Origin of the sequence: Collimonas rhizosphaerae, from assembly GCF_038896935.1 — a bacterium.
GTDB lineage: Bacteria > Pseudomonadota > Gammaproteobacteria > Burkholderiales > Burkholderiaceae_D > Collimonas > Collimonas rhizosphaerae.
Map to the genome: position 1 here is coordinate 1 of NZ_JBANDC010000013.1, position 57,671 is coordinate 57,671.

Sequence of the window (57,671 nt, forward strand, 5' to 3'; positions counted from 1 at the left end):
TGCCGGCTGTGGCGGCGGGGTTGGGCTATCTGCCAGCGATGCCGCTGCAGCAGTGTCGGCCGCTTTCGGCGCATCTGCAGCTGCTGCTGGAGCCGATGCTGCGGCTGGTGTTTGGGCGATTGCTGCCAGTGGCGCTGAGATCGTCGCGGCGGAGATCATCAGGGCAGTGGCAAGGGCGGATAAGCGGTTACGAGTGATAGGCATGCTGATGCTCCAAAATTTAGAAAGTAGATTGCCGCAATCGCGACGTGATGGTGTATTTGTGCGCATTTGCGCTTATCTGCGCCTACTCGAGCTTCCAGACATACTGCATCCTGGTCGACGACTGCACCGCTTTGCCATCGGCCATGGCGGGGCTGAAATGGCACAGGCTCCACGCTTTTACCGTGGCCCGGTCCAGGTCCTTGAAACCGCTGCTTTTTTCAACCGCAGAATCAAGGACGTTGCCGTCGGCGCCGATGGTCAGCTTGACCGTCACCATGCCCTCTTCTTCGTTGCGCAAGGACGACCGCGGGTATTCCGGCTTCTCGCAATTTCCTGCAATCTTGGCGCTGGTGTGCGCCGGCCCAGCCTCGCCGGCAGCCGACGGCTGCGCCACCGAAGTCGGCAGGTCGTTGGACGGCGGTTTGACATTGGTCACCGCGGCAATCACATTATCCTGCGGCGGCGGCGTTACTTTTACTTCTGGCGGAGGAACGAACGGCGGTGGCGGCGCGACCGATTTTGGCGGCGGCGGCACTACCTGTTTCGGTGGCGGCGGCGGCGGCGGCTTGAACTCTTCGATGATCTTGGTCTCGACCGGCTGCTGGATCACTTCTACAACCTTGCGCGCCAGTCCCGTAAGAAGTCCATAAACCAGAAGAACATGCAAAACAACGACCACGCCGATGCCAACTAGATTCCTGGGAGGGCTTTTTCCATCCTGCGCAAAATTCATACCTGCCTCCTTGACTATCAAAGTCCGCCCTCAACGGCCAGGCCGCGGAGATCGGCAATTCCACAAACTCGACGAAACACATTGCTGTCCGTCGAAAACTGTATCTTCTGAAATGGATTACACCATGGTGAGAATGCACAAATATCTTGTTTTATCATTCTCGCGGAACACAATCCATGGTTTTTGGCGCTGGCGCCAGCATGGCTTGCTACAGAGGTCACCGTTGAATGGAAACGGTGCGGATCCTGTTAAAACTCACCACGAGAGTGCGAGAAACCGTCAGTCGCCCGGCATTGCGATCGGGATGTTCATTGATTACGAGTAGGTGAAAAACAGAGCGCTCACTCCTGCTCAACAAACTTATCCAAGATCAATTCAGCCTGAGCGGGCATCTGCTTTGAAAACCGGCTGATCAAGAACGGTTCTATAGGTGTCGTGGTACGTCCGGTATCGATCAGCTCCGCCATCACATCGCCAACTCCCGGGCCAAGCTGGAAGCCATGTCCGCAAAAGCCGAATGCGTAATGCAAGCCGCTGACCCGGGCACTCGGCCCCATGACCGGCAGGTCGTCCGGCATATAACTTTCAACGCCGCTCCACACCCGGATTACATTCAAATTCGCCAGCGCCGGCGCCAGCCGCTGCAACTGCCTTAACTGGTTCAAGGTATTCTTCGGCATCACGTAGGCACGCCGCAGATCCGGGTAAGCAGGACCACGGCCACCGCCGCCGAAGATGATGTTGCCGCGCGGGATCTGGCGGAAGTACAAAATCTCTTCGTCACGCGGCGAAGTCACTCCTACCACCGTCTTCAAACCATACGGCACCGGTTCGGTAACCCCCATTTGCGGACCGCGCGCAACCAGGTCGACCGGTTCGTCGAATTGCAGGCACAGCTTGTCGGCCCAGGCTCCCGCCGCCACCAGCATCGCCGGCGCCTTAAACAAGCGGCCGTCGGTGGCGCTGACAAGAAAATCGTCGCCCTGCCTGGTTATCGCGTCCACTTCGGTATTCTCGAAAATCTGCGCGCCGTTTTTTGCTGCGGCACGACCGAACGCCGGCGCCGCCAGGCGTGGATTGGCATGGCCGTCGAGCGGCGAATACGACGCTGCGCCGACCTCCGGCCCCAGGAATGGGAAACGTGCGCGCATCCGTTCGCCGGCGAACATTTCCAGGTCGAGGCCGTAAGTACGCGCAGCAAGTGCATACTCCTCCAGCATGCCGACTCTATCCTGGCCATAGCAGACGCGGATATGGCCGGAGGGTAAAAACTCCACATCTTCACCAATCAGCTGCGGTAGCCGCCGCCAGATGTCCAGCGAGCGATTGGCCAGCGGCAGCTGCGGCAAGAAGCGCCCTTGCCGCCGCACATTGCCGAAATTGGTGCCGCTGGCTTGCTGCCCCAACAGTCCGCGTTCCAGCAATATCACAGAGCGTCCGCGCTGACGCAGGAAAAAAGCAGTGGCGCTGCCCATGATGCCGCCACCTACGATAATCACATCCGCCTGTCGGGTCGTCATGGCGCATCCTCTACAACGCTGAATGCCAGCGGCTTGACCGGCGCTTGCGCCCGCAAACGGCCGACCTCGGCAATCGGAATGCCAGCTGCCGCCGCAATCACTTCGGCGCCGGCATGACCGCAATAACGTCCCTGGCAACGGCCCATGCCGACTCGGCTGAAAGCCTTGGCGCGATTTGCTTCAACAGCCCCCATGCCAGACACCGCGTGCCGCAACTCACCGGCGGTGATGCATTCACAGCGGCAGACAATTGCCTCATCGGGCAAACTGGCCGCTTGCTGTGCCGGCCAGGGAAATGCCTGTAGCAAACCCTGGCGGAAACGTTCCATCGCCAGCTGTTGCTTATGCAACGCTGTGAACTCTGGCTGGTCCACCGTGTGACCGCAATCGGCAAGCGCTGCCAGCGCTGCCAGGCGGCCGGCATTTTCGGCGCCGTCGGCACCGAGAATGCGTACGCCGTCGCCGGCCAGATACACGCCGGGCACAGAACTTCGGCCGTCTTCGCCGGTTCTCGGCAACCACTGCCGTGAAGCATGATCAAAAGCAAATTCGCAACGCGCGAGATCGGCCAACTGGGTTTCAGCCCGCAGGTGATAACCCATCGCCACCGCATCGCAAGATATGCTGGCTGTTTCTCCATTGGCTTGACGATAGCTGACCGCCCGCACGCCCTTATCCGCATCGCCGATAATTTCCAGCGGCGTCACGCCGTTCAGCACCGGCACCCCGGCGCGCTTGATCGCCGCAACCAGCAACACGCCCTTTTTCAGCAGCGAAGGGCGCGCCATCAATTTTGGCATTGCACTCAGCTGCTGCCAGAAACTCGACGTATCCAGCACTGCCGCCACTTTGGCGCCGGCTTTGATATATTGGCTCGCTACCAGATACAGCAGCGGTCCGCTGCCGAGAAACACGACTTCGCGGCCAACCGAGCAAGCTTGAGATTTCAGCGCAACCTGCGCCGCGCCGAGGCTGTAGGTGCCGGCGAAATGCCAACCCTTGAGCGGCATCAGGCGGTCGGTGGCGCCGGTGCACAGCACCAGGATTTCATACGCCAGGCTACTCACATGGCCATTTCTGACCAAGTGTATGCGGCCCTCGCTGACATTCCAGGCCAGCGTTTCCGGCAGGTAATCAATCGCACCACGCAAGGCGTCGAAGCTGCGATGCAGCGACTCGGCGCGCCCGGCCTCTGTTCCGTACAAAGTACTGTACGGACGTTTGAAATTTTCCGGCTGGCGGCGATAGATCTGGCCACCGTCGCGGCGGCCCTCATCGATCACGGTGGGCCGCAAGCCTGCCTTGACGAACTGTTCGGCGCAGCGCACCCCTGCCGGGCCGGCGCCGACAATCACTACGCGAGGTTGGGCCATGTCAGCTCCGGTTGACGGGTTGATATTTGCATTCCTTCGCTGACCAGCGTCGAACAGGCGCGCAGGCGGCCACCGGCAGCAGTCCAGACCCAGCAATCCTGGCAGGCTCCCATCAGGCAAAAACCGGAACGCTTGCCATCGCCGAATTCAGACTGGCGCAAATGATCGATATTGTTCAAGATCGCCACCATCAGCGTATCGCCCTGCAACGCTTCGGCCGGCTTATCGTTGATCAGAAATACGATCTTTTCACGCTCGGTTTCGCCGAGCCTGACAAAACGTGTGTTGCTGCTGTTCATACCGTTACACCTTCGACTGCAATCAACGGTTGTTGCAAATGCTGCAAATCGGTATCGGTGCGATGGCAAAGAATCTCGCCGCCGTGCTCCAGCGAGCGCCGCAGCGGCGGCACTACATTACAAGTGCCATCGACGCGCAGCGAACAACGGTGCAGGAAAGCACAGATATCGGGCGAAGACGCCACCTCGCCGATGGCCGGCAGATCCTGCGGCACGCGGCCGCATACCTGCTCTAGCCAGCCCTGCTTGAGCGCCGGCACGGACGACAGCAACAGATGCGAATACGGATGATATGGAGGCGCCATCATCGCTTCACGCGGCCGCTTGGCAACCATGCGGCCGGCATACAGAACCACGATGTCGTCGCAAATGGCGCGCACGGTGCTGATGTCATGGCTGATAAACATAAGAGACACATTCAACTCGCGCCGCAGTTCGGCCAGCAAATCCAGGATCGCCGCGCCGACTACCGTATCCAGCGCCGAGGTTACCTCGTCGCACAGGATCAGATCGGGATTGGCCGCCAGCGCCCGCGCCAGGTTGGCACGCTGCTTCTGCCCACCCGAAAGTTCGCCCGGCAAGCGGTCGATGACACTGCCTGGCAGTTGCACCAGATCCAGCAACTGGGCGATGCGCTTGCGTTTCGCGTTGCCGTCAAGCCCATGATAAAAAGTCAGCGGCCGCGCCAGCATGCGGCCTATGGTGTGCGCCGGATTGAGCGCGGTGTCGGCATTCTGGAACACGATCTGTACCCGCCGGAACTGCTCTCGGCTGCGGCCCTGCAGGGTTGGCGGCAGCGGTTCGCCGTCGAGCGTGATACTGCCGCGCGCCGGCGCCACCAGGCCTGCCACGGTGCGCGCCAGCGTGGTCTTGCCAGAGCCGGATTCGCCGATAATGCCGATGGTGGTGCCGCGCCGTATCGTCAAATTGATGTCATCCAGAATCCGTACCGACGGCAATCCCTTGTTGTCCGGCCGGCCATAACCTGCAATCAGGCCCCGTATGCGCAACAACGGCGCATCCTGTTCCTGTTCCTGCTCCGGCGCCAGCGGCAGTTGCCCGCGTGCTGCCGGTGCGGCAGCCGCCAGCAGGCTCTGGGTATAGGTATTCTCGGGCGCGGTCAGAATCTGACCGGTACTGCCGACCTCGCGGATCTGGCCATCGCGCAGCACCACGATGCGATCCGCCATTTGCGCCACCACTGCCAGGTCATGCGAAACATAGACGGCGGTGGTGCCGAGTTCCTTGACCACATTCTTGAAGGCACGCAGCACTTCGATCTGCGTCGTCACATCGAGCGCCGTGGTCGGCTCGTCCAGGATCACCAGTTCGGGATCGGTAATCAGCGCCATCGCCGCCATCAGGCGCTGCAGCTGACCGCCCGAAACCTGATGCGGATAACGCTTGCCAATGTTTTCAGGATCAGGCAATGCCAGAGAACGGAACAGGCCGACCGCCTTGGCTTCGGCCTGAGCGCGTGTCATGGTCTTGTGGATCAGCGCACTTTCGATAACCTGGTCCATCAGCGTTTTCGACGGATTGAAAGCCGCTGCTGCGCTCTGGGCGATATAGGCGACGTCGCGGCCGCGCATGTGCGACAACTCGGCTCGAGTCATGCTCAACAGCTCACGCTGGCCGACTCGAATGCTGCCGCCGACGATACGGCAACCGGCACGGGCATAACCCAGCAGCGACAGCGCGATGGTGGTCTTGCCGGAACCAGATTCGCCGATCAGCGCCAGCACTTCACCGCGCGCAACCGAAAAATCCACATCCTTGACGATCACCACATCGTCGCCGCTGTCTTTGGTGGCGACTACCCGCAAGCCGGAAACCTTGACCAGATCACTGTCGCCGGTTTTGACGTTGGCTTTGGCGTTCTTGTTCATATCAATCCTTCCTGGAGCGCTTGCCACGCAAATTATCGATCAACAGGTTGACACCGATGGTCAGCGTCGCAATCGCCAGCGCCGGCATGATGACGGCAGGGGCGCCCTCGCCCAGGCCGGCAATGTTTTCCCGCACCAGCGAGCCCCAGTCGGCATCCGGCGGCTGGACTCCCAAGCTAAGAAAACTCAGGCCGCTCAGCAGCAACACCACGAACACGAAGCGCAAGCCGGCGTCAGCCAGCACCGGACGGATCATGTTCGGCAGCATCTCGATGCAAGTGATATACAGTGCACCCTCGCCGCGAGCACGGGCAGCCTGAACGTATTCCATGGTTTGCACATTCACCGCCAGCGCGCGCGAAATCCGGTAGGAACCCGGCATGTAAGTGATGGCTGCCGTAATGATCAACAACTCAGGCGAAGAACCGAAAGAGGCCACCATCATCAATGCAAACATCTTGCTCGGAATCGAAATCAGAGCATCCAGCGTGCGGCTCATGACGGCGTCGACCCAACCGCCGGCCAGCGCCGCGCACAGCGCCAATCCGGTGCCTATCGAGCAAGCCAGGAGCGTCGCCGCCAGCGCCAGGCCGATGGTGTAACGGGTGCCGAACAGAATCCGGCTGAGCATATCGCGGCCGAGGTAGTCGCTGCCCAGCAATAATTTCCTGCTGAGGCTGCCGAAGACATCGGCATCCACAATCTGTCCGGCGTCGTAAGGCGAGATGGTTGGTCCGATCACGGCCATCAATAGCCAGAAAACCACGATGCACAGGCCGATCAGGCCAAGGATGGATATCGAAAAACGGCGCGGCTTCGCTGCCGGCGACGGCGGCGGCAATTTGTCGGCGACGACGACATTGGAGTTAGGCATGGTATTCACCGGTTCCTCAACCTTGGATTGGAGACGATCGCGCAGATGTCTGCGGCCAGCACCAGCAGCAGATAGGCACAACAGAAAATCATCGCGCAGGCTTGCACCAGCGGCATGTCGCGGGTTGTGACGGCATCGATCATCAGGCTGGCGATGCCGGGATAGTTGAAAATGGATTCGACGATGATTACCCCACCCAGCAGGTAAGACAGGCTCAGCGCCACCGCATTGGCAATCGGCCCGATAGCATTCGGCAAAGCATGGCTCAGCACGATGCGGGTTGGCCGGGCGCCTTTGAGTGCGGCCATCTCGACATAGGAAGAACTCAACTGATCAATGACTGCAGCCCGTGTCATGCGGGACATCTGCGCCACGATCACGCAGCACAAGGTAAGCACCGGCATCGCGTAAGCCTTCAGGAACTGGCCGGCCGAAGCGATATCGGCAGTGTGTGAAAGCGCCGACAGCCAGCGCAGCTTGACCGCAAATATCATCACGGCAATGGTTGCCACCAGAAATTCCGGTACCGACACCATCGATACTGAACCGACGCTTATCACGCGATCGAAAAGGGAGCCGCGATACATGGCGGAGGTAATTCCCAGTGTCAGCGCAATCGGCACCGACACTGCGGCGGTCACGGCCGCCAGCAGCAGGGAACTGGGCAGGCGGCCGGCAATCAGCTGCGCTACCGGCACGTTGTTGACCAGTGAAATCCCCGGATTACCGGATAATAATCCACTCAGCCAGTAGAAATAGCGCACTGGCGCCGGTTGATCCAGACCGAACTGCAAACGCAGTGCGGCCACGGTTTCCGGTGTTGCCGACTGGCCGAGCGCCGCTTGCGCCGCATCGCCGGGCAACAGGTTGGTAATCAAAAAGACCCCGATCGACACTAGCAGCAATGTCAATATTCCGAGGCCGAGCCGGTTGATAATAAGACGTCCGACCGTGCCGTTCATTACATCTTCCTTTCTGACATCCGCCCGGCTGCAGCGCTAGACTGCCATGCAGTTGCAACCTGACGAATGTTGTTCTCACCCATAATCTGCTGCAGGCATGCGGCCACAAACACGCCTTGCGTCTTTTTGAAGCAGAACCTCAGGCTTCCAGCCAGACATATTCGGCAGCGGTGTAGTTCATGAACGCCCCCAGAGGAATTGGCTGGATACCTTTGATCTTGCTGCTGACGCCTTCCAGGTTGACGATAAACACCGGAACCCCGATCCCGCATTTTTCATGCACCAGTACCTGCATGTCAGCATACATCTGTTTGCGCTTGGCGAAATCGGTCTGGGCCCGCGCCGCCACCAGCAATTGATCGAACTGATCGTTCTTCCAGCCCGACTCGTTCCACGCGGAATCCGACTTGAAGAACTGGGTGAACAGGATGTCAGCGCTAGGACGCGGATTGATGTTGCCGAAACCGAGCGGTACTTTCATCCATTGATTGGACCAGTAACCGTCGGCAGGCATGCGCTTGACATCCAGCTTCAGGCCGATCTTCTGCGCCGACTGCTGCATCAACAGCGCCATGTCGACCGAACCGGCGGCGGCAACCGTGGCCACCAGCGGAATGGTGCTGCCGATCACGCCGGCCTTCTGCAAATGGAACTTGGCCTTATCCGGATCGTATGGGCGTTGCGGCAAGCCGGCGAAATGAAAGCGGTTGGTCGGATCGATAGGCTGATCGTTGCCGATCACGGCATAGCCGCGGAAGGCGGCAGTCTTGATCTGTTCGCGATCCATCAGGTATTTCATGCCGAGCGTGAAATCGTTGCTCTTGCCTGGCGCCACATCCTGGCGGATGACCAGGTCGGTGTAAAGGCCTGATTTGGTTTCCAGTACGGTATAACCAGGGCTCGACTTGACGCGTTGGGTCGAGCGCGGATTTACTTCATTGATCCAGTGCACGTCGCCGGACAGCAGCGCATTGATGCGCGCTGCTTCGTCTGGAATGCCGAACAGTTCGACTTCGTCCAGGTACGGTTTGCCGGACTTCCAGTATTCTTCGTTGCGAACGCCGACGGTGCGCACGCCCGGCGTGAATTCCTTGCACTTGAAGGCGCCGGTTCCGTTTGCCGTGGTGAATGTGGTGGTGCCGTCCTTGATGATCAGGAACTGAGCGGTGGCCAGGATTACCGGCAAGTCAGCATTCGGGCCGGTCAGCTTGATCTGTACTTCGTTGGGGCCGCTGGCTTTGATCGATTCGAACTGGTCGGCGAGCGCCTTGGCTTTCGATGCCGTCGCCGGATCCTTGTGGCGCATCAATGAATACACCACGTCGGCGGGAGTCAACGGCTTGCCGTCATGGAAACGAACGCCGCTGCGCAGCTTGATAGTCCACAACGTGGCGTCGCTGGTATTGATTTCTTCCGCCAGCACCATTTGCGGCGCCAGTTTGGCATCCAGCGTGGTCAAGCCGTTATAGAACATGTTGACCCGGGTGTAATCGGTGGAAAGCGCCGCCTTGGCCGGATCGAGGGTATCGGCGGTGGAGCTGGACTGCGTCGCGATCTTGATCTTGCCACCGCGCCGCGGCGTCTGTGCATAAGCATTCCCGGCCACCGCCAGCATGCTGCCAGCGGTACCCACCATCATGCTGCCGGCCAATACCGTGCGCATCATGTCGCGCCGCGTAAAGCCGGTGTGTGCGCTTTCCAGTTGCTCCCCAGCATTGGATGGACCGCTCGCTTTGTCCTGCTCGAATTTATTCGTTGTCATGATAGCCTCGCCCAAAAAAATCAAAAAAATGATATGACCAGCATCACCTCTGGTCAGCGTTTTTTTACGCCCTCCCCCCTGCCCGTTGATGCATGGGCAGCCTGCAGTGGCCGAGCCTGATTGCAACATCGCTTTACAACTAAACTAGCAATTAACATGCCGCTGCCAACAGCTTTTTATTAAAGCCGGCGTAGAGCCGGCACGGAGCAGGCGCTCAACTCAATTTGTCGCGCAACTGGTAGTACGCGCCTACCAGCGGCAAAAACCAGGGCTTGCCGAAATGGCCGGGAATCGGCGGCCAGCGCATTTCCCGCCAGGGATTGGATTGCGGGTTTCCCATCATCACATCAGCCATGGCCTGGCCCATGTGGACCGCCATCTGCACCCCATGGCCGCTATAGCCGAGCGAGTAGAACAGGTCATTGTGAGTACCCGCGCGCGGCAAGCGATCGGCCGACATATCGACCGAACCGCCCCAGCAATAATCGATGCGCGTGTCGCGCAATGCCGGAAACATCTCGACCATCGCCGCCTGCAGCAATGCCCCGCTCTTCTGGTCCGAGCGTGGATTGGACACGGCAAAGCGCGCCCGGCCGCCGAACAACAAGCGGCGATCCGGCGTAATGCGGAAATAATTGCCGATGTTCTTGGTTGTCACATAATTCCGCTGGCCCGGGACAATCACGTCCAGCAACGCTTGCGGCAAGGTCTCAGTGACGATAATGAAACTGCCGACCGGTACCAGGCGCCGCCGGAAATACGCAAACGGCCCGGTGCCGCAACCGCCGCAAGCCAGCAACACCTGTTTCGCTTCCACCGTGCCTCTGCTGCTATGCACGCGGTAAGCCTGCCCGGATAATTGTTCGAGCCGGGTAACCTCGGCCGATTCGAAAATGCGGGCGCCATGGCGGGCTGCGGCATCCGCCAAACCCACGCCAAACTTACCGACATGCAATTGCGCACTAGTCTTTTGCAGCAAACCGCCATAAAAACCGTTGCCGCCGACTTCCCGTGCAATGTCTTGCGGCGCAACCAGAGCCAATTGCGGATCGACGTCGTCGATCAGGTCGCTATAGACCTGCTGTAATTTGGCATAGTGTTCCGGCTTGGCAGCAACCTTCAACTTGCCGCAACGCTTAAAGTCGCAATCAAGTTTTTCATCGACGACAATTTTTTCCACCGTGTCGACAGCGCTCACAAACGACTGGTACAACTCTTTGGCTTTATCCTTGCCAATGCGCATAGCCAGCTCGGAAAAATCGTGCGCCAGGCCGCCATTGCACTGGCCGCCGTTGCGGCCTGATGCTTCACCGGCCACCTGTCCCGCCTCCAGCAGCACCACCGACAGATTCTTGCGGCTCAACGCCAATGCCGCCGACAAGCCGGTAAAACCACCGCCGACGATAACGACGTCGGCTTTCTCCGGCACCGCCCCCTCGGCGCCGGCGGAAAACCTTGGCGCCGTGTCTAGCCAATAAGATTCCAGTTTCATGCGATTCCTGACAAGACGGTGGCGGGGATGCGGTTCAAAGACCGACTACGCCAGGCAAACCGCCGATATCGGTGATTTCGGTATAACCGTAGTGTGGCGTCGATGGTTCATGGCCGCGCGCCACGAATACCTTGTTCTTGATGCCCATGTCGCTGGCCGGCATCAAGTCGTAACGCAGGCTGGACGAAACGTGCAGCACATCTTCCGGATTGCAGTTCAGGTTATCCAGCATGTATTCAAAAGCGCGCAGGCGCGGCTTGTAGGCTTGCGCCTGCTGTGCGGTAAACACTTTGTGGAACGGCGCGCCTAGCTTGTCGACGTTGTGCTGGATCTGGTCGTCGGAAGCGTTCGAAAAAATTACCAGCGGGAATTCCTTGGCTACCCGCGCCAACGGTTCCGGCACATCTGCATGCGGACCCCAGGTCGGCACTGCCTGATAGAACAAGCCGGCTTCTTCCTCGGTGGTTTGTATATTCCAACGGGCGCAGGTGCGTTTCACGGCATTCTTCACCACTTCTTCATAAGGCTTCCACTGATCGAGCACTTCGTCGAGGCGATAGGCGGCGAATTGCCGTATGAACATCGGCATATCGGCTGCGGAAACGCGGTCTGCGAACAATTCTTTTGCCATGTCTCCCATCCGGAAGCGGGTCAATGTGCCGTAGCAATCGAAGGTAATGAATTTTGGCCTGAAGATGGTCATTTAGGGTAGTCCTCTAACGGTTGTAATAGCTTCCGGAACAGCTCCCGGCGGCGGCGAAAACAGACTTGTGCGGTCGGCGGCGGTGTTCGCCGATCTCTTGTTTACGAGATGATTACACCATACAAAAATACTGTGAATCTCCCGTTTTCAAGCCGTCATGAAACAGAAACATTTGTTTTATGCGGCTCAATCAGCACAGCTTGCCGAGCAGTGCAGCAATGCTCTATGGCAGGGCGAATTCCACGAAAATTCACCATCACGGTGCGAAAAGATGGGTATTTATCAACACCAGCGTCCTGTCCTACTCGGCAAAATCGATCAGCACGCTCTTGATCCGCAGGTTCGCTTCAAATGCCTGCCGTCCCAGATCCTTGCCCATGCCAGAGCGCTTGTAGCCGCCGGTGGGGATCACGAAATCGGAGGTGCGTCCGTAGCGGTTGATCCACACCGTACCGGCTTCCAGGGTGCGGGCGAAGCGCAGCGCCCGGCCGATGTCGCTGGTGTGTACGCCGGCTGCCAGTCCGTAATCCGGATGCGCGGCCAGCGTCAGCGCTTCGGCGTCGTCATCGAATACTTGCACTGTCAGCACCGGGCCGAAGATTTCACTGTTGACTGCTTCCATGCCGCTATTGACGCCGGCCAGGATGGTCGGCAAGTAATAGGAACCGTTACCGGTGCGCGGCGCCAGCGCGCCGCCCGTCACCAGTTGCGCGCCGGCGGCGATGGTGCGGTTGACGATGCCGTCGATGCGGTCGGCCTGGCCCTTGGAAATAATAGGAGCCAGCGTGGTTGCCTGCTGCCAGGTCGGCCCTGCACGCAAAGCTTCAAAAGAGCGAGCGATGCCGGCTACAACTTGTTCTGCCGCGCCACGCTGTACGATCAGGCGTGAGCCGGCAACGCAGACCTGGCCGGCATTGCCGGAAATCGCAGCAGCCACCATACGCGCTACCTTGTCCAGGTCGGGGGCATCGGCAAACACGATTTGCGGGCTCTTGCCACCCAGCTCCAGCGTTACCGGCTTGGTGCCGCTTTCGGCACAAGCCCGCATGATCGCGGCGCCGGTCTGAGTCGAACCGGTGAAAGTGACTTTCGACACCTTGGGATGACGGCACAAGCTGTCGCCGGTGACCTTGCCATCGCCCTGTATTACATTGAAAATTCCCGCGGGAATACCGGCCTTGATAGCCAGTTCGGCCACCCGCAAGATGCTAAAGGGCGTCATTTCCGAGGGTTTTAAAACTACTGCGTTGCCAGCCGCCAGCGCCGGGCCGATTTTCCATGAAGCCATGACCAGTGGAAAATTCCACGGCGCAATCGCCGCCACCACGCCATAGGGCTCGCTGATCGTCATCCCCAGGTGATCGCTGCGGGTCGCTGCGACTTCGCCGCCGTGCTTATCCGCAAATTCTGCAAAAAAACGGATGCCCTCAGCCGTAAACGGCACGTCCCACTGGACGGCATCGCGGATTGGACGTGTCGATCCCAACGCCTCCATTGGCGCCAGCACGGCAACGTCGGCCTCGATCAGGTCGGCCCAGCGGCGCAGGATGCGCGCCCGTTCGCGCGGAGGCTGGGTGGCCCAGTTACTGGTCTTGAATGCATGCCAGGCGTTTTCCACGGCGCGATCCACCAGCGTTGCATCGGCCACCGGCAAACCGGCATAGACATGGCCGTCGGATGGGCGTAGCACGTCAATCAGATTGCTGCCGCCATCGACATAAACACCGCCGATGAAATGCGCGCTGTTAACTACAACCTGATCCGGGACAAAATCTTGCATGGAATATCCTTTAGAGTAATTGGTGCTGAATGTGGCGTTACATATGGCGATTTATGCGCCGCCTGATGCGTTTTGTTCATAACGCCGATGCTAATCCGGAATACGGCGTATTTTGTGCTGAGACGATAGTCCAGCTCGCAACAAGATTGCGTAATTCCGCAGCAGATGGAGGAATCCTGCTGCAAGAAACAGGGCATCATTCGCTATCACCAGAAATCACCAAAAATCTTGCTGCACCCTACCCAGGCAGCAAGGTCCGGCGAGTTATCGACAAGGAGAAAGCCATGCAAGAACAAACTGCCAGCCAATTTACGCTGCGCCCGCTTGGCGAGACCGATCTCGCCGCTTGTCATCGTCTGTCGCTGGCGCTGAAATGGCCGCACAGCCTGGAAGACTGGCAATTCATTTATCAGTTAGGCAACGGCTTCGCCATAGAGAGGCGGAGCGATGGCCAGCCCCCAGCCCTGGTCGGCAGCGCCTTGTGCTGGCGTTTCGGAAACGCCTACGCCACGCTCGGCATGGTTATCGTGCAGGCAGCCCAGCAGGGCCTTGGATTGGGGCGTCAATTGATGGAGCAGCTGTTGCAGGAGCTAGGCTCGCGCAATATCATGCTGCACGCTACGCCGGCCGGCCAGCCGCTATATGAAAAGCTGGGCTTTGCCGCCACCGGAAAACTGCATCAGCACCAGGGTTCCGCCATGCAGTCGCCGTTGATTCCGCTACCTGCGGGTGAACGGATCAGGCCGCTTGGCGTCAACGATATCGCCAGATTGCAAGCACTTGACGCGCGCGCTACCGGCATGGATCGCAGCCAGCTCCTGGCTGCACTAAACGATGTGGCGGAAGGTGTCGCCATCGACCGCGACGGCGAAATGCTGGGTTTTGCACTGGTGCGGCGTTTCGGCCATGGCCGCGTTATCGGGCCGGTTATCGCGCCGGATGCCGTCCATGCAAAAGCGCTTATCAGCCACTGGATCAACACTTACGCAGGATCTTTCATCCGGATTGATGTACCAGACGCCAGCGGCCTGAGCGAATGGCTGAGCGAAATCGGATTAACCCGGGTCGATACCGTGATCGCCATGCTCAAGGGTGCTCCAGCAAAAAAAGATCCCGGCCTGCAACTGTATTCGCTGATCAACCAGGCGCTCGGCTAAACGCGACGCTTGGCACGCACAACGCAAGCAGCGCGAATTGCAACGCTTTCATCCTCAAGGAACGACATGAGTTTCCTATATAAGGCGGACCCGGTGCGGGGCGCCGAATGGGCGCGCTTGTTCGCCGAAAAAGCACCGGATATTCCATTTCACTGCTGGCCAGACTACGGTGCAGCCGAGCAGGTTCGTTATCTCGCCGCCTGGTTGCCACCGGAAGACATGGCAAGCCGGTTTCCCAATGTCGAAGTAGTATTTTCGGTGGGAGCCGGCATCGATCAATTCGATTTTTCGTTGTTGCCGCCGCATATCCCGGTGGTGCGCATGATCGAGCCGGGCATCGCCGACGACATGGTCGAATACGTCACACACGCGGTACTCGCCATCCATCGGCAAAGCCACCTTTACGCCCGGCAGCAACGCGAACAGCGCTGGCAGGCGCATTTGGTCAAGCCCGCGGCAAGCCGCCGCATCGGCATGCTTGGACTCGGCGTGCTCGGACAGTCCGTGCTGGCCAAGCTGCATGACTTTGGTTTTCCCTGCGTCGGCTGGAGCCGCTCGGCGCGCACCCTGGAAGGCATCACATGCTATGCCGGCGAAGATGAGCTGGCGGCGTTCCTGGCGTGCAGCGATATCCTGATCTGCCTGCTGCCGCTGACCGAGAGCACACGCGGCATTCTTAACCGAAAATTATTTGCGGCATTGCCGATCGGTGCTGCAATCATCAACGTCGGCCGCGGCGGCCACCTGGTCGAAGCGGATTTGCTGGAAGCGCTGGACAGCGGTCGATTGTCGTCGGCCACGCTGGATGTCTGCGAGACCGAACCGCTGCCCGCCGGCCACCCATTCTGGGGTCGTCCGGAAATCGTGCTTACTCCTCACATTGCCAGCATGACGCAACCAGCCGGCGCAGTCGAAGCCGTGCTCGACAATATTCGCCGCCATCAGGCCGGCCAGTCGTTGATTGGCCTGGTCGACAGGAGGCGGGGATATTGAAAAACATCCGGCGAGAAAAATGGCGGTACTGGCAGCGACCGCAGAAAATGTTGCGTCGCACTTGAAATACCCAATTCTTGCCGCTTTCAGAGAAGCATATTGCAAGCTAACGCTGCGCTGGCGGACGTAATATGGTTGCACAGTTTTCGATGCAACAGCCGCCGAACACGCCACAGCCTCCCTTGGAAAACACTATGCAAAACTCTACCCTTGTCGCACTTGACCGTAGTCACCTGATCCATCCAGTAACCAGTTTCCGCGGCCACGAGCAGCAGGGTGTCGCCATCTTGCAATCGGCGCGCGGCGCCTATCTCACCGACCGGCATGGGCATGAATTGCTGGATGCGTTCTCCGGCCTGTGGTGCGTCAATACCGGCTACGGCCAAGACAGCATCGTACGTGTCGCTGCCGAACAAATGACACGCTTGCCTTACGCCACAGGCTATTTTTCTTATGGTTCCGAGCCTGCCATTTTGCTGGCGGCAAAGCTGGTAGCACTCACTCCGGCTTCACTGCAGCATGTCTACTTTACGCTGGGTGGATCGGATGCAGTGGACGCTGCAGTGCGCTATATCACCCATTATTACAACTCTCTGGGCCAGCCGTTCAAAAAACAATTCATCTCGCTGGAGCGAGGCTATCACGGTTCGTCATCGGTTGGCGCCGGATTGACTGCATTGTCCAATTTCCATCTCAACTTCGACTTGCCGCTGCCGAACCAGCACTATATCGCCTCACCCTATCCGTATCGCAACCCGCTCGGCAACGACAACGCGGCACTGATCCAGGGCTCCGTGCAGGCCTTGCGCGACAAGGTGGCGCAGCTCGGCGCCGACAATGTAGCGGCATTTTTCTGTGAACCGATCCAGGGCTCGGGCGGCGTCATCGTGCCTCCGGTCGGCTGGCTCAAGGCGATGGAAACCGCCTGCCGCGAACTGGACATCCTGTTTGTCGTGGATGAAGTCATCACCGGCTTCGGCCGCACCGGCCCGCTATTCGCCTGCGAAGCGGAAAACGTGCAGCCTGACCTGATGACCATGGCAAAAGGATTGACCGCCGGTTATGCACCGATGGGCGCGGTGATGATGTCGGACCGGTTGTACAACACGATCGCCGACGGCGCCGCACGAGAAGCGGTGGTCGGCCATGGGCAAACCTATTCAGCCCATCCGGTCAGCGCTGCCATCGGCCTCGAAGTTTTGCGCCTGTATCACGAAGGCGGTCTGCTGGCCAATGGCATGGCCCAGGCGCCGCATTTTGAGCAAGGTTTGCGTGAGCTGCTAGCACATCCCCTGGTCGGCGATGCGCGCAGCCGCGGCTTGCTTGGCGCGCTGGAACTGGTGGCCGACAAGGCCAGCAAGCGGCGCTTTGAGCCGTCATTGAAATTATCGGAACGGATCGCAGCGGCAGCCTATCGGCGTGGCCTGGTTTTTCGCGCCTTCGGTGACAACATCCTTGGATTCGCCCCGGCGCTGAGCTACACCAGCGGTGAATTCGAGCTACTGTTCAGCCGGCTCAGGAAAATCCTGGACGAGGTGCTTGAGCAGCCGGACGTCCGCAGCGCACTGGCTTAAGGCGTACACACAAGCGATCCGGGGCGACAGCACATTCGCTGGCAGTCGCGCCGGAATTTTTTGTTCACACTGACAAATCGCGGCGGCTTGCAGGCGCATACTGCGTGATACCATGGATGAGCCCAGAAAAGATGTTTGATGACGGAGTCGATGATGAACACCAGCGCGGCCTTGAAACTTGATCGAATTGATTTACGCATTCTTTGCCATTTGCAGCAAAACAGCCGCATCACTAACGTCGCGCTGGCCGATCTGGTCGGCTTGTCGCCAAGCCCTTGCCTGATCCGCGTCAAACGCCTTGAGAAAGCCGGGTACATCTCCGGTTACGGCGCCCATATTCAGCTGGAAAAACTCAGCAACGTCCAGATTGTGTTCACCGAAGTCACCTTGTCCGATCATCGCCGCGAAGATTTTGCAAAGTTCGAAGCCAGCATCCGAGGCATTGACGAAATTGTCGAATGCCATCTGGTCAGCGGCGGTTACGACTACCTGCTGAAATTCGTCACCCAAGGCGTGGTGCATTACCAGAGCATCATCGAAAATCTGCTGGAACAACATCTCAACATTGAAAAATACTTCAGCTATATCGTCATCAAGTCGCCGTTCATCAAAAGCCAGTATCCGCTGGAAAAATTCATCACGTCGCAGAATTGAGCATCGAAAACTGAGTATTTTCCAGGGCGCGACGCCGGGTCGATTCTTATTTCGACCTGTCAGCGGCATCGAGGTTGGAAAAATACTCCTGCAGGAACTCAACGCAGACCCGCACCTTGGACGAGTTACTCAAGCGCGATGGATAAACCGCCCAGACGTTGGCCTCCTGGCTGTACGCCGGCAATATCCTGAGCAACTGGCCATTTTGCAGATATTGACCGACGTCCCAGATTGAACGCAGCACCACACCGCGGCCGTCGATGGCCCATTGCACTGCCACTTCACCGTGATTGGTCGACAGCGGCCCGGTGACCTTGACCGTTTGCTCGTCGCCGTTGGCACGCAACTTCCACACGCCGAACGGATGATCGCGTTCCTTGATCACCAGGCAGTCGTGTTGCGCCAGTTCGCCGAGCGCCTGCGGCTGGCCGCGCTTCTCCAGATATGCCGGGGCCGCGCACAAGACCCGATGGTTCGACGCTAGCCGGCGTGCAATCAGGTGAGGCGCAATCTCATCGCCGACCCGGACATCCAGATCAAAACCTTCGCTGGCGATATCCACCAGCCGATCGAACACCTCAAAACGCACCGACAACAGCGGATAACGCTCCAGCAACAGCGAAATCGCCGGACCGACGACATTGCGGCCGAAACCGAAACTGCTGCTGATGCGCAGCGCCCCACGCGGCACCTGGCGCTTGATCGACACCTCCTGCAGCAGATGATCGATATCGTCGAGTATTCGCTGCGCCCAGTGATAAATGCGCTCGCCTTCCTCCGTGATTACAACGCTGCGCGTGGTGCGCTGAAATAATCGGGTTGCCAGTTCTTCTTCGAGAATCCGGATACGTTTGCTGACATAGGCAGGAGAACTGCCCAGTTCATCGGCGGCAGCCGAGAAGCTCGATTTACGCACTACGGCGATAAATACGCGCAAGTCTTCCGGGGTCGGCATTTTATTCACGATCTGTGCACAATGCTTCAACAAAACACAGATTATATTCCCAATCAGAGTGAATATAATGTTCTGCATTAGCTTGTGAATCTGGCGGCACATTTCCCGGGCCGACACCGCCACAGAAAAAGGAAATCATGAATACCACCTACAAAATCGCCGTGCTTGCCGGTGACGGCATCGGCAAAGAAGTCATGCCGGAAGGCCTGCGCGCAGTCAGCGCCGCCGCCAGACGCTTCGGCATCACGCTGGAATTGACGGAATTCGACTGGGCCAGTTGCGACTACTACGCAGCAACCGGCGGCATGATGCCGGAAGACTGGAAAGCACAACTCTCGGGAATGGATGCTATTTATTTTGGCGCGGTCGGCTGGCCCGCCATCGTCCCTGACCATATTTCCCTATGGGGATCGCTGCTGAAATTCCGTCGCGAATTCGACCAATATATCAACCTGCGCCCGGCGCAGACTTTCGAAGGCGTGCGCAGTCCGCTGGCGGGACGTGCGGCGGGTGACATCGACATGATGATCGTGCGTGAAAACACGGAAGGGGAATACTCATCGGTCGGCGGCATCATGTACGAAGGTACGCCACATGAGATCGTCATGCAGCAGGCAGTATTCTCTCGCCGCGGCACCGAACGGGTATTGAAGTATGCATTCGAGCTGGCCCGGACTCGCGCCCGCAAGCACGTCACTGTCGCCACCAAGAGCAACGGCATTTCGATTTCCATGCCTTGGTGGGACGCCAGGGCGGCGGAAGTCGCCGGCACTTACCCGGATGTAGCCTGGGACAAGCAGCACATCGATATCCTGTGCGCGCGTTTCGTGCTGCAGCCGCAACGCTTCGATGTAGTGGTCGCCTCCAATCTGTTCGGCGACATCCTGTCCGACCTGGGTCCGGCATGTACCGGAACCATCGGCCTGGCGCCATCGGCCAACCTGAATCCGGAACGCAATTTCCCATCGCTGTTTGAACCGGTGCACGGCTCCGCACCCGACATCTACGGCAAGAATATCGCCAATCCGGTGGCGATGATCTGGTCCGGCGCCATGATGCTCGATTTCCTCACCAAGGGCAGCGGCGCCGGCCGGCAAGCACATGACGCCATCGTCGCCGCGATCAAGTCGGTGCTGGCGAGCGGACCGCACACCGGCGATCTGGGCGGCAATGCCTCCACCACCGAGATGGGACAAGCTATCGCCCGCCTGATCAGCGATGCTGCCTGAGGTGCGCCATGAAACTCTTATCGGAAGAACCGTTCATGCCTCTCTTGTTGAATAATCCGGAACTGCTACGTTCACAGCATTTTATCGGCGGCACCTGGCGCGCAGCCCACAGCGGCGCCAGCTTTGCCGTCGCCGATCCGGCCAGCGGCCAGGATTTCACCGCAGTGGCCGATGGCGATGCCGCCGACGCCCGCGCCGCCAGCGATGCCGCGCATACGGCGCTGGAACCGTGGCGGCAAACCAGCGCCCGCGACCGTGCCCGTCTGCTCAAGCGCTGGCACGCGCTGATTCTTGCCAACACCGACGATCTCGCCAAGCTGATCTGCCGCGAACAAGGCAAGCCGTTGGCGGAAGCGCGGGGCGAGGTTGCCTATGGCGCCACGTATGTCGAATGGTTTGCCGAAGAAGCGGTACGCGCCTACGGCGACGTGATTCCCGACCAGGTCCGCGGCAAACGCATGAGTGTGGTGCGCGAGGCGGTTGGCGTCGTGGCGGCAATCACGCCATGGAATTTTCCGCTGGCGATGATTGCTCGCAAGATCGCACCGGCGCTGGCCGCCGGTTGCACGGTGGTGGCCAAGCCGGCCGAAGATACGCCGCTGACCGCGCTGGCTCTGGTCTGGCTGGCCGAGCAAGCTGGCTTCCCGCCAGGCGTGATCAATATCGTCTGCGCCTCGCGCACCCAAACCCCGGCTGTGGTCGACGATTGGCTGCAAGACAGCCGGGTGCGCAAGATCACCTTCACCGGGTCCACCCCGGTGGGCAAACATCTGGCGCGCGGTTCTGCCTCTACCTTGAAAAAATTATCGCTTGAGCTGGGCGGCAACGCGCCGTTCATCGTCTTCGACGACGCCAATCTGGATGCCGCGGTCAACGGTTTGATGGCAGCCAAATTCCGCAACGGCGGCCAGACTTGCGTGTCGCCCAACCGGGTGTATGTGCAAGATTCCGTGTACCAGGCTTTTGCCGACAAACTGGCGGCGCGGGTGGCAGCGCTCAAGGTTGGCCCCGGCAATGCCGATGGCGTCCAGATCGGGCCGATGATCAATGCCCGCGCGATCGAAAAAATCTCGCTCCATGTGCAGGATGCTCTGGCCCACGGCGCCCGCCTGTTATTGGGCGGCTCTGCGGTACGCAACGACCTCGCCAGCGGACCGTTTTACTACGCGCCGACCATACTCGGCGACGCCACCACAGACATGTTGCTGTTCAAGGAAGAAACCTTCGGCCCGGTGGTGCCGCTGTTTCGCTTCAGCAGCGAAGAACAAGCCATACAAATGGCTAACGACACACCGTTCGGCCTGGCCGCCTATTTCTACGCCGCCGACGCAGCGCGCATCTGGCGTGTTTCAAACCACTTGGAAAGCGGCATCGTCGGCATCAACGAAGGCGCGCTGGCGAGCGAAGCGGCGCCGTTCGGCGGCGTCAAGGAATCCGGTTATGGCCGCGAAGGCTCGCGCTACGGCCTGGATGACTACATGCACACCAAATACCTGTGCCAGGGCGGCTTGGCTTGAATGCAATCAGTCTTTCGTCAACCTTTTCCCTACTTTCAAGATCGAAGCCATGAGCAGCGCCTTCCCTGAATATCCGATCGAAATCGCCTTTCCCGATCTGCTGCCCTACAGTGCGGGCAATACCGATATCCCGTACGTGCATAGCTTTTCCTCGCAGGGCGATGGCCTTCACGTCATGATCAATGCCCTCACGCATGGCAACGAAGTGTGCGGCGCAATCGTGGTCAAGGCATTACTGGATCTTGACCTCAAGCCACGTCGTGGCAAATTGACGCTGTCCTTCGCAAATGTCGAGGGATACCAGCGCTTCGATCCGCTGCGCCCGGATGCATCGCGTTTTGTCGATCAAGATTTGAATCGCGTCTGGACCCGCGAAGTGCTTGACGACCAAACGCGTGATTCGTCCGAATTGCGCCGCGCGCGCGCCATGTTGCCGGTGATCGATACGGTCGATTTATTGCTGGACATTCATTCCATGCATGAACGCAGCGCACCGCTGATCGTTTCCGGCCCGCTGCCCAAAGGCATAGCGCTGGCGCGGCAATTGAATATTCCTCAGCATGTGATCAGCGATGCCGGCCATCCCGAGGGTCGCCGCATGCGCGACTATGGCGCCTTTGGCGACAACGCCAGCGCTAGAAACGCGTTGTTGATCGAGTGCGGCCAGCACTGGGAAGCTGCCAGTGTCACGGTTGCCAAGCACAGTACCGCGCGCTTCCTGTTGCTGGCCGGTGTCATCGAACGCAGCGACTTGCCGGACGATTGGTGGCCTGAGCCGTCTACCGCCAGCATCGTGATCCAGGTTACGCAACCGGTAGTCGCCAGCAGCATGGACTTCCGCTTTGCCGGCGCCTATACCGGCCTCGAAACCTTTGCCGAACAAGGCACGGTAATCGGCTGGGACAGCGGCCAGCCAGTCACCACTCCCTATCCTGATTGCGTATTGGTGATGCCATCCTTGCGTCAGCTGCGGCCCGGTGTCACGGTGGTCCGTTTCGGACGCATTCTGGACTAGCCATCTACATTTTCAACACCGACTACGACTGTCTCAATTTTTTTAACGCCCGCATCCGCTACTCACCATGACAACTGCAACCATCATCAGCTACGCCGAGATCCAACCAGATATTTCCGTTCGCCAGCCGGATCCGGAGATGCGCGTCAAGGGCGCACCGCAAAGAACCACACGCAGTTATTTCGTTGACCCTTCATTCGGATTGAGTTCCGGTATCTGGAGTGCAGAAACCGGCGCCTACAAGATTTCAATGGCAACATCCAAACATGAATTCTTTCACATCCTTACCGGCAAAGTCGAAATCAGCTGCGACAGCACCGGTGCAGTCAAGTCGTTCGGTCCCGGCGACACCGGCATCATCCCGCCCGGCTTTACCGGCATGTTTGAAATCGTCGAGAGCGCCAGCAAGTTTTATGTCGTAACCGACCGCAATCTCTGATCCGACTGACTCGCCGCTGAAGTGCCCCTCAGGCAAGACCAAGGAGGCGGGCGGAAGTGATACGCTTGCCGAGCCTTCTCAGGAGGAGCGGCATCATCGCCCGCTTTGGCCGCTTCCCGCACCGCAACCAGATCCTGCAACGCCAGTCGACGCCTGAAGAACTGGAATTCCTGCGGCAGCCCGGATCGTCCTTTTAAGCCGTTTTGCCTTAAAAAGCGACGTTCAAGGGAATCTTCAGGTAACTCACGCCGTTCTCTTCCGCCGCCGGCAGCACGCCGGCGCAGATGTTGAGCTGGATCGACGGCAGCATCAGGGTCGGCAAGGCCAGCGTGGCGTCGCGCTGGTTGCGCATGGCGATGAATTCGCTTTCGCTGATGCCGTCGCGCACATGGATGTTTTCTGTACGCTGCTGAGCAACTGTCGCTTCGCAGGCAGGAGGCCGTCCGTCCGGCGGATAGTCGTGGCATACGAACAGCCGGGTCGACGGCGGCAAAGCCAGCAACTTGCTCACTGAGCGATACAGGCTGCTGGCGCTGCCGCCGGGGAAGTCGCAGCGCGCGCTGCCGAGGTCGGGCATGAACAGCGTGTCGCCGACAAACGCGACGTCGTCGCCCACCAGATATGCCATGTCGGCTGGCGTGTGGCCCGGCACATGCAGCGCCTGCGCGCGCAAGCTGCCGATATGGAAAATCTCGCCTGGCGCGAACAAGTGGTCGAACTGGCTGCCATCCAGCAAAAATTCCGATTGCAGGTTGAATATTTTTTTGAATACGCCCTGCACCACCCTGATCTGGTCGCCGATGGCGATTGCGCCGCCCAAGCGCCGGCGCAGATAGGGCGCCGCCGAAATGTGATCGGCATGGGCATGGGTTTCCAGCAGCCATTGCACCTTCAAGTCCTTGCTGCGCACGAATTCGATCACGCGGTCGGCCGAGGTAGTTGCGGTGCGGCCGGCGACCGGATCGTAATCAAGCACCGGATCGATGATCGCGCATTCGCTGCCTGCAGCGGCATAAACCACGTAAGTAAACGTGGCGGTATTCTCGTCAAAAATGACTTCTATTTGCGGACGTGCCATCTATCTCCACCTCAAACTTAACAGTACATAACTATATATAACTATATACAACATTGACAAATGCCTAATCCATCTTATATTATTAACAATCAAACAAGTAGCAGGCAAGCAGCAACGCTACGTTTTAACAGATAACCTCACTGGAGAAAAACAAGATATGGCGCGGCCGCGAACCCTGACCGCACATTGTTAACAGAATTGGTAACCGAAGGTCAATCCCTGGCTCCGGTCAGTCTCCCAAGGCGCCGTAAAAGCATCATTATCCACGCCTTCCCGCCTTACCATCTTTAACAGGCTGCCGCCATCGCCCGTCGCGCCGCATGCGCTTGCCAGGATCAGACTGGAAATAAGAAGACTCAAGCAAAACCAAGTAAGTAGTGCCACCCGCCCATCACGATGGAATCAGCACCTATGAGCTTTAATATCTTCAAGCATAACGACTTATTTTCAACTGCCAGCCAAATCGAACTGGAAGACTTGCCGGTTATCCTGGCCGCCGGCTACAAATCGGTGATCTGCAACCGGCCCGACGGCGAAGACGGCGGCCACCACGCCAGCAGCAAGGACCTGGCCGCAGCTTGCGAAGCGCTCGGCCTTGCCTTCAGCTACCTGCCCGCCGACGCCACCCATCTCAGCAAAGAACATGGCATGGCGCTGCGCCGGCTGCTGGCCGACCTGCCGGCTCCTGTCCTTGCCTTTTGCCGTACCGGCAACCGCTCGACCAACATCTTCCGGCTGGCAAACCTGATCGACGCGCCGATCCAGGCCGCCGGCGCAGGCAACGACAAGCTCAAGCAGTATGAAATCGTGATCGTCGGCGGCGGTTCCGCCGGCATCGCGGTCGCGAGCAGCTTGCTCAAGCGCGCTCCCAACGCCCAGGTCGCCATCATCGAGCCGAGCAGCCTGCATTATTACCAACCGGCCTGGACGCTGGTCGGGCGCGGCATTTTCGACAGCAGAAAAACCGTGCGGCCGATGGCGTCGCTGATACCTGAAGGCGCACAGTGGGTCCAGCATGCGGCAGCGGAATTCCTGCCCGACCATAACCGCATCCGGCTCGACAACGGCTGCCTGATCGCCTACCAGCAATTGATTGTCTGCCCCGGCTTGCGGCTGGCCTGGGAGAAGATCGAAGGGTTGGAGCAAACATTAGGAAAAAATGGCGTGACGTCGAACTACCGCTACGACCTGGCGCCATATACCTGGCAGCTGGTGTCGCAGCTCAAACAAGGCAAGGCGCTGTTTTCACAGCCGGCCATGCCGATCAAATGCGCCGGCGCACCGCAAAAAGCCATGTACCTGTCGTGCGACTACTGGCTGCGCAAAGGCGTGCTGAAGCGGATAGAAGTTGAATTCAATAACGCCGGCAGCGCACTGTTCGGCGTCGCGGCATTCGTGCCGGCGCTGATGCGCTACGTCGGAAAATACCAGGCGCGCCTGGTGCTTGAATCGAACCTGGTCAAGGTCGATGGTGAAAACAAGCTGGCCTGGTTCGACGTCAAGGACAATTCCGGCAATACCAGCCGCCAGCAAAAACCGTTTGACATGCTGCACGCGGTGCCGCCGCAGGTTGCCCCGGACGCAGTGCGCAACAGTCCCCTGGCCAACGCCGACGGCTGGTGCGAAGTCGATCCGGCTTCGCTGCGGCACGTCCGCTACCGGAATGTGTTCGCGCTGGGAGATGTGTGCTCGACCGCCAACGCCAAGACCGTGGCGGCAATCCGCAAGCAAGCCGTGGTGGTGGCTAGCAACCTGCTCGCCGCCTGCGCCGGCAAACCGCTGGACGCGCGTTACGACGGTTACGGCGCTTGCCCGCTGACGGTGGAAAAGGGCAAGGTCATACTGGCCGAGTTCGGTTACGGCGGCAAGCTGCTGCCAACCTTCCGGCTCGACCCGACCATTGCCCGCCGCAGCGCCTGGCTGCTGAAGACCTCCGTGCTGCCCTGGGTCTACTGGAAGCTGATGCTCAAGGGCCGCGAGTGGCTGGCGAAGTCCTCGGAATCCATCGAGAATCCGTAATCAGCGCAATGCCCGCAGCAACCTCAAGCCGTTGAACACCACCAGCAAGCTCGCTCCCATATCGGCGAACACCGCCATCCACAAGGTGGCTTCGCCGGTCAGGGCCAGCACCAGGAAGATGGCCTTGATGCCCAGCGCCAGGGTGATGTTTTGCATCAGCACCGTATGCGTCTTTTTACTCAAGCGGATGAAATCCGCGATCTTGCGCAGGTCGTCATCCATCAGCGCCACGTCGGCGGTTTCCAGCGCCGTATCGCTGCCTGCCGCTCCCATCGCAAAACCGATATCGGCTTGCGCCAGCGCCGGCGCATCGTTGATGCCGTCGCCCACCATGCCGACACAGCCGTAACGCGCGCGCAGGTCATTGATGGCGTCGCGCTTGTCTTGCGGCAGCTGGTCGCCGCGGGCGTCGCTGATGCCGACCTGGGCCGCGATGGCTTGCGCGGTATGCGCGTTGTCGCCGGTCAGCATGACAGCCTCGACTCCGACCGCATGCAGCCTGGCGACCGCTTCTGCCGCGATACCGCGCACCGTGTCGGCCACCGCCAGGATCAACAGGGGCTCGGTCGCCGAACACAGCACCACGGTGGTCTTGCCTTCGCTCTCCAGCGCCGACAAGCGCGCTTCCAAAGCCGGGCTGCAGATATCCATCTCATGCACCAGGCGATGATTGCCCAGATAGAATTGCCGGCCGTCGATGCTGCCCTGCACGCCGCGGCCGGTGAGCGCTTCAAACGCGCTGACTTCAAACAAGTTCCCGGCATGCCCCAGGCCCTGCCAGTGCGCCGCCACCGCGCCCGATACCGGATGATCGGAACGGCTGGCCAGGCTGGCCGCCAGGCGCTGCAACTGCAGCAGCCGGCTGCCATCGCCAGCGGCAACCGGCTGCACCAGCTGCACGTCGGTGACGCGCGGTTTGCCCAGGGTCAGCGTGCCGGTTTTATCCAGGGCCAGCGCCTTGATCTTGCGTCCCATCTCCAGGTACACCCCGCCTTTGATCAGCACGCCGTTCCTGGCAGCCGCCGCTAGCCCGCTCACCACCGTCACCGGGGTCGAAATCACCAGCGCGCAAGGACAGGCAATCACCAGCAGCACCAGTGCCTTGTACAGCCACGGATAAAACGCCGCCCCCATCAGCAGCGGCGGCAAGGCCGCCACCAGCAGCGCGGCCAGCACTACCGCGGGGATGTAGTAACGGGCAAACTGATCGACAAAGCGCTGGGTCGGCGCGCGCTCGCCCTGCGCCTGCTGCACGCTCTTGATGATGCGCGCCAGGGTCGAATTGGCTTGCAGCGCACTCACCCGGTAAACGAAAGAACCACGCTCGTTGATGGTGCCGGCGAACACCTGGTCGCCGGCCTGTTTCTCCACCGGCATGCTCTCGCCGGTAATGGCCGCCTGGTTGATGGTGGTCTGCCCTTCCGTCACCACGCCGTCCAGCGGAACCCGGGCGCCCGGCTTGACGCGGATCAGCGCGGCCAGCGCCACCTCGCCGGTAGCGATTTCACGCCACTCGCCGCCGGCGCCTTGCACCGTCGCCAGGTCCGGCGCCATCGCCATCAGCCCCTTGATCGCATTGCGGGCCCGGTCCAGCGACAGGGCTTCGATCATTTCCGCCAGCGCGAACAGGAAAATCACCACTGCAGCTTCCGGCCATTGGCCGATGACGGCGGCGCCGATCACTGCCAGCGACATCAGGAAATTCATGTTGAGCGAAAAATTGCGCAGCGCGATCCAGCCCTTTTTCAAGGTATCCAGGCCGCCGCTCAGGATCGCCGCCAGCGCCAGGCCGATCACCAGCCATGAGCCATCCTGGCCGCCGCTCCACGCCACTGCCTCGGCGCCTACCGCTGTCATGCCGGAGAGCGCCATCAGCAGCCACTTCCTGCGGGATATCTTGAAAGCGCCGTCGCCGGCGCCGGCGCCGACGGTCAGATCGACGGCGCCGGTCAGCGTGTCCGATTTGAGCGCCGGCGCCATGTCCAGCGCCTGCAAGGTGGCGACAATGGCGTCCACCGACGGCAGGCGATGCTGGACCGTCAGCTCGCGCTGGATCAGGTTGAATTGCATGGCTTCGATCCCTGCCATGTTCTTGAACCTGTCGCGGATCAGTTTTTCCTCGGTCGGGCAATCCATTTTCTGGATCAGGAACACCGCCTGTTCCGCGCCTGCAACCAGCGGCGCATGGCCGGCGGCGGACGCGCCCGCGTCTGCCTGCGCATGCTGGCGCTGATGGTCATGCTTATGATCATGGCCATGCCGGTGATCGTGATGGTCGCGATGGTCGCTATGGTCGTGCTCGCAACGGCCCATGGTGTACTCCTTGACTCGGGTTTTGAGGATGCAATCGATTACTCCTTGCGTATTTAAAACCCTGTAGCTACTATAAGGTCAAGGATTTATCTTGAAATAACCTTGGAAGAGCCGCCATGAGCGCAATTTCACTCAAAATCGGGGAGCTGGCCAGCCATGCCGGCTGTCCGGTGGAAACCATCCGCTATTACGAGCGCGAGGGCTTGCTGCCGCTGGCGGCACGCTCGCAAAACAATTACCGCCTGTACGGACAGGCGCATATCGAACGCCTGCAGTTCATCCGCCATTGCCGTTCGCTGGACATGACGCTGGACGAAGTGCGCCGGCTATTGCAGTTCCGCGATTTGCCGGAAGACAATTGCGCGGAGGTCAACAGCCTGCTGGACCATCATATCGAGCACGTGGCCGACCGCATCAGCGAATTGAAGGCATTGCAAATCCAGCTGAAACAGCTGCGCAAGCAATGCCAGAGAAGCCAGGCCGCCAAGGATTGCGGCATCCTGCAAGGCCTGGCCAGCATGGAAGACGAAGCGCCCGCCAACCTGGGCAGCCATGGCGGCGGCGTCCATTAAGACCAGATGAACATCCACTCAGACGATCTGCGGATTTTCATTGCCGTGGTTGACAGCGGCACGCTCAGCGCCGCCGCCGAACAGCTGGGCCAGACCACCTCCGGCCTGAGCCGGGCGTTGTCGCGGCTGGAGCAGAAACTGGCCACCTCCCTCCTCACGCGCACTACGCGCCGCATGGAGCTGACGGAAGAAGGCCATCTTTTCCTGGAAAAGGCGCGCACCATCATTGCCGCGATGGAGGAAGCCGAAGAAGCGATCCAGGTGCGCCATCAAAGGCCGTCGGGACGCCTGCGGGTGGACGCTTCGCCGCCCTTCATGCTGCATTGCATAGTGCCGCACATTGCCGAATTCCGCAGCAGCTACCCGGACATCACGCTTGAGCTGACCAGCAACGACCAGAACATCGACCTGCTGCAGCAGCGCACCGACATCGCCATCCGCCACGGCGCGCTGCAAGACTCGATGCTGCATGCGCGCCGCCTGGGCGCCAGCCTGCAGCACATCGTCGCCAGCCCCGAATACCTGCGCCGGCATGGCACGCCGGCCAGCGCGAAAGAATTGAAGCAGCACCAGCTGATCGGCTTCACCCAGCCGGAATCGCTCAACACCTGGCCGCTGCGGCTGGAACAGGAAGAGAACCTGGCGATCAGCCCGACGCTGCTGGCGTCCGGCGGCGAAACCATACGCCAGCTGGCGCTGCATGGCCTGGGAATCACCTGCCTGTCGGCTTTCATGGTGCGCGAAGATATCGCCCGGGGAACCCTGGTCGATATCCTGGCGGAGCATAACAATGGCTACCGCCAGCAGATCCACGCAGTGTACTACAGGAATACCCAGCTGGCGCGGCGCATCACCTGCTTCCTGGATTTCCTGCAGCTGAAGCTCTAGGGCTCGCTTTCACTCGGAACAAACTCAGCTGGAGAACGGCGCCGTCGAAGAAGTGCTGCCGGATTTCAGGCCGGCGCCGTTGCCGGTATCGGTGGTGTACGCCCACAACAAACACCTGTCGCCGCGGGTGCGGGTGTTTGTCGACTGGATCGCCAGGCTGCTGGCCGACCGCTACACCTGAACCGGCCGGAACCGGTTCAGGCAATGAACGCTAAGCCGCAGCTGCCTGCTGCGCAATCCACAGGTCGATCTGCGTTTCCAGCATCTCCAGCGGCACGGCGCCGTTGTCGATGACGGCGTTGTTAAAGCGCCGCAGGTCGAACTTGCCGCCCAGTTCGTGCTGCGCTTTTTCCCGCAAGGCCTTGATTTTCAGCTGGCCGATCTTGTAGCCCAGGGCCTGGCCCGGATCGACGATGTAACGATCGATTTCAACCTGGTTGTCGTGCGGCGGATTGGCCGTGTTGACGTTCATGTAGTCGATCGCCTGCTGCCGTGTCCAGCCCAGCGCATGCATGCCGGTATCGACCACCAGGCGGGCGGCGCGGAACAGCTCATCGTTGAGATGGCCGAACCTGGAATAGGGATCGGTGTAGAAACCCATTTCGCCGCCCAGGCTTTCAGCATACAGCGCCCAGCCTTCGCCGAACGCCACGTACCAGCCGAAACGGCGGAACTCGGGCAAACCTTTGATTTCCTGCGCGCGCGCGATCTGCAGGTGGTGGCCCGGCACCGATTCGTGCAAGGTCAAGGTTTCCATTTCCCATTTGGGACGCGAATCGAGTTTCGACAGGTTGGCGAAGAAGTAGCCCGGGCGCGAACCGTCCGGCGTCCCTGGTTCGTAATAAGCGCCGGCCTGGTTTTCGGCGCCCACTTCCGGCACCGCTTTGACGTCGACCGGCGCGCGCGGAACATCGGCAAAAAAGCGCGGCAGCTGGATGGAAGATTTCTTGATGATGTCCTTGTAGCCGGCCAGCAGATCTTCCGGCCTGGTGTAATAGAAACGCGGATCGGTATTCAGGAAGGTGATGAATTCCGCAAACGTGCCCTTGAAACCGGTCTGCTCCATCACCAGCTTCATTTCACCCTGGATCCGCGCCACTTCCTGCAAGCCGACATCGTGGATCGCTTGCGGCGTCATGCTGGTGGTCGTGTTTTCCTTGACCTTGTAAGCGTAGTACGCTGCGCCGCCGGGCAGGTTCGATGCTGCAATGCTGTCGCGGCAGGCCGGCAGGTAGCTATCGCCGATGTACGCGTTCAGCTTGCGGAAAGCCGGCGCCACGCCTTCATGCAGCAAGCGCTCGCCTTCGCGCGCCAGGCTTGCGCGCTGCGCCGCCGGGATCGACGCCGGCATGTTTTTGAAAGGTGCGGCCAGCGGGCTGCTGTCGAGCTTGGCGACAAATTCCTGCAACTGCCCGGGAACCACGCTCATCGTAACCTTGGGCGCGACCCAGCCGGATTTGACGCCTTGCTGCAATTGCGCGATCACGCCGTCGACATAGTTGGGCAAGGCGCGCAAGCGTCCCAGGTAATTGCGGTAATCCTTGGCCGTCTTGAACGGCGTTTGCGCAACCAGCTGCGGAAACTCGAACTGGACGCCGCTCAGCTGCGAAATCGGCTCAGGGTTATAGGGATAAAACTTGGCGGCCTGGATGTTTTTCTGTTTTTCATAGATAAACAGGTCGTAAGAAAGCAGGTCCTGTCCGCTCAGCTTGCCGCGGTCGATACGCTCGGCTTGCTGCAGCATCTGCTGCTGGTGGGCGGTGCCGGCCAGGCTGGCGGCCAGCGAGACATCCGACAGGCGGTCGTTATAACGGTTGTCGCCGACCGCAGTGGCAAATTCAGGCGCGTTGCGCATGCTCCACTGCCAGTCGCTTTCGAACAGCGCATTGAGTTGCTGCTGCGGCGTGGCTGCGTGGCCGAGCGGCGCCAGCAGCAAGGTAAAAAGAAAAAGGAATTTATTCATCTGTGTCTCCGAAGATTAGCCCGCCATTCTAGCAAACTAAAACGGAAAAATTTCTTGATGGAAATCTCTCTGCGAGGGTTGGACTGCAGCCTCAAAACAGGTATCAGGCGAAGGCAATCGTTTCGTCTTGTTTCCCCTTCGGAGTCGCCACGACTGTGTTGCGGCCGCTGTGCTTGGCCTGGTACAAAGCCTGGTCGGCGCGGCGGATCAGGCTTTCAAGGTCCTCGTCGGATTCAAATGCCACGACGCCAAAACTGGCAGTGACATTGAGCATCGCGCCGTCGTCCAGCAGGATATGGCAAGCGTCGATCGCGCCGCGCAATTTTTCCGCTACGGCAAACCCTTGGGACATGTCGATTTCAGGCAGCATCAGGAGGAATTCTTCCCCGCCGTAACGCGCCAGCAGGTCAACCTTGCGGTGATGGCGCCGGCACAGGTCCGCCACTACGCGCAGCACCTGGTCGCCGGCGTGGTGCCCGTGGCGGTCGTTGACTGCCTTGAAATGATCAACGTCCATCAGGATCAGCGTCAATTGCCGCCGATAGCGCTGGGCAATGCCGAACTGCTGCTCGCCTTGCGCAAAAAAGGCACGTCGGTTCAGCAGGCCGGTCAGGAAATCCGTGTCAGACAAAGTCTGCAATTGCGCAATCATTTCTTCGCGCTGTTTTTCCAGGCCGACCTTGGCCAGGCTATGCGCCTTCAGCACATGGATTGCACGCATCATGGCGCCGATTTCATCGTCATGGCGCGGTATCGGGATCGCCGTGTCGAACCGTTCGCCGGTCAGCGAAACGAACAGGTTGGTAGCGTCAAGAATCGGGCGCAGGACCCGCTGCCGTATTACCTGTGCGAGGAGAATGAAAATAGCCAGCGCAATTAATCCCAAACCGGCTGCCGCCAGCAAGAAAAAGGCTGCCCGCCTGTTCTTGTCTTTGGCCTGCTGAAGCATCTCAGCCAGGACCAGGTCGCGCAGTTGCGGAATTGCTGCCATTCCCGGCATGTAACGGATGACCATTTCACGGCCGCTCAAATCGTAGTTCCCCGAGCTGCGTCCATTTGCGAACAGCTCGTCCAGGAATCCCAGGCTGGCGCCGAGGTAACGATCGCGCACCTCGTCCAAAGCGCCCTGCAAGGCCGGGCGGTCCCGATACGGGCGCAACTGCAGTTCAATCCCGGAATACAGCTGCTCGACCTGTCCGGACAGTTTCAAAAATGCGTGGATTTCCTGGGAAGTCAAAGGACGCTGCACGATCACCGGAGCGGTAAAGACCGCTCCTATCCGGCCCGCAATATTGCGCAGGCTGGAAGCCAGCAGAGCGGCTTCCAGGCCATCGCTAAGCTGCGCATCCGACCGCACGGCAATGTCGGACAACGTGGCGATGACCGGGGCAAAACCGCTGTCGACACCTGCCATCGTCTCCAGCGCGGCGTCGACGGCAGCCATATGGCGCTGCCGTTTTGGCAGTGACAACAGAAGATCGATTTCTTTGCGCGCCGCCGCCAGCGCCAGCTCTGTCGCCGCTGCCTGCGCAGCCAGCGACGGAACGGCTTGCACCGCATGACGTAACGCTGCCAGCGCCTGGTCGCTGGCGGACCGCGCCTGCTCCAGTCCTGCAAGCTCGCTGGCGGCAGCGTCCGCTTCTTGCATCAGCAGCGAATGGCCGGGACCGCGCTCGGCCGCCAGCTTTTCTTCAACCAGCAATGCCAGCTGAAGATTCTTGATGGCGGGCATGCTTTTTGTGCTGCGTTCGTATACGGACCATTCGCTGCTAACGATCCTGCCGGTCAAGACCAGGAACAGCAGCATCAGCAAGATCGAAATCAGCCAGAACAAGCGATTGAGCGACATACGAAATAACATACGTCCAGACTATGCAGGAATGTAATACATTGTTTTTAATAGTTACAATCTATTCAAACAGTAAATCAAATAGATTATTCATTAAACGATCGTATCACACACCGCAAGAATCGCCTCTGGCGCGGCGGCTCAGGCTTCCAGGCTCACCTGCGTTTCCGTCTGCCCGTGCATTTGCAGCACATCGCGATAGAGGCTGGCATAACCTTCTCCCATTACCCTGGCCGTAAACAATTTCTGATACCGCGCTTGCGCACGCGCTCCCATGGTCCGCGCCAGTTCCGGGTCATCCCAAAGCTGCTGCATCGCCAGCCGGAAGGCGTCCGGGTCGCTGGGAGGAACCACCAGTCCGGTTTCGCGGTGGTTGTTGATATAGCTGGTGCCGGTGCCGATCTCGCTGGAAATCATCGGCTTGCCGTACATGGCTCCTTCCAGCAAGGAGATGCCGAACGCCTCGGAACGCAGATGCGACGGAAACACAATGGCGTAGCACAGCTGCAGCAATGCGACTTTGTCTTCATCGTCGACGATGCCGAGGAAGATCACGTTGCGCAAGCCCTGCTCCTGGACCCGCTGCTTCAGTTCCTGCTCGATCGGTCCGGCGCCTACGATCACTATCGGATAATCGGTGCCGCGCGCCGCATCCAGCAGGATATGCAAACCTTTGTAATAGCGGATCGCTCCCACGAACAAAAAGAAACGGCCGCCGATCTGCTTTTGCCATTTCTCCATCCGCTCCGTCGATGGCGTCGGATAGTTGTTCTTGTCGAGGCCGATGGGAATGACCTGGGTCTTGTCCTTGTACCCGGCCAGTACGGAACTGGTTTGCAGGTAATTCGGCGAAGTGGCGACAATCGCGTCGACGCTGCTCAGGAAACGGTGCATCAGCGGCCGGTACAATTGCAGCAGTGTCTTGTAGCGCACGATGTCCGAATGATAGGTCACCACGCTCGGCTTGTTCATGCGCGTAACGAAATGGGCCAGGTCCATGAATGGCCATGGAAAATGGTAATGCACGATATCGACCTCGGCGGCAAGCTGCGCGAAACGCTTCAGCGCGGACAGCGAAAATCCGGTCGACGCGATCTGCAGGTCGAGCTTTACCCTATGCACCTTGTGTCCTTCGTACATCAATTCGGCAGGATCAGGGTCATCGCTCAGCGTCAGTACTTCGCTCTCGACGCCGCTGGCGGACGAACATTTGCACAACTGGTAAATGGTCTGCTCGATCCCACCGTACGATTCCGACTGATAAGTCTTGTAGAAATGAAGAACCCGCATTACACACTCCTCTCGTAATCTGCCCCATCTTCTGTTCCGGCCAGAAGTGAAAGGCTATTTTCTATTTATCAGGGCCGCCTATCCCAACGGCAGCCGACACTACTCAGCCATTAGCCGCCTGCCGATACACATCGGCAGTAACGGCTGCGCATTTTCGCCACGAAAATTGCACCGACCGCTCCAGGCCCGCTATGCGCTGCCCCATCCAGGCCCTGTCATCCTCCATCAGCCGGCGCATCTGCTCTGTCAGCCCCGCCTCGTCCTGAGGATCGACATAGGCAGCGGCGGCACCAGCGACCTCCGGCAGGCTGGCGCAATCAGACGCAATCACCGGCGTGCCGCTAGCCATCGCTTCCAGCACCGGCAAGCCAAACCCTTCATACAAGGACGGGAACACCATCATCTTGGCCGCCGCCGTGACGCAAGCCAGGTCCGCCTGGTCCAGGTAACCGGCCAGGCGCACATGGCCGGCGCTGACCGCCTGCGCCAGCGCGCCGTTCAATTCCTCCGCCTGCCAGCCTGGCATGCCCACCACCAGCAAGGGGAAACGCGCGCGCAAAGGCAACGGCAAACGCGCATGCGCCTTCAGCGTCAGCATCAGGTTTTTACGCGGCTCCAGGGTGCCGACCGACAAGATGAAACCGCGATAGGCCAAACCCAGGTTGCCGAGACGGGCAGCCAGCTGCTGCTCCACCCTGGGCTGGAAAACAGAAGAACTGGCAAGCGGCGCCACCACCACTTTTTGGTCCGGCACGCCGAAATGCTGTTTGATCTCCTGTCCGATGAATTCGGAATCCACCAGGATCCGGCTGACGCGCGCCAGGGCCGACGGCAGCCGGCGTTCGATTTCGCGCAAACGGTCTTTAGGCTGGGTTTTCGGGAAATGGACATGCGTCAGGTCGTGCACGGTCATCACGGTCGGTCCGTTGAAATTGAGCGGCCACAAACTGGGTTCGTGATACACATCGGGACGCAGCCTGTGCACGCCCTGGTTAAAACGCCGCTGTTCGATCATCCGCCGGAAAACATAGGCGGCCGGCAAGCGCTTGGCCATGCCGGCCCAGCGCGAATAATCCTGCATCGGCTCGCCGACCAGCGCGTCCTGCCAGCGCAAGCCGCAAAAATATTGCATGCCGATGTCAGGCATCTGCTGCAGAGCCTGCGCCAGCTCAACAACGTAGTTGCCGATGCCGGTGCGTGGCGCAAGCAGGATCTTGCTATTCAGGGCAATGTTCAATTTCATGAGGCTCACTTTGCTTTTGCGTTCGCACCTGGCGCACAACCCGCTTCACCAGCTGGCGCGCCGAATCTTCCCAGCTGAGCCAGGACCAGCCCGATATCTGCCGCGCTGCCGGGAAAATGCCGCTGTCTTCCGATTGCCGGACCTGCCGGGCCAGCGATGCCGGCTCGCTCAAATCAAAATAGCTGACGAATTCGCCGCCGATTTCATGAAACACCGGGATATCGCTGGCCATCACCGGCAAGCCGCGCTGCATGGCTTCCACCAGCGGCAGGCCGAAACCTTCTACAAACGACGGGAAAACCAGTGCTTTTGCATGGCTATAACAATATTCCAGCTCCACATCGCTGAGATCGTTGAACATGAACAGGCGCCGCTTCAGCTGCGGATGTTTTTTTACGCGTTCGATCAGGCGTTCATTCTTCCAGCCTATGCGGCCGATGAAACACAGTACGACATCGCTGCCCTCCCGCCACAGCTGCTCGAAGGCGTCCAGCAGGTAAGCGTGGTTCTTGCGCGGTTCGATGGTGCTCACCATCAGGTAAATGGAAAGGCCGGAGGTGAATAATTTTTCCACAGGGCCGCGCACCGATTTATCGGCATCGACCAGGTCAAGCTCGGAACCAAGGTGGAAGAAATCAAACCAGCGGCTGCCGGCGCGTTCACTGCCCAGCCGCTGCCGCACCTCATGGTGCACTTCGTCGCGGATGGTGCTGGAGATGGCAACGAATCCGTTTGCCGTATTGGCAATCCACTCGAACCAGCGGTCGAACACCTGCACCAGCGGGCCGTCGCAAAATTGCGGATGGCTCAACGGGATCAGGTCGTAGATGACCGAGACGATGGTCACTCCCTGCCGCTGCAACTTCTCCGCCACGGGGAAAAAATCGGCATGCCACGACGAATCCAGCAGCACCAGGGTGTCATCGGCGCGGCACTGCATCTCAAACGCGCGCGGGTTTTCTTCTGTCTTTTTCAGGATCCATTCGGTCAGATAAAGGGGCAGCACGAACGAGGCGCTTGCCAGGCGGCACAGTACAAATGTCACTCGCCTCACATTATGCGAAGCTCTCCATGGCCATAACCGCAGCAGGCGTGCGTGGATCAGCCAATAGCGGTTGCGCACTTGCACCAGCTTCCGCGCCAGGTTTTCCAATGCCCGCTGCGAACGGCCTTGCCAATCGTCGGCATGTTCCGACGTCAGCTGCTTGACTTCCAGTATCTTCCCGTTTTTGAAAATGACGGGAATGCAGACAACTTCTTCCTGCAGCGACGGCAGATGGTTGATGATGTTGCGGACAACGCGCTGTATCCCGGAATTCATTTCCGGGTGGTGGAACACGTAGGTGCACTCGATCAGCAGCCTGGTCATGCCGTCACTCCATCCTTGCTCACGCTGGCACGGTCGTGCGAACGTTCTACCGCCATCTCGGCATCCAGGAATGCGCAACCGACAAAATCGGGATGGCGCGTATTGATCACATGGAAAATAACGCTGTAATCACGCCATTCATAGTTGGTGTCGAGATGAGAATCCAGCCGGGACAGGGAAATCGCCACCGAATAACTGCCCTTCCCCAGGTTCATCGGAAAGCGGCAGCGATAAACCAGGTCCTCGCCCGGCTGCAAATCGGCCTGCGGCATGCCGAGCCGGTGGCTGTTGATGCCGAAGATCGATTGCCCCAGCTTGTCCTTGATCATGTACCCCATGACCAGGCGCGATACCGGAGCGTTTATGGCAACCCTGACTTCCAGCGTGACGTCCGTGCCGACTTCCACCACTTCCAGCTGCCTGCCATCGTCATCAAGCAAGGCTACCGATGTAATGCTCGCTTCGCCGGTGCCGGAAATGGTCCGCAGCCTGCCGTCGGCCAGGCGCTCCTGCCGGACTGTCTGCCGCTCTTTCTCCGCCAGCATGGCGTTATAAAAATCCATCACTTCCACCGGATCGCCTTGCATCTCCAGCTTGCCGCCGTTGAGCAGGATGGCGCGGTCGCAAATGGTCTGTATCGCATAACGGTCGTGCGACACGATCAGCAAGGTGGTGCCGGCGCGGCGGAATTCGCGGATCCGCTCAAAACTCTTGTGCTGGAAATAGGCGTCGCCGACGGACAAGGCTTCGTCGACAATCAGCACGTCCGGCCGGCTGGCGGTCGCCACGCTGAATGCTAGCCGCATCTGCATGCCGCTGGAGTAGGTCCTGACCGGCTGGTCGATATAGTCGCCAATTTCGGCGAATGCTTCGATAGCCGGCATCAGCTCTTCGATTTCAGCGCCGCTCAAGCCCTGCAGCTGGCCGGCCATGACGGCATTCTGCCTGCCGGTAAAGTCTGCATGAAAACCCATGCCGAGTTCCAGCAGCGCAGCCACCCGCCCCTGGATCGCCACGCTGCCGGTGGTGGCTTGCGTGGTCCCCGCGATCAGCTTCAGCAGGGTGCTCTTGCCTGCGCCATTGATGCCGACGATGCCGACCGCCTCGCCGGCCTCCAGCTGGAAGCCGATATCCTGCAACACCCAATGCAGCTGATGCCGTTGCCGGGCAAACGGCAAGATCCATTCGGCCAGCCGGGCCCAGCGTCCATCGTATGACTTGTAGGCCTTGCCCAAATTTTTAACGGTTACCTTACCCATCAGAGCTCATCCACCATTTCACCCGCGTGCCGGCGGAACAGCAGCATTCCAAAGGCGCACAAGGCAATGCTCAGCAGCGTCACTGGCCACAAGTCGCTCCATTGCGGCCAAAGCCCGCTCACGAAAATCCCTTGGTAAGCGCCGATCAAGGCAGTCATCGGGTTGAATTTAAGCAGGGTCTGCACTTTCGCAGGCAAGGTGGAAACCGTATACACGATAGGCGTAAACCAGAACCAGAACTGCAGCACGATGCCGAACAGCTGGCCGATATCGCGGAAGAACACGTTCAGCACGCCAAGCACGATGCCCAGGCCGACGGAAAACAGCACTTGTATCAGCAACAGCGGCAGCATGCCCAGCAACACCCAGCCAGGGAAGTTGCCGGAGATGAGCAGGAAACCGAGGAACAAGCCGAAGATGATGGAAAAATTCAAGCCTGCGTTCATTACCGTGATGACCGGCAGGCAAATGCGCGGAAAATTCAGCTTCTTGATCAAGTTGCCGTTTTCCAGGAATACATTCTGCAGGCGCGACACGGTCTCGGTGAAAAACCCCCAGGTCAACAAACCGGCGCATAGATAAATGCCGTAACTGAACTGGCTGCTGGCGTTAGGCAGGCGCGCATGCATCAGCTGCGAAAAAATCACCGTATACACAACAATCATCGCCAGCGGATTCAACACCATCCAGGCCGCGCCCAGCATCGAATTGCGATAGCGCGCCTGGAACTCGCGGCGGACGCTGCCCGCCATGAATCCGCGGTAATGCCACAGTGAACGCAAGATGACGTGTGCTTTTGCCTGGATCATTATTTGCGCCCGCCATATTTATCGCCAGGCTGCTGCATGGCGTCGTCACCCGGATGGGCGCATTTCAATCGAATACAGGATTTTCGGGCATGCATTTTCCTACTCTCTCCATTCTTTGCCGACGCGCCGCAAACCCGCATCGGCCATCCGCCGGAACAACAGCCAGCCTCGCCGTACGTCTTCATGGCTTGCGAGCGACAATTGCCTGGCACTTCGGCATCAGGGCGTTCATGCGTTGCCGCACCAGGCTGCCTTGGGGACTGCCGAGCAAGGCTTCCCAGGTACGGGTCCAGCTATTCAACAACGGGTGCTGCGGGTCCGCCAGGTCGACCTTGCAGACCCAGAAAAACAGCCACCAGAGCGACCAGTAAAATCCGTAATAGCTATGGCGCTCGATCACCAGCCCGGCGTCTGCCACCAGCTGCTCGAACTGGTCGCGCTGGATGATGCGCACGTGATTCGGTTTCTGGAAATACACCTCCGGCGCCAGCCCGACCTGCAGCTGTTCCGCTACCGGATCCGGCACCGTCAGCAAATACTGCGCGCCAGGCTTGCCGATGCGCACCAGCTCGCGCAGGAATTGCGCCGGATCGTCGACGTGCTCCAGCACTTCCATCGAAATGATCTTGCTGGCCACGCCATCCGGCAACAGCAGCGGATTGGCGTCGCTGACCACTCCCTGCACCTCGCGTGCCGGCGTGCCACTCAGGCGTTGCGTGGTGGCGGCCACTTTGGCGGCATCGATGTCGGCGACGATTACATGCGCACCGCGATTGGCGCAGAACAATGCGCAACCGCCGTCGCCGCAGCCAACGTCGACCACCACATCCTCGGCTCTGATCGCAAAACCTTCATACAGTTCACCGCTGTCGACCCGATACCAGCCGTCGTAGCCGGCATCCTTCAGGCCGATGTCAAAATGATTGGCTTCCGGCACCCGCGGCGCCGCCGCAACCTGCGGCACGATCGCCTTGCCTTGCATGGCCTGCCGGCCGCCGAGCAGTCTGTTGATCAATTTACGCATGCTAGGATTTCTCGCTATCGGCGGCGGCGATCGACGGACGATTGCGGAACCGCCCCAGCCATGCCTGGAACCAGCCTGGACTCAAATTGATGCGATCGGCCAGCAGTTTGCCGCGGATGCGGAACGGCGTTTCAACGAAGCGATAATTCAGCTCGCTGAAAATCACCACCAGCACAATCGCGGTCAGCGCCAGGCGGCCGTTGTAATTCTTGGCGAAGACGGTATTCACCGGTTCGATCCGGAACCAGATTTCCCGGCTGGCGAGATAGGCCGGTATATGGGTCAGGTACAACGCATAGGAGCGGCTGCCCAGCCACAGGAAGACCTTCTTCAACGGGTTGTCCGGCATCAGGTAGTCCTGGTCGTAAGAACCGATGAACACCAGCAGGGCCGAGATCAGCGCCACCACGCCGACCCAGAACCGGAATTCGGCAAAGCGATAGGAACCCATCGCTCCCAGGCCGAGCACCAGCAGCAGCAACACGATCCAGCGCAGCCACTGCCGGCTTTTCAGGAAAACCGGTTCGAACCAGCGGTAGCTTGGATGCTGGCTCCAGATCGCCAGCAGCACGCCCAGCATCAGCGCATCCGAACGGGTCGCCATCAGAAACAGGTCGTAGTGCCGGTGCGCGTAAAGCTGGTAGAACAGCGGCACCAGCAGCACCCACGGCAGCCAGCGCCGGAAGATAATCACCGCGAACGGCAGCAGCAGGTAAAACTGTTCTTCCAGCGACAGGCTCCAGTACGGAAAGCTGGCGCCGTATTCGGAGCGGCCGAAGGTCGCCATCAGGCGGAAATTGCCGTAGTTGAAAACCCCGGCAAGGGTGGCGTCCAGGTTGGTCCGCACTATGCCGAAGGCGCCCGATCGATTGAAGCCAACGACAGCCACCAGGATCAGCGCCAGCCACAGCCAGGCCGACGGCCACAGGCGCGAAGCGCGCCGCACCCAAAAACTCAGCATGGTCGAAAACTGGCGGCCGTCGCTGCGCGCCAGGCGCGGGATCAGGTCGCGCGCGATGACAAAACCGGAAATCGCGAAGAACAGGTCGACTCCGGTCCAGCCGCCGAAATTCGGGTAGATGTAGGTCAGCAGCCGGTTCGGCTCGCCAAACAGGTTGAACTGGGTATGTTCGACCAGCACGAACAGCACGGCAATTCCGCGCAATAATTGAATATCTGAAATCCGTCGATTCATGTCTGGCCTGCTCTCCTTGCTGATCCTGTACTGGGCGTCGTCCGTCAATCCGGCTTGCGAGCTATTATCAGCTGGCTCTTGGGCATGAAACCATCCAGCTTGTCCTTCACCTTGGCGCCGCCCGGCAGCGTCAGCAGCTGATGCCAGGTTTGCGCCCACTCATCCAGCAGCGGCGGATACGGCGCCTTGATCTGGTCCAGCGTGGCGCCTTCCTGCTGCGTCGCGCTGGCCCAGTACAAACACATCCACATGCTCCAGTAGAAACCGGAAGACTGGCGGCTTTCGATCACCAGTCCGGCTTCGGCGACCAGCGCGGCGAACGTCTCGCGTTCGAAGATATGGATATGGTTCGGCTTCTGGAAATGGGAGGCCGGGGCCAGTCCTTGCTGCACATGTTCGCCGACCGGATCGGGCACCGTCAGCAAATACAGCGCGCCGGGCCGGCCGACGCGCACCAGCTCCGCCAGCACCTGCGCCGGATGGTCGACATGTTCCAGCATCTCCATCGCGATGATGCGCGTGGCGCGCCGGTCGTCCAGCGGCAAGGGATCGGTATCGCAGACCAGCGCTTGCGCGGCGCGCGCCGGGACCGCCTTGACCTGGCGCGCCAGGCGTTCGATCTTGGCGCCGTCGGTATCGGAAAAAATCACTTCGGCGCCGCAGCGCGCGGCAAACAGCGTCGCCGCACCGTCGCCGCAGCCGACGTCGAGCACCACGTCCTCGGCGCCGATCCGGAAGCCGCTGGCCAGTTCGCCGCTGGCATGGTTGAACCAGCCGCTTTGCAAGGCGTCAACCAGGCCGCACATGCGCGAATCGACAACGCCCTGTTCCGAAACCAATGGCGGCAGGACCGGCGCGGCTGGCGCCTTATCCTTGAACAAGGCCGTAAAGCTTGACAGTATCTTCAGCATACCGGCGCCGCATCATCGGTACTGCGGCTGGCGGGCGCGGGCTGGCCGGCACCGGCAGAGCGCGCGTGGTCCAGCAGGAAGGCGCCGAGGCGTTCCGCGATCACCGCCTGCGAGCAATGCTGCTGCAGGCTGCGCACCGCATGCTCCGCCATCTGTTCGTAGCGAGTCCGATCCTGCTTGAATACGCGATAGCTGTCCTGATAAGCCGCGCGCAAGGAATCCCAGTCAATCCGGTAGCGCAAGGTCCGGTACGCCTGGCGCGGATCATGCGGCCAGTGGCTGGGCTCTTCGCTGGAAGCGATGATGAATGCGTTGTCGGCGTCGATATAGTCGGCCATGGCGGTATTGTCGGGGGCGATCGCCGGCTTGCCGCAAGACATGAACTCCATCAGCGGCAGGCACTGCCCTTCGCCATGCGAGGTATTCACCACATAGCTTGTGGCCGCCACCAGTTTTTCATATTCGGGATCGGCCAGGTAACCGTGGATCAGCACCACGCGGCAACGGTAAGGAGTGGCCTTGTGCAAATCCTCGAGCAAGGCGTCGACCGCGTTCTTGATATCGTGGTGGGTCAGTTTCAGCACCAGCGTTGCATCGGCGACATCACGAAAGGCCCAGCAAAACGCGCCAATCATGTCGAACCAGTTCTTGCGGCCGTCATACGGATTGAACACCGAGGTGTACACCACGCCGTCGAGCTGCAGCTGCTGCGGCTGCAGCCGCGCCAGCGCGGCCGGCCGGATCAGGTCTGGCTTGGGATCATGCTTATGGGTCGGTCCGAACGGCGCGAGATCGGCGCTGCGGGTATCGATCACGGTGCCCGCCACTTGCAGCTCGACGCCGCCGGCCGATATCGCCGAGCGGCGCAGGCCGGCAAACCGGTCCCACACCGGGGCCGGCGCGGAAACGATAGGGAACGCCGGCGTCATCGCCGCCCGCACCGTGGCGACAGTGTAATTGGAATGAGTAATGGCGCTACCGAGCTTGCTGAACACCGTGCGCCAGTCATGGCGCGGCTCGCCTTGCCACGGCTCCTGCGGCACGGTACTGAATTCCCAGGCGAACACCGGGATGGTCGGGCACTCCAGGCCGGTCACGGTCTTGTGCGGCGGCGAAAACGACAGGAATACGCAGTCCTGGCCGTGCGCCTTGGCGTTGCGGTAGATCGCGTCGACTTCGCGCGCCGGGTCGGTAACCGCGACCACGATCCCGAGCCGCTCCAGCAGCGGCCGGAATTCCCTCAGCACGAAGTAGTAGCTGTATTCTGGCAAACCCAGGTTCTTTTCAATCGAACCGGCGTCGGTTTCCGAGTAGACGATGATGATCATGTGCGGCTATCTTCAGGTCAGGCGGCTGGCCAGCGCCACGGGAACCGTGTCGCGTACAGCGCCGTGCAGCGCGGGGCTGCGTCCGGTTTGATGGAAGAAGCCCTGCAACTGCCGCTTGACGGCATCGACCGATGCATACGACTGCATCCGCTGCAGGGTATGCGCGCGCATCTGCGCATAGGTTTCAGGCGCCTGCCGGGCCACCTGGTAGCTATCCCGGTAAGCGCTGCAAATCGAGGACCAGTCAAGCCGATAACGCAAGGTGCGAAACAGGTCGCGCGGGTCGTGCGGCCAGACATTCTGCTCCAGTCCGGACTTGACCACAAAGGCGACCTGCTCGTCGATATAGTCGGCCATCGCCGTATGCGAAGGCGCGATGGACGGCTTGCCGCAGCTCATGAACTCCATCAGCGGCAGGCACAAGCCTTCACACAGCGAGGTATTGACATAATAGGTGGTGGCGCCGATCAGCTGTTCGTAAGCGCCATCGTCGAGGAAAGCATGCAAGGTCACTACCCTGCATTTGAATGGCGCCAGCTGCGACAGCAGGGTCATCAAGGTCGTGCGATAGGAGGACAGGTCGCGTTCGTTCATTTTCAGCACCAGCGTGACATCCTCGACCTCGCGGAAAGTCCAGCAAAATGCGGTCACCATGTCGAACCAGTTCTTGCGGCCGTCCGTGGGACTGAACACCGAGGTGTACACCACGCCATCGAGTTTGACCGCGGTTTCCGGTTCCGGCGCCGCCACCACCGGCGGCGGCGTGGCAGGCAAGTCCGGCTGCGGCTGCGGCGCCGGCCGTATCACGGCATAACCCTTGCGGCCGCCGCTCGCCAGTGTCCTGGCCAGCCACAGCGGCAGCAGATCGCGCAATACATCCCGGTACCAGCCCAGCAGATGGCGCTTGGTGGCGCCCAGCCGGTAGCGCAGGTTTTTCGCTGGAGCTGGCGGCGGCGTCGTCGCGGGGAGCGGCTCCACTGCGGCCGGCTGCGCCGCGTTGGCGATCAAGCCATCGGCCGACAAGCCGAGCACGCGGCTATCGATCACCGTGCCGCGCAAGCGAATCTCGTTTGACCCGCCAAGTGCAGGATTTCCCAGCCGCTCGCGGGCGCCGGCAAATTGCTCCCACAGCGGGGCCGGCACCGCCAGCACCGGGAATTCCTGGCCCATGGCGTCTTTCACGGCGCGTGCGGTATAACCGGACAAGGTGATAGCCCTGCCATGGCGGGCAAACACGTTGCGCCAGTCGCTGCGGGGATCTTCATCCCACTGCTCGTTGGGGATATTGCTGTATTCCCAGGCAAACACCGACACCGTAGGACACTTGAGGTCGATCGCGGTCTTGCTGGGTGGGGAAAAGGAAAGGAACACGCATTCCTCTCCACGTTGCCGGCATTCTTCAAACAGCGGGTCGACTTCGGTTTCCGGACGCCGTACCAGCGTGACCGTCCCGAGTTCCGCCAATGCGGCGCGAAAGGCTTTCAAGACAAAGTAATAGCTGTACTCTGGCAAACCAAGGCTTTTATCGATCGTGCTTTCGCCAATATCCGAATACAGAATGAAATTCATCAAAATCGTACTTTTAATCGAATGTTAATCGTCCAAACCACTGCCAGGGCCGCTTGCGGCTTCGGCATATTGCTTTTCAGACTTGTCTCAGCCCCTTAGCCGGGGCCATTCTTTGTTATTTACACCGAGGAAGTGCCGCGGCAACCGAATGGCGCCGCCCAGAAAGTTTCCCGTCAAACACTCTCCCTATGGTTGCCGATAATACCTGATACCGCACGAAGGTAGTGCGATGCGGCACTCCTTTAGAGCGAGAACCCTATTGTGCTTTAATGTAACTTTGAGTTATTTTCGGCGCCAGCTACCCAACCAGGAATGGCTTTACGGGTGGCGATTCAGGAAAAAAGATTTGCATCAATATCAACATCCGCCAGCATTGGGCGCGTGATGCCAGATGACGCCGGCCGCACCGGCGCTTCACGATGAGCGCCTGCAGCCGGGGCTTTGCTATTGAAGATCAGCCAGTCTGGCTGTCGTCGGTAACCAGCCACACCCACGACGACGACAATTCGTCGGCGCGTGCCGGTTTTGCGTTGGCGCCTGCAGCGGAAGCCAGGGCGCGTCCATAGATTTTCACGTTGGTGCGCCTGATCGATCTTTCCGTGTTCAGGCGGGTGTGTTCGTCGCCAAGGGTGACGATGGCCCCCAGCATGGCTTGCAATTCCAGGTCGTCAACCAGGTTTTCGGCCAGGCGCCGCCAGGCATCAGCCTTGGTCCAGCGCCGGAACCGCATGTAGCTGGTTCTCCAGCGGCCGAATTCGGGCGACAGGTTGCTCCATGAGCCTGATTTCAGCGCAACCCATAACACCGCCTCCATGAATAGGCGATTGTCGCGGCCGCACATCCCGGAATCCCCAGGCCGTCCGATCAATAAAGGTTCCAGCTTGTCCCACTGATCATCTCGAAGAACGCCATCAATTTTCTGCATCGGTTTACTCTTTGATTGTTGAAAATGAACAAGCGCGTAAAATTGCCTTACGGCAAATCTTTTTTTCTTTTGGAAATTGCCTGTCCAGATCCAGTCGGTTACCCCTACGCTACACATTCACCGGTTTGTTAAATCCGGCGTCAGCATGCAAGCAAAGAGTAAAAGCAAGAGCCGCATGAAACTACTGGAAAACTCAATCTTTAACTATCGTTGACACAAATTAACAAAATTTAACCGTCTAATGACGCTAAATACACACCTATTATTTCCCATGGAAAACAAAGCCGATTTAACTATTTCTTCTCATTAATATTTTCTGGCTGCCGGTTTCTTGCAGAGTCGCCGGCAACTTCGCGTGTCCAGGCGCATAACGTTAACAATGAGTGTGCAATCGCCGTCTTTGAAACCGACAAATATCGCCAGGAGTTTTTCGCACGCAAGGTACAGATACGTCGGCGCCGGGCTTAGCCGCGAAAAAGGAATGGTGGCCGGACTGACGCGAGCTGGCCGCTCAGGCGAGCGGCGCGGCGTGCTCCATGCAGTGCTGGGCGATCCACTCGCGGAAGATCGTGATTTTCTGCTGGTTGGCGACACTTTCCGGGTAAACGAAATAATAGCTTTGCCCCGGCATCACGCAATCGAACGGCTTCACCAGCCGCTGCATCTCAAGGTCGTCGCTGGCCAGGATACAGTCGCCTATCGCCACGCCGAATCCTTGCGCGGCCGCATTCACCGCCAGGTCCAGCGTTTCAAAACTCTGGCCGCTGCTGGCGTCCACGCCTTTGACGCCGGCAAAGCGCAGCCACATTTCCCAGTCCCGGTGATCCCTGGTCGGATGCAGCAAAGTCTGCTGCGCCAGCTGCTCCGGCTCCAGGTGCGGCTGCTCCTTGAGCATTGCAGGCGAGCATACCGGCGTCAGCTGTTCGGTAAACAACAAAAGCGAATGGGTATCCTTGCCGGTCGGCGCGCCATACACGATGGCCGCGTCAAACGATTCGCGCTGGAAGTCGACATTGTGCTGCAGGGCAGTCGTGACCTGCAGCTGGATATCCGGATAGGCAGCCTGGAACAGCATGATCTTGGGATAGATCCAACGCATGATGCAGGTCGGCACTTTCAACGCCAGGTCGGTGCGCTGCCGCGTCAGCCGGTTCGATATCTCTTCGATCCGCGCGAAACTTTCGCGCACTGCGGGCAGCAGGAGCTCGCCTTCCTCGGTCAGCGTCAAGCCGCGCGCATGGCGCTGGAACAGCGGGAAGCCGTAATACTCTTCCAGGATCAGTATCTGCCGGCTGACCGCGCCTTGGGTCAGGCAAAGGTGGTTGGCGGCATGCGTGATGTTTTGATGGCGCGCGACAGTCTCGAAGACTTGCAGGGCATTCAAGGGCGGCAACTTGCGCATGGGCGTCTCCGGAGATCAAAGCCAACAGGAAAATGCATGGCTCCTATGATTATATTTCGTTTGTGAAGACCCGGGCAATGCTCAAGAATAGCAAGCATAAAAAAGTGAGCAGATCCCGCAGGGACACTTCACAAAGAAAATACATTTCCTGATACCGGAGAGAGACAAATGCGCCCTACCCAAAAGCCACCAGCTTCCTGCTGCAAGCCCGCACCTGCCGCAATTACGCCCTGCCTTCGCAGGCATCAGCTTTACGCATCTTAGCCATCATTAAAACTAATGCCTTACAGCAGCATCTGGCACATCTCTTGCATCCCGGGATAACGCCGATCAATCTGGCCACAGGCATCCAATCGTTGTTTCCATACTTTTACAGCAGGAGCAAGCCATGCAAAATACAAATACCAAACGACGCAACGTCATCAAGGCAATTGGTGCATCGATTGCCGCATCCACGTTATCCGCACCATTTGTGAACGTCTTTGCACAGGAACAGAACTTCAAAGGCAAGACGCTGCGTTTCCTGACCTGGTCAGATGACACAGGCCTGGCGGCGTTGCGCAATATCGCCGCCAGCTTCTCTGAAAAGACCGGCGTCAAAGTGATCGCCGACCGCGCCGACGGCACCTCGGGCATGGTGGCCAAGCTCAAGGCTGCCGGCAACAAACCGCAATACGATGTGATCACGCTGGCAGGTGTCGGCGCTTCCGGCCTGGCGGATGCCGGCCTGCTGATGCAGCCGGACCTGGCGCGCCTGCCCAACCTGAAAGACGTCGCCCCCCAGCACCGCAGCGGCGCCAACGGCTTCGGCGTCGGCTACCTGCTGTGGACCAACGGCCTGATCTACAACACCTCGACCTTCAAGGCCGCGCCGTCCAGCTACGAGGCGCTTTGGGACGAGAAATACAGCGGCCGCATCTTCTTGCCGCCGCCAAGCTGGGTCGAGGCAGTCGACCTTGCCATCATTGCCGCCAAACTGTCGGGCGGCTCGCAAAAGAACATCGACCCCGGCTTCAAGAAACTGGCGCTGCTCAAGGACCGCATCCTGATGCTCGGCGAAAACCCGAACCAGGTAGCCGAACTGTTCCGCACCAATGCGCTGGACCTGGGCGGCATCTACTCGCCAGCCTTCTTCCCGGTCGCGATCAAGAAACCGGAATACAAGATGGGCGTCACCTATGACATGAAGGAAGGTTTTGCGGCGCAGCTGATGTACACGGTGATTCCGAAATCGCATCCGGGCGACCTCGACCTGATCCACGCCTTCATCAACCATACGCTTGATCCGGTGGTGCAAGGCAAGATGGCCGCCGACGTCCTCAACGGCCCGGTGAACACCAAGGCGTCGATACCGGCCGACAGCAGCCGCTATGTTCCCAGCGCCAGGCAGATCGCCGAAAAAGCGCAGATCCACGACGACAAGGCGCTGGCCGTGGTGCAAAGCGAATGGGTGCGCCGCTATACCGAGATCTTTTCGGCCTAACCGCTACAGGCAAAGGTAAAAGCAATGCTCGATCAAGACTCCAATGCGCGGCCGTGGCTGCTGCTGGCGCCGGTGCTGCTGTTCCTGGCAGTGCTGGCGGCAGCGGCGCTGGCGGTGATCCGCATGAGCGTCGGCAGCAACGGCGATGAATGGCGCAGCGTTTCGCTGAGCAGTTACGCCGACCTGGCGACGCCTTATTACATGAAGTCGCTTTGGCTCACCTTGCGCCTGGCGTTCCAGAGCACGGTATTGGCGGTGCTGCTGGCGATCCCGGTGGCGATCGCCATGGCGCGCGCCAAATCCAAGCTGGCGCGGCGCCTGCTGCTGACCGGCGTGCTGCTGCCCTTGCTGGTGAACCTGCTGCTGCAAAGCTACGGCTGGCTGATCATCCTTGGCCCCGGCGGCGTGCTGAATAATTCGCTGCTGGCGCTGGGCATCGTGCAGCGCCCGGTGCAATGGCTGTATCGCGAAAACGGCGTCTTGCTGGGATTGATACAAACCGCGTTTCCGCTGGCGGCGCTGCCGATGGCCAGCGCCCTGAAAGCGATTTCCGGCAGCTACGAAGAAGCCGCCGCCACCATGGGCGCCAGCCGCTGGCAAATCCTGCGCCACGTGCTGCTGCCGCTGGCGATGCCGGGCATCCTGTCGGGCGCCTTGCTGGTGTTCGCCTACAACGCCAGCGCCTTTGCCGTGCCGCTGCTGCTCGGCGGACGCCGGGTCTCGATGCTGGCGGTGCTGGTGCGCGACCAGATTACGCCCTTGCTCAACTGGCCGGCGGCATCCGCCACCAGCGTGGTCTTGATGCTGGCGACCCTGGCGGTGATGGCGCTGTCGCAGAAACTGGTGCATCGTTCACGGAAGATGCTGGGGAATACACGATGACTACATTTACCCTGCCGTTCCTGCGGCGCGCCCTGCCCGGCCAGCTCACCCGTTTCACCGGCGTGCTGGCGGCAGTGGTGCTGATACTGGCGGCAATGCCGATCATCACCATGATCATCATGTCGTTCGGCGCTTCCGACACGCTGGCTTTTCCGCCGCCAAGTTACGGCTTGCAGTGGTATCGCGCAGCCTGGCGCACCTTCATGTCGCCCGACGCCAGCGACGTGCTGTCGATGGGACAGGCGCTGGGCACCAGCCTGATGGTGGCGTTCGCGACCATGCTGATCGCCGCCGCAGTGGCCATTCCCGCCGCCTATGCGCTGAACCGCTTCAACTTTCCCGGCAAGGCCGTAGTCGAGCAGTTCATTGCCCTGCCGATGGTGTATCCGCTGGTGATGCTGGGCATTTCGCTGCTGCTGGTGTTCAATTATTTTCCGGTCGAACTGGGCATTTTCCGGCTCGTCATCGCCCATGTGATCCTGGCTTTGCCGTTCGCGGTCAAGAACTGCGCGGCGTCGATTGCCGGCATCGGCCCGGAATTCGAAGAAGCGGCTTACCTGATGGGAGCACGGCCCCTGCGGGCCATGTTCGACGTGGTGCTGCCGCTGATGCGGCCCGGCATCCTGGCCGGGATGCTGTTCGCCTTCATCGTCTCCTTCAACGAATTCACTGTGACTTTTTTCCTGTACGACGTCGATACCATGACCTTGCCGGTATGGCTGTACAGCCGCACCGTATCGTCGCTCGACCCGACCGTCTTTTCCTTCGCCGTATTCATCGTCCTGATCGATTTCGGCCTGATCTGGCTGCTGGAAAAACTGGTGGGCGACGATGGCGTGGCGCTCTAGCCGAATAGTGAAGCAATACGTTCCAACCTGACGAGAACAATATGAGCAATCAACTAATTATCGAAAACGTCAACAAGCACTTTGGCGCTGTGCACGTCGTCAAGCACGTCAACCTGAGCATCCCCGAAGGCAAGCTGGTATGTTTCCTGGGGCCGTCCGGCTGCGGCAAGACCACGCTGCTGCGCATGATCGCCGGGCTCGAGACTCCGACCAGCGGTCGTCTCAGCATGGATGGCAAAGACCTCACCCACGTGCCGGCCTGCGAACGTGATTTCGGCATGGTGTTCCAGTCGCTGGCGCTGTTCCCGCACATGACCGTGGCCTGCAACATCGCCTATCCGCTGCGCTTGCGCAAGGCCGGCAAGCAAAGCCAGAAGCAGCGCGTCGACGAACTGCTGCAATTGATCCAGTTGCCGCACATGGCCGACCGGCCGGTGGCGCAATTGTCCGGCGGCCAGCGCCAGCGGGTAGCGATTGCCCGCGCCCTGGCGTCCGCGCCCAAGCTGTTGCTGCTGGACGAACCGCTGTCCGCGCTCGACGCCAAGCTGCGCGAAGCCATGCAGGTTGAAATCCGCCTGCTGCAGCAACGGCTCGGCATCACCACCATCATGGTGACCCACGACCAGCGCGAAGCAATGACCATGGCCGACGTGATCGTGGTGATGGAACAAGGCCAGATCGCCCAGATCGGTTCGCCGCTGGAAGTGTACCGGGATCCGGTCAACGAATTTGTCGCCGACTTCATCGGCCTCGGCAACATCCTGCCGGCGGTGCCGAGCGGCGAGCAATGCGTACGGCTGGCCGGCGGCCAGCTGATCGACATCGGCGGCCCGCGCAAAGCCAGCGCCGGCCAGGACATCCGCCTGCTGATCAGGCCGGAAGACGTTTGCCTGAAAATCAGCGAACCGCAGGCGCACAAGGATCTTCACGCCAGCATCCGCAACAATTGCGTGCCCGGCCAGGTGAGTTTTATCCGCGACGTCGGTTCATCGCTGGAAGCCACCGTAGATTGCGCCGGCTTTGCGCTGACGGTAGCCACCAGCCCGCGCGAAGTGCCGGGGCTGGCAATCGGCAGTTCGGTGCTCGCCACCCTGCCGCCGCATGCCTGCAAGCTGATCGACGCCAGCCCTGGCCGGCTGGCCGCCTGACCTGGAATGCCGCCGAACGATACATCCATTCACTCACTGGAAAACACCATGAACCTATTGCCAGCCCTCCTGAACCGCCGCCTGTGCAAGCTGGGCGCCGCCTTGCTGCTCGCAGCAGGCATGCTGCATGCCGCTCCCAGCCACGCCGACGCCATCGACACCATCGCCAAGAGCGGCAAGGTCAGGATCGGCGTCTTCATGGACTACCCGCCGTTCGGCTCGATCGGCCCCGACATGCAGCCGCTCGGCTACGACATCGACATGGCCGAACTGATCGGCAAGGCATTGAAGACCAAGGTGGAACTGGTGCAAGTCACCGGCGACAACCGCATGGCTTATCTTGCCGGCGGCAAGGTGGACCTGCTGCTGTCGGTAGGACAGACGCCGGAGCGCGCCAAGGTGATTGATTTTTCCGACGCCTACGCGCCGTACTACCTGGCCGTCTTCGGCGGGCCCAAGCTGGCCATCAAGAACAGCGCAGACCTGGCCGGCAAGACCATCGCCGTGGCCCGCGGCACGCTGGAGGACTTGAGCATCTCGAAAACAGCGCCGGCCGGCGCCACCATCAAACGCTTTGACGACGCCAACGGCGCCATCTCGGCCTTCATGTCGGGACAGACACAGCTGATGGTGGTCGGCAACGATGTCGGCGCCACCATCATGGCCAAGAATCCGGCCGCCGGCATACAGCAAAAATTCCAGCTGTTCAGCTCGCCGGATCACGTCGGCTTCAACAAGAACGAAGCGCGCCTGACGCAGCAGATCAACCAGGCCATCGTGCAGGCCAAGAAAGACGGCAGCCTGAACAAGATTTCGCAGAAATGGCTGCGGCTGCCATTGCCCGCCGATTTATAACTGTAACGCTACGCCACCGCTAAAAAAAATGAAACGACTTGAGAGTACTGAAATAGGCAAAACCGGCGCCGGCCCATCCAAAAGCGGAGCGCTGACGATCGCCCCTGCAAGCACAAGCTGTGGCGAAGTGCTGGTCAAGCTGCTGGAAAACTACGGGGTCGAACTGGTGTTCGGCATTCCCGGGGTCCATACCGTCGAGCTGTATCGGGGCTTGGCGCAATCCAGGATGCGCCACATCACGCCGCGCCACGAGCAGGGAGCAGGCTTCATGGCCGACGGCTATGCACGGGTAAGCGGCAAGCCCGGCGTCTGCTTCATCATCACCGGCCCCGGCATGACCAATATCGCCACCGCGATGGCGCAAGCCTATGCCGACTCGATCCCGATGCTGGTCATTTCCAGCGTCAACGCGCGTCAGCACTTGGGAAATGGCAACGGCATGCTGCATGAATTGCCGTCCCAGCGCAGCGTGTTTGCCGGGATGACGGCGTTCTCGCATACCTTGATGAGCGTCGACGAACTGCCGGCAGTATTGGCGCGCGCCTTCGCCGTGTTCGACAGCGCCCGTCCGCGGCCGGTGCATATCGAAATGCCTTTGGATGTGATCGTCGCCCCGGCCGCGCATGTGTCCGTCGCCATGCCGGCGCGCAGCGCGAAACCGTGCGCCGATCCGCGCAGCGTAGCCGCCGCGGCCACAATGCTGCAGCAGGCCAGGCGTCCGCTGATCCTGGCCGGCGGCGGCGCCGTCAATGCCGGCATTGAACTGCAACAGCTGGCAGAGCGCCTGCAGGCTCCGACTGCGCTCACCATCAACGCCAAGGGCTTGCTGCCGCCGCGGCATCCGCTGCTGCTCGGCTCGAACCAGTCCACCGCCGCGACCCGCGCACTGGTATGCGAGGCCGACGTGGTGCTGGCAATCGGCACCGAACTCGGGGAAACCGACTATGACACCGTGTTCGACGGCGGCTTCCGCATCCCGGGCAAACTGATCAGGATCGATATCGACGCCCAGCAGCTGGCGCGCAACTATCCGCCATCGCTGACGCTGCTGTCGGACGCCGCCGGCGCACTGCAGGGATTGATGCAGCAACTGCCGTCGCCATCCGAACCGGCACGGCCCGACGCCTCATGGGGCGGCAGCCGCGTGGCTGCCTTGCGCGGCGAAATCGACGCCAGCCTTGACCACCCGGCCCGCATGCAGCATCGCATGCTGGAGGTGGTGGCGAACGCGCTGCCGGATGCGATCTACGTCGGTGATTCTACCCAGCCGGTGTATACCGGCAACATCACCTTCGACGCCGCGACGCCGCGCAGCTGGTTCAATTCCTCGACCGGATACGGCACCCTCGGTTATGCGCTGCCGGCTGCGATAGGCGCCAAGCTGGCCATGGCCGCCCGGCCGGTGATATGCCTGATCGGCGACGGCGGCTTGCAATTTACCTTGCCGGAACTGGCCAGCGCAGTGGAGGCCGGCGTGCCGGTAATCATCCTGCTGTGGAATAACAACGGCTACGGAGAAATCAAGAAGTACATGCAAAACCGCGCCATCGAACCCGTCGGCGTCGATATCTACACGCCCGATTTCCTGGCGATTGCACGCGGCTTCGGCTGCGCGGCGCAGCATGTGGCGACAGCGGCGGAACTGGCCGGCGCCCTGCGGCTGGCGGCCTCAGCCAACAGGCCGACCCTGATTGAAATCGGGGAAATCGAATGGACCGGCCAGGAGCAACAATGCTGAACCAACCGCCGTACCAGCTATACATCGCGGGCCGCTGGTGCAACGCCCGTTCCGGCCGCACGGAAACCGTGTTCAATCCGGCGACCGAAACAGCGCTGGCCGAGGTCGCCTTCGGCGCCGCGCAAGATATCGACGACGCCGTCGCAGCCGCTGCAGCCGCCCAGGCAGGATGGGGCAAAAATTCCGGCCGCGCGCGCGGCGCCTTTTTACGCGCAATCGCCGGCGGCGTGCAACAGCAGCAGGAACAGCTGGCGCACCTGCAAACCGCCAACAACGGCAAACCCCTGAGCGAATCGCTGATCGATGTCGGCGACGTCATCGCCACCTTCAACTATTACGCCGAACTGGCGGAACAGCTAGATGACCGCCAGGATCAGCCGGTAGCCCTGCCCGGCGCCGGCTTTACCGCAACCTTGCGGCATGAACCTTGCGGTGTCGCGGCCCTGATCGTGCCGTGGAATTTCCCCATGGTGACCACCGCATGGAAAGTGGCGCCGGCGCTGGCGGCCGGCTGCACGGTGGTGCTCAAGCCGTCGGAGATAACGCCATTGCCGGAGCTGGCGCTGGCGGCCATCATCGACCAGGCCGGATTGCCGGCCGGCGTCTTCAACCTGGTCACCGGCGACGCCGAGGCCGGAGCGGCGCTGGCCTCCCATCCCGCAGTCCGCAAGGTTTCCTTCACCGGCAGCACGGTTGTCGGCCAGGCAGTGATGAAAACCGCCGCCGACGACCTCAAGCGCATCAGCCTGGAACTGGGCGGGAAATCGGCGGCGCTGTTGTTTGCCGACGCCGACCTGGAACTGGCGCTCGATATCGTCTGCGGCGGGATATTTTTCAACGCCGGACAGATGTGCTCGGCGACCTCGCGCCTGCTGATCGAGCGCAGCATCGCCCAGGATTTCACGGCGCGCCTCAAGCAGCGCGTCGAATCCATCCGGGTCGGCGATCCGATGGATCCCGCAACGCAGATGGGTCCCTTGAGCAGCCGCCGGCAATATCAGAAAGTGCAGCAGTACATCCAGCAAGGGATGGCCGCGGGACTCAAGCTGATTACCGGCGGCGCGCCTGCGCAAGACAAGGCCAAGGGATATTTCGTGGCGCCGACGATCTTCGCCGACGTGCCCTTCGACAGCCCGCTCTGGCGCGAGGAAATCTTCGGCCCGGTGTTATGCATCCATGCCTTCGACAGCGAGCAGGAAGCGATTGCGATCGCCAACCGAAGCGACTACGGCCTGGTGGCGACCGTCCTGACTGCGGACAGCGAACGCGCCAGCCGCGTGTCGGCGGCGCTGGAAGTAGGCCTGGTCTGGGTCAACAGCCCGCAGGTGATTTTTCCGCAAGCGTCGTGGGGCGGCATGAAGAAAAGCAGCCTGGGCCGCGAACTTGGCCCCTGGGGCTTGCAAGCATTCCAGGAGATCAAGCACGTGGTCGTGGCCGCGCCCGGATAAATCAGTGCAGGAACCTGCCGCTCTTGGCCACCATGGTCAGGTCGACGAATTCCGAGCCGTTGTGGTTGCTCGGGCTGAAGGTGACAAAATAACCGCCGGCGTCGTAGTGGTTGATGGTCTCCAGGGCCTTGACCAGGCTCTCGCGCGACAGGCTGCTGCCGGCGCGCTTGAGGCCTTCCACCAAGACCTTGGCCGCAATGAACCCTTCCATGCTGACGTAATCCCACTCTCGCTTGCCGTCCTGCAGGTAGTACTTGCGGTACTCCTTGACGATGCCGTTGACTTCATCCCAAGGAGCCGGCATCACCTGTGCAATCTGCACGCCGCTGGCATCCTTGCCCAGCGCATTGACCAGCTGCTGGCTGCCGACAAATGAAATGTTCCAGAACGACGGCGGACTGCCGGCTGCAATCATGGCCTTGATGAAGGCCGCGCTGGAGTTGTAGGCCGACACCATGATCACCGTCTGCGGCTGGCTTTGGCGGATCTTGGCGACGGCTGCGCTGACATCGACGCTGTTGCGCTCTACCGTGCCCAATCCGGCAACCTCGATGCCGCGCTTCTTCAGCGCCCGCGTCACGCCTTCCAGGCCGGCCTTGCCATAGGCGTCGTTCTGGTAAAACACCGCAATCTTCTTCAGCGACAGGGTGGTGATCTGCTGCACGATTTTTTCGGTCTCGGCAAAATAGCTGGCGCGGATATTGAAGATGTTCCGGTTGAACGGTTCGCGCAGCGACTGGGCGCCGGTAAACGGCGCGAAGAACGGCACCTTGGCCTTGGTCAAGGCCGGAATCGAGGCATTTGAAGTCGGCGTGCCGACATAACCGAACAAGGCCAGTACGTCGTCCTGCTCGATGAACTGCCGGGTATTCGCCGCCGCGCGGTCGGGTTCATAACCATCGTCCAGGGTCTTGAGGACGATTTTCCTGCCGAACACGCCGCCGCTGGCGTTGACCTGGTCGAAATACGCTTGCGCGCCGTCATGCATGCCTTTGCCCAGCTCCTTCGCCGGACCGGTGAACGCCGCCGACTGTCCGAGCGTGATGGTAGTGGCGGTGACGCCGCTCTCCGCGCGGCAGAAGGCGCTTGCCAACAGCAGAGATGACAAGGCAAGTATTTTGTGAAGTCGCATGCAGAAT

The 57,671-nt window shown here is 60.2% G+C and carries 48 protein-coding genes and 2 pseudogenes; 21 read left to right on the forward strand and 29 right to left on the reverse strand.

From position 1 onward, the window contains the following. On the forward strand, positions 1–197 hold a 197-nt coding region (locus tag V8G57_RS17765; protein WP_342830508.1), incomplete at its 5' end, for a hypothetical protein. Positions 198–286: 89 nt separating this feature from the next. Here V8G57_RS17765 and V8G57_RS17770 read toward each other — a convergent pair. The 11 genes from V8G57_RS17770 to V8G57_RS17820 form a co-directional block, all read right to left on the reverse strand. Further along, complete coding sequence (locus V8G57_RS17770; protein WP_342830509.1) at positions 287–937, reverse strand: energy transducer TonB; 651 nt, start codon at positions 935–937, stop codon at positions 287–289. Between the two features lie 341 nt (positions 938–1,278). Then, positions 1,279–2,457: an NAD(P)/FAD-dependent oxidoreductase gene (locus V8G57_RS17775; protein ID WP_092397509.1), complete on the reverse strand. Its 1,179-nt coding sequence runs from the start codon at positions 2,455–2,457 to the stop codon at positions 1,279–1,281. Beyond that, the gene (locus V8G57_RS17780; RefSeq protein WP_342830510.1) at positions 2,454–3,830 is read right to left on the reverse strand and encodes an FAD/NAD(P)-dependent oxidoreductase; all 1,377 of its coding nucleotides are present in this window, start codon (positions 3,828–3,830) and stop codon (positions 2,454–2,456) included. Before V8G57_RS17780 ends, V8G57_RS17775 begins: the two co-directional genes overlap by 4 nt. Continuing rightward, on the reverse strand, positions 3,812–4,129 hold the full coding sequence (locus tag V8G57_RS17785; RefSeq protein ID WP_092397513.1) for a (2Fe-2S)-binding protein: 318 nt from the start codon (positions 4,127–4,129) through the stop codon (positions 3,812–3,814). Before V8G57_RS17785 ends, V8G57_RS17780 begins: the two co-directional genes overlap by 19 nt. Further along, positions 4,126–6,018 (reverse strand): ABC transporter ATP-binding protein, encoded by a 1,893-nt coding sequence (locus V8G57_RS17790; protein ID WP_342830513.1) that lies wholly within the window; start codon positions 6,016–6,018, stop codon positions 4,126–4,128. Before V8G57_RS17790 ends, V8G57_RS17785 begins: the two co-directional genes overlap by 4 nt. 1 nt (position 6,019) lies before the next feature. Next, positions 6,020–6,892, reverse strand: a complete 873-nt coding sequence (locus V8G57_RS17795; protein ID WP_092397748.1) for an ABC transporter permease — start codon at positions 6,890–6,892, stop codon at positions 6,020–6,022. A 5-nt stretch (positions 6,893–6,897) separates the two neighbouring features. Then, a complete protein-coding gene (locus V8G57_RS17800) occupies positions 6,898–7,854 on the reverse strand; it encodes an ABC transporter permease (RefSeq protein WP_092397517.1) in 957 nt (318 codons plus the stop codon). A 139-nt stretch (positions 7,855–7,993) separates the two neighbouring features. Continuing rightward, positions 7,994–9,616 carry an ABC transporter substrate-binding protein gene (locus V8G57_RS17805; RefSeq protein ID WP_342830515.1) on the reverse strand — a complete coding sequence of 541 codons (1,623 nt, stop codon included), beginning with the start codon at positions 9,614–9,616 and terminating at the stop codon, positions 7,994–7,996. A 214-nt stretch (positions 9,617–9,830) separates the two neighbouring features. Next, entirely contained in the window at positions 9,831–11,108 is a 1,278-nt protein-coding gene (locus V8G57_RS17810) for an NAD(P)/FAD-dependent oxidoreductase (protein WP_342830516.1), read from the reverse strand. Positions 11,109–11,142: 34 nt separating this feature from the next. Further along, positions 11,143–11,811, reverse strand: a complete 669-nt coding sequence (locus V8G57_RS17815) for a haloacid dehalogenase type II (protein WP_092397521.1) — start codon at positions 11,809–11,811, stop codon at positions 11,143–11,145. 301 nt (positions 11,812–12,112) lie between these two features. After that, positions 12,113–13,591, reverse strand: a complete 1,479-nt coding sequence (locus tag V8G57_RS17820; RefSeq protein ID WP_342830517.1) for an aldehyde dehydrogenase family protein — start codon at positions 13,589–13,591, stop codon at positions 12,113–12,115. Positions 13,592–13,875: 284 nt separating this feature from the next. On the opposite strand from V8G57_RS17820, the gene V8G57_RS17825 reads away from it, so the two are divergent. The 4 genes from V8G57_RS17825 (at position 13,876) to V8G57_RS17840 (ending at position 17,969) form a co-directional block, all read left to right on the forward strand. Then, entirely contained in the window at positions 13,876–14,748 is an 873-nt protein-coding gene (locus tag V8G57_RS17825) for a GNAT family N-acetyltransferase (protein ID WP_092397525.1), read from the forward strand. Between the two features lie 66 nt (positions 14,749–14,814). Beyond that, on the forward strand, positions 14,815–15,741 hold the full coding sequence (locus V8G57_RS17830) for a 2-hydroxyacid dehydrogenase (RefSeq protein ID WP_342830518.1): 927 nt from the start codon (positions 14,815–14,817) through the stop codon (positions 15,739–15,741). 194 nt (positions 15,742–15,935) lie between these two features. Then, the gene (locus V8G57_RS17835; RefSeq protein WP_342830519.1) at positions 15,936–17,315 is read left to right on the forward strand and encodes an aspartate aminotransferase family protein; all 1,380 of its coding nucleotides are present in this window, start codon (positions 15,936–15,938) and stop codon (positions 17,313–17,315) included. A gap of 153 nt (positions 17,316–17,468) precedes the next feature. Continuing rightward, on the forward strand, positions 17,469–17,969 hold the full coding sequence (locus V8G57_RS17840; protein WP_092360029.1) for an Lrp/AsnC family transcriptional regulator: 501 nt from the start codon (positions 17,469–17,471) through the stop codon (positions 17,967–17,969). Positions 17,970–18,015: 46 nt separating this feature from the next. On the opposite strand, the gene V8G57_RS17845 is transcribed toward V8G57_RS17840, so the two are convergent. Beyond that, a complete protein-coding gene (locus V8G57_RS17845) occupies positions 18,016–18,924 on the reverse strand; it encodes a LysR substrate-binding domain-containing protein (RefSeq protein ID WP_342830590.1) in 909 nt (302 codons plus the stop codon). A gap of 137 nt (positions 18,925–19,061) precedes the next feature. Here V8G57_RS17845 and V8G57_RS17850 point away from each other — a divergent pair, with 137 nt between their 5' ends. The 5 genes and pseudogenes from V8G57_RS17850 to V8G57_RS17870 all read left to right on the forward strand — a co-directional run. Then, positions 19,062–20,153 carry a tartrate dehydrogenase gene (locus V8G57_RS17850; RefSeq protein ID WP_342830520.1) on the forward strand — a complete coding sequence of 364 codons (1,092 nt, stop codon included), beginning with the start codon at positions 19,062–19,064 and terminating at the stop codon, positions 20,151–20,153. A 35-nt stretch (positions 20,154–20,188) separates the two neighbouring features. After that, complete coding sequence (locus tag V8G57_RS17855) at positions 20,189–21,670, forward strand: NAD-dependent succinate-semialdehyde dehydrogenase (RefSeq protein ID WP_342830591.1); 1,482 nt, start codon at positions 20,189–20,191, stop codon at positions 21,668–21,670. Between the two features lie 49 nt (positions 21,671–21,719). Then, entirely contained in the window at positions 21,720–22,685 is a 966-nt protein-coding gene (locus tag V8G57_RS17860) for a M14 family metallopeptidase (RefSeq protein WP_342830522.1), read from the forward strand. Between the two features lie 67 nt (positions 22,686–22,752). Then, positions 22,753–23,124, forward strand: coding sequence for a cupin domain-containing protein (locus V8G57_RS17865; RefSeq protein ID WP_092397535.1), 372 nt, complete (start codon positions 22,753–22,755; stop codon positions 23,122–23,124). 80 nt (positions 23,125–23,204) lie between these two features. After that, positions 23,205–23,321: pseudogene (locus V8G57_RS17870) on the forward strand (DUF924 family protein); the annotation flags it as partial. 11 nt (positions 23,322–23,332) lie between these two features. Here V8G57_RS17870 and V8G57_RS17875 read toward each other — a convergent pair. Further along, positions 23,333–24,202 (reverse strand): MBL fold metallo-hydrolase, encoded by an 870-nt coding sequence (locus tag V8G57_RS17875; protein ID WP_092397537.1) that lies wholly within the window; start codon positions 24,200–24,202, stop codon positions 23,333–23,335. 411 nt (positions 24,203–24,613) lie between these two features. Between V8G57_RS17875 and V8G57_RS17880 the strand changes: the two genes are divergently transcribed. Further along, positions 24,614–26,221, forward strand: a complete 1,608-nt coding sequence (locus V8G57_RS17880) for a bifunctional protein tyrosine phosphatase family protein/NAD(P)/FAD-dependent oxidoreductase (protein WP_175500996.1) — start codon at positions 24,614–24,616, stop codon at positions 26,219–26,221. Here the strand turns inward: V8G57_RS17880 and V8G57_RS17885 are convergent, their stop codons facing one another. After that, positions 26,222–28,534: a heavy metal translocating P-type ATPase gene (locus V8G57_RS17885; RefSeq protein ID WP_342830523.1), complete on the reverse strand. Its 2,313-nt coding sequence runs from the start codon at positions 28,532–28,534 to the stop codon at positions 26,222–26,224. Between the two features lie 116 nt (positions 28,535–28,650). Here V8G57_RS17885 and cadR point away from each other — a divergent pair, with 116 nt between their 5' ends. From cadR to V8G57_RS17900, 3 genes and pseudogenes are all read left to right on the forward strand, one after another. After that, entirely contained in the window at positions 28,651–29,106 is a 456-nt protein-coding gene (gene cadR / locus V8G57_RS17890; protein ID WP_092397543.1) for a Cd(II)/Pb(II)-responsive transcriptional regulator, read from the forward strand. A gap of 6 nt (positions 29,107–29,112) precedes the next feature. Further along, the gene (locus V8G57_RS17895; protein WP_342830525.1) at positions 29,113–29,994 is read left to right on the forward strand and encodes a LysR substrate-binding domain-containing protein; all 882 of its coding nucleotides are present in this window, start codon (positions 29,113–29,115) and stop codon (positions 29,992–29,994) included. Positions 29,995–30,022: 28 nt separating this feature from the next. Further along, positions 30,023–30,175: pseudogene (locus tag V8G57_RS17900) on the forward strand (LysR family transcriptional regulator); the annotation flags it as partial. Between the two features lie 30 nt (positions 30,176–30,205). Here the strand turns inward: V8G57_RS17900 and V8G57_RS17905 are convergent. The 14 genes from V8G57_RS17905 to V8G57_RS17970 form a co-directional block, all read right to left on the reverse strand. Then, the gene (locus V8G57_RS17905) at positions 30,206–31,957 is read right to left on the reverse strand and encodes a DUF885 domain-containing protein (protein WP_342830526.1); all 1,752 of its coding nucleotides are present in this window, start codon (positions 31,955–31,957) and stop codon (positions 30,206–30,208) included. A gap of 103 nt (positions 31,958–32,060) precedes the next feature. Beyond that, positions 32,061–33,806 carry a GGDEF domain-containing protein gene (locus V8G57_RS17910; RefSeq protein WP_342830527.1) on the reverse strand — a complete coding sequence of 582 codons (1,746 nt, stop codon included), beginning with the start codon at positions 33,804–33,806 and terminating at the stop codon, positions 32,061–32,063. Positions 33,807–33,947: 141 nt separating this feature from the next. Continuing rightward, the gene (locus tag V8G57_RS17915; protein WP_092397552.1) at positions 33,948–35,096 is read right to left on the reverse strand and encodes a glycosyltransferase family 4 protein; all 1,149 of its coding nucleotides are present in this window, start codon (positions 35,094–35,096) and stop codon (positions 33,948–33,950) included. 103 nt (positions 35,097–35,199) lie between these two features. After that, positions 35,200–36,339, reverse strand: coding sequence for a glycosyltransferase family 4 protein (locus tag V8G57_RS17920; RefSeq protein ID WP_254785063.1), 1,140 nt, complete (start codon positions 36,337–36,339; stop codon positions 35,200–35,202). Next, positions 36,314–37,708 carry a glycosyltransferase family 4 protein gene (locus V8G57_RS17925; RefSeq protein ID WP_092397556.1) on the reverse strand — a complete coding sequence of 465 codons (1,395 nt, stop codon included), beginning with the start codon at positions 37,706–37,708 and terminating at the stop codon, positions 36,314–36,316. Before V8G57_RS17925 ends, V8G57_RS17920 begins: the two co-directional genes overlap by 26 nt. After that, a complete protein-coding gene (locus V8G57_RS17930; protein WP_342830528.1) occupies positions 37,705–38,967 on the reverse strand; it encodes an ABC transporter ATP-binding protein in 1,263 nt (420 codons plus the stop codon). Before V8G57_RS17930 ends, V8G57_RS17925 begins: the two co-directional genes overlap by 4 nt. Beyond that, positions 38,967–39,776 carry an ABC transporter permease gene (locus tag V8G57_RS17935; RefSeq protein ID WP_342830529.1) on the reverse strand — a complete coding sequence of 270 codons (810 nt, stop codon included), beginning with the start codon at positions 39,774–39,776 and terminating at the stop codon, positions 38,967–38,969. Before V8G57_RS17935 ends, V8G57_RS17930 begins: the two co-directional genes overlap by 1 nt. Before the next feature lie 181 nt (positions 39,777–39,957). Next, positions 39,958–40,800: a class I SAM-dependent methyltransferase gene (locus V8G57_RS17940; RefSeq protein WP_342830530.1), complete on the reverse strand. Its 843-nt coding sequence runs from the start codon at positions 40,798–40,800 to the stop codon at positions 39,958–39,960. A gap of 1 nt (position 40,801) precedes the next feature. Next, positions 40,802–41,995, reverse strand: coding sequence for an acyltransferase family protein (locus V8G57_RS17945; protein ID WP_342830531.1), 1,194 nt, complete (start codon positions 41,993–41,995; stop codon positions 40,802–40,804). Between the two features lie 44 nt (positions 41,996–42,039). Then, positions 42,040–42,906 carry a class I SAM-dependent methyltransferase gene (locus tag V8G57_RS17950; RefSeq protein ID WP_217647588.1) on the reverse strand — a complete coding sequence of 289 codons (867 nt, stop codon included), beginning with the start codon at positions 42,904–42,906 and terminating at the stop codon, positions 42,040–42,042. Next, positions 42,900–44,234, reverse strand: coding sequence for a glycosyltransferase (locus V8G57_RS17955; RefSeq protein ID WP_139220047.1), 1,335 nt, complete (start codon positions 44,232–44,234; stop codon positions 42,900–42,902). Before V8G57_RS17955 ends, V8G57_RS17950 begins: the two co-directional genes overlap by 7 nt. Positions 44,235–44,246: 12 nt before the next feature. Then, complete coding sequence (locus V8G57_RS17960; RefSeq protein WP_342830532.1) at positions 44,247–45,803, reverse strand: glycosyltransferase; 1,557 nt, start codon at positions 45,801–45,803, stop codon at positions 44,247–44,249. A 454-nt stretch (positions 45,804–46,257) separates the two neighbouring features. After that, the gene (locus tag V8G57_RS17965; RefSeq protein WP_175500997.1) at positions 46,258–46,728 is read right to left on the reverse strand and encodes a transposase; all 471 of its coding nucleotides are present in this window, start codon (positions 46,726–46,728) and stop codon (positions 46,258–46,260) included. A gap of 511 nt (positions 46,729–47,239) precedes the next feature. Then, complete coding sequence (locus tag V8G57_RS17970) at positions 47,240–48,130, reverse strand: LysR substrate-binding domain-containing protein (RefSeq protein ID WP_342830533.1); 891 nt, start codon at positions 48,128–48,130, stop codon at positions 47,240–47,242. Positions 48,131–48,518: 388 nt separating this feature from the next. Between V8G57_RS17970 and V8G57_RS17975 the strand changes: the two genes are divergently transcribed. From V8G57_RS17975 to V8G57_RS18005, 7 genes are read left to right on the forward strand one after another with little or no spacing between them, the layout of a single operon-like run. Continuing rightward, complete coding sequence (locus V8G57_RS17975) at positions 48,519–49,613, forward strand: ABC transporter substrate-binding protein (RefSeq protein ID WP_342830534.1); 1,095 nt, start codon at positions 48,519–48,521, stop codon at positions 49,611–49,613. A 24-nt stretch (positions 49,614–49,637) separates the two neighbouring features. Then, positions 49,638–50,495: an ABC transporter permease gene (locus V8G57_RS17980; protein ID WP_342830535.1), complete on the forward strand. Its 858-nt coding sequence runs from the start codon at positions 49,638–49,640 to the stop codon at positions 50,493–50,495. Then, positions 50,492–51,343: an ABC transporter permease gene (locus V8G57_RS17985; RefSeq protein WP_342830536.1), complete on the forward strand. Its 852-nt coding sequence runs from the start codon at positions 50,492–50,494 to the stop codon at positions 51,341–51,343. The genes V8G57_RS17980 and V8G57_RS17985 overlap by 4 nt, the downstream gene beginning before the upstream one ends. A 41-nt stretch (positions 51,344–51,384) precedes the next feature. Beyond that, the gene (locus V8G57_RS17990; protein WP_342830537.1) at positions 51,385–52,491 is read left to right on the forward strand and encodes an ABC transporter ATP-binding protein; all 1,107 of its coding nucleotides are present in this window, start codon (positions 51,385–51,387) and stop codon (positions 52,489–52,491) included. 48 nt (positions 52,492–52,539) lie between these two features. Further along, entirely contained in the window at positions 52,540–53,346 is an 807-nt protein-coding gene (locus V8G57_RS17995) for a transporter substrate-binding domain-containing protein (protein WP_342830538.1), read from the forward strand. Between the two features lie 28 nt (positions 53,347–53,374). Beyond that, a complete protein-coding gene (locus V8G57_RS18000; RefSeq protein ID WP_342830539.1) occupies positions 53,375–55,084 on the forward strand; it encodes a 5-guanidino-2-oxopentanoate decarboxylase in 1,710 nt (569 codons plus the stop codon). Further along, positions 55,078–56,532, forward strand: a complete 1,455-nt coding sequence (locus V8G57_RS18005) for an aldehyde dehydrogenase family protein (protein ID WP_342830540.1) — start codon at positions 55,078–55,080, stop codon at positions 56,530–56,532. The genes V8G57_RS18000 and V8G57_RS18005 overlap by 7 nt, the downstream gene beginning before the upstream one ends. A gap of 1 nt (position 56,533) precedes the next feature. Here V8G57_RS18005 and V8G57_RS18010 read toward each other — a convergent pair whose 3' ends face one another. Next, on the reverse strand, positions 56,534–57,664 hold the full coding sequence (locus V8G57_RS18010; RefSeq protein ID WP_342830541.1) for an ABC transporter substrate-binding protein: 1,131 nt from the start codon (positions 57,662–57,664) through the stop codon (positions 56,534–56,536). Between the last annotated feature and the right edge of the window lie 7 nt (positions 57,665–57,671).

What these genes read in the sequence shown, in the direction of transcription:
- V8G57_RS17935 (WP_342830529.1), bottom strand. Translation starts at nt 39,776, where the DNA reads ATGATCCAGGCAAAAGCACACGTCATCTTGCGTTCACTGTGGCATTAC.
- V8G57_RS17950 (WP_217647588.1), bottom strand. Translation starts at nt 42,906, where the DNA reads ATGCTGAAGATACTGTCAAGCTTTACGGCCTTGTTCAAGGATAAGGCG.
- V8G57_RS17840 (WP_092360029.1), top strand. Translation starts at nt 17,469, where the DNA reads ATGAACACCAGCGCGGCCTTGAAACTTGATCGAATTGATTTACGCATT.
- V8G57_RS17875 (WP_092397537.1), bottom strand. Translation starts at nt 24,202, where the DNA reads ATGGCACGTCCGCAAATAGAAGTCATTTTTGACGAGAATACCGCCACG.
- V8G57_RS17960 (WP_342830532.1), bottom strand. Translation starts at nt 45,803, where the DNA reads ATGAATTTCATTCTGTATTCGGATATTGGCGAAAGCACGATCGATAAA.
- V8G57_RS17770 (WP_342830509.1), bottom strand. Translation starts at nt 937, where the DNA reads ATGAATTTTGCGCAGGATGGAAAAAGCCCTCCCAGGAATCTAGTTGGC.
- V8G57_RS17925 (WP_092397556.1), bottom strand. Translation starts at nt 37,708, where the DNA reads ATGACCAGGCTGCTGATCGAGTGCACCTACGTGTTCCACCACCCGGAA.
- V8G57_RS17845 (WP_342830590.1), bottom strand. Translation starts at nt 18,924, where the DNA reads ATGCCGACCCCGGAAGACTTGCGCGTATTTATCGCCGTAGTGCGTAAA.
- V8G57_RS17975 (WP_342830534.1), top strand. Translation starts at nt 48,519, where the DNA reads ATGCAAAATACAAATACCAAACGACGCAACGTCATCAAGGCAATTGGT.
- V8G57_RS17930 (WP_342830528.1), bottom strand. Translation starts at nt 38,967, where the DNA reads ATGGGTAAGGTAACCGTTAAAAATTTGGGCAAGGCCTACAAGTCATAC.
- V8G57_RS17825 (WP_092397525.1), top strand. Translation starts at nt 13,876, where the DNA reads ATGCAAGAACAAACTGCCAGCCAATTTACGCTGCGCCCGCTTGGCGAG.
- V8G57_RS17800 (WP_092397517.1), bottom strand. Translation starts at nt 7,854, where the DNA reads ATGAACGGCACGGTCGGACGTCTTATTATCAACCGGCTCGGCCTCGGA.
- V8G57_RS17830 (WP_342830518.1), top strand. Translation starts at nt 14,815, where the DNA reads ATGAGTTTCCTATATAAGGCGGACCCGGTGCGGGGCGCCGAATGGGCG.
- V8G57_RS17785 (WP_092397513.1), bottom strand. Translation starts at nt 4,129, where the DNA reads ATGAACAGCAGCAACACACGTTTTGTCAGGCTCGGCGAAACCGAGCGT.
- V8G57_RS17790 (WP_342830513.1), bottom strand. Translation starts at nt 6,018, where the DNA reads ATGAACAAGAACGCCAAAGCCAACGTCAAAACCGGCGACAGTGATCTG.
- V8G57_RS17955 (WP_139220047.1), bottom strand. Translation starts at nt 44,234, where the DNA reads ATGATCATCATCGTCTACTCGGAAACCGACGCCGGTTCGATTGAAAAG.
- V8G57_RS17895 (WP_342830525.1), top strand. Translation starts at nt 29,113, where the DNA reads ATGAACATCCACTCAGACGATCTGCGGATTTTCATTGCCGTGGTTGAC.
- V8G57_RS17860 (WP_342830522.1), top strand. Translation starts at nt 21,720, where the DNA reads ATGAGCAGCGCCTTCCCTGAATATCCGATCGAAATCGCCTTTCCCGAT.
- V8G57_RS17820 (WP_342830517.1), bottom strand. Translation starts at nt 13,591, where the DNA reads ATGCAAGATTTTGTCCCGGATCAGGTTGTAGTTAACAGCGCGCATTTC.
- V8G57_RS17940 (WP_342830530.1), bottom strand. Translation starts at nt 40,800, where the DNA reads ATGCGTAAATTGATCAACAGACTGCTCGGCGGCCGGCAGGCCATGCAA.
- V8G57_RS17995 (WP_342830538.1), top strand. Translation starts at nt 52,540, where the DNA reads ATGAACCTATTGCCAGCCCTCCTGAACCGCCGCCTGTGCAAGCTGGGC.
- V8G57_RS17990 (WP_342830537.1), top strand. Translation starts at nt 51,385, where the DNA reads ATGAGCAATCAACTAATTATCGAAAACGTCAACAAGCACTTTGGCGCT.
- V8G57_RS18005 (WP_342830540.1), top strand. Translation starts at nt 55,078, where the DNA reads ATGCTGAACCAACCGCCGTACCAGCTATACATCGCGGGCCGCTGGTGC.
- V8G57_RS17910 (WP_342830527.1), bottom strand. Translation starts at nt 33,806, where the DNA reads ATGTCGCTCAATCGCTTGTTCTGGCTGATTTCGATCTTGCTGATGCTG.
- V8G57_RS17965 (WP_175500997.1), bottom strand. Translation starts at nt 46,728, where the DNA reads ATGCAGAAAATTGATGGCGTTCTTCGAGATGATCAGTGGGACAAGCTG.
- V8G57_RS17915 (WP_092397552.1), bottom strand. Translation starts at nt 35,096, where the DNA reads ATGCGGGTTCTTCATTTCTACAAGACTTATCAGTCGGAATCGTACGGT.
- V8G57_RS17810 (WP_342830516.1), bottom strand. Translation starts at nt 11,108, where the DNA reads ATGAAACTGGAATCTTATTGGCTAGACACGGCGCCAAGGTTTTCCGCC.
- V8G57_RS17945 (WP_342830531.1), bottom strand. Translation starts at nt 41,995, where the DNA reads ATGAATCGACGGATTTCAGATATTCAATTATTGCGCGGAATTGCCGTG.
- cadR (WP_092397543.1), top strand. Translation starts at nt 28,651, where the DNA reads ATGAGCGCAATTTCACTCAAAATCGGGGAGCTGGCCAGCCATGCCGGC.
- V8G57_RS17850 (WP_342830520.1), top strand. Translation starts at nt 19,062, where the DNA reads ATGAATACCACCTACAAAATCGCCGTGCTTGCCGGTGACGGCATCGGC.
- V8G57_RS18000 (WP_342830539.1), top strand. Translation starts at nt 53,375, where the DNA reads ATGAAACGACTTGAGAGTACTGAAATAGGCAAAACCGGCGCCGGCCCA.
- V8G57_RS18010 (WP_342830541.1), bottom strand. Translation starts at nt 57,664, where the DNA reads ATGCGACTTCACAAAATACTTGCCTTGTCATCTCTGCTGTTGGCAAGC.
- V8G57_RS17880 (WP_175500996.1), top strand. Translation starts at nt 24,614, where the DNA reads ATGAGCTTTAATATCTTCAAGCATAACGACTTATTTTCAACTGCCAGC.
- V8G57_RS17905 (WP_342830526.1), bottom strand. Translation starts at nt 31,957, where the DNA reads ATGAATAAATTCCTTTTTCTTTTTACCTTGCTGCTGGCGCCGCTCGGC.
- V8G57_RS17970 (WP_342830533.1), bottom strand. Translation starts at nt 48,130, where the DNA reads ATGCGCAAGTTGCCGCCCTTGAATGCCCTGCAAGTCTTCGAGACTGTC.
- V8G57_RS17885 (WP_342830523.1), bottom strand. Translation starts at nt 28,534, where the DNA reads ATGGGCCGTTGCGAGCACGACCATAGCGACCATCGCGACCATCACGAT.
- V8G57_RS17835 (WP_342830519.1), top strand. Translation starts at nt 15,936, where the DNA reads ATGCAAAACTCTACCCTTGTCGCACTTGACCGTAGTCACCTGATCCAT.
- V8G57_RS17980 (WP_342830535.1), top strand. Translation starts at nt 49,638, where the DNA reads ATGCTCGATCAAGACTCCAATGCGCGGCCGTGGCTGCTGCTGGCGCCG.
- V8G57_RS17855 (WP_342830591.1), top strand. Translation starts at nt 20,189, where the DNA reads ATGCCTCTCTTGTTGAATAATCCGGAACTGCTACGTTCACAGCATTTT.
- V8G57_RS17780 (WP_342830510.1), bottom strand. Translation starts at nt 3,830, where the DNA reads ATGGCCCAACCTCGCGTAGTGATTGTCGGCGCCGGCCCGGCAGGGGTG.
- V8G57_RS17920 (WP_254785063.1), bottom strand. Translation starts at nt 36,339, where the DNA reads ATGAAATTGAACATTGCCCTGAATAGCAAGATCCTGCTTGCGCCACGC.
- V8G57_RS17805 (WP_342830515.1), bottom strand. Translation starts at nt 9,616, where the DNA reads ATGACAACGAATAAATTCGAGCAGGACAAAGCGAGCGGTCCATCCAAT.
- V8G57_RS17815 (WP_092397521.1), bottom strand. Translation starts at nt 11,811, where the DNA reads ATGACCATCTTCAGGCCAAAATTCATTACCTTCGATTGCTACGGCACA.
- V8G57_RS17775 (WP_092397509.1), bottom strand. Translation starts at nt 2,457, where the DNA reads ATGACGACCCGACAGGCGGATGTGATTATCGTAGGTGGCGGCATCATG.
- V8G57_RS17795 (WP_092397748.1), bottom strand. Translation starts at nt 6,892, where the DNA reads ATGCCTAACTCCAATGTCGTCGTCGCCGACAAATTGCCGCCGCCGTCG.
- V8G57_RS17865 (WP_092397535.1), top strand. Translation starts at nt 22,753, where the DNA reads ATGACAACTGCAACCATCATCAGCTACGCCGAGATCCAACCAGATATT.
- V8G57_RS17985 (WP_342830536.1), top strand. Translation starts at nt 50,492, where the DNA reads ATGACTACATTTACCCTGCCGTTCCTGCGGCGCGCCCTGCCCGGCCAG.